The organism is Cohnella sp., from assembly GCF_041641335.1.
Lineage (GTDB): Bacteria > Bacillota > Bacilli > Paenibacillales > Paenibacillaceae > Cohnella.
The window spans coordinates 1-57,671 of sequence record NZ_JBEPYQ010000004.1 but is presented as its reverse complement, the minus strand read 5'-3'; the positions used below and the strand labels follow the sequence as shown (position 1 = coordinate 57,671).

Sequence of the window (57,671 nt, the reverse complement as noted above, 5' to 3'; positions counted from 1 at the left end):
GATGTCGCGGATATTGTCGGCGTTCAGAATCGCGCGGCGGTCTCCGTAAATTTTCTCCCGCTGCAGGTTGATGACGTCATCGTACTGAAGGACGATCCGGCGGGTATCGAAGTTGCTGCCTTCGACTCGCTTCTGGGCCGATTCGATCGCGCGCGTGATCAGCTTGCTCTCGATCGGGGACTCCTCGTCGAAGCCGAGACGTTCCATCATGCCCATAATGTTGTCGGCGCCGAACCTTCTCATCAGCTCGTCCTGCATCGACAGGTAGAACTGCGAGGAGCCCGGGTCGCCTTGACGGCCGGCGCGGCCGCGGAGCTGGTTATCGATCCGACGGGACTCGTGACGCTCCGTACCGATGATGTGAAGGCCGCCCTTCTCGGCTACGCCTTCGCCCAGCAGAATGTCCGTACCGCGTCCGGCCATGTTCGTCGCGATCGTAACCGCGCCGTATTGGCCCGCGTTGGAGATGATTGCCGCTTCCTCGGCGTGATACTTGGCGTTAAGAACTTGGTGCGCGACGCCTTTCTTCTTCAGCAGCTCCGAGATGCGCTCGGAGTTCTCGATCGAGACGGTGCCGACGAGCACCGGCTGCCCCGTCGCGTGCCGATTGACGATCTCTTCGACGACGGACTTATACTTGCCGTTCTCGGACTTGTACACGACGTCAGGAATATCGTTGCGGACCATAGGACGGTTCGTCGGCACCTGAACGACCTCGAGGCCGTAGATGCGCTTGAACTCTTCTTCCTCCGTCTTCGCCGTACCGGTCATGCCGGCGAGCTTGCGATACATCCGGAAGTAGTTCTGGAACGTGATCGTCGCAAGAGTCATGCTCTCGTTCTGAACGGTGAGCTGCTCCTTCGCTTCGATCGCCTGGTGGAGGCCTTCGCTGTAGCGGCGGCCGGCCATCAGACGCCCGGTGAATTCGTCGACGATGACGACTTCGTCCTCCTGAACGACGTAATCGACGTCCCGCTTCATAATATAACGGGCGCGCAGCGCCTGGTTCACATGGTGGTTGAGCGTGACATGCTCGTGCGAGAACAGGTTGTCGATGTTGAAGGCCTTCTCGACCTTCGTCACGCCGGTCTCGGTAAGCGCGATCGTGCGCAGCTTGATGTCTACGGTGTAGTCTTCGGTATCCGTCAGCTTGCTGACCAGCCGGTCGGCCGCGTAGTACAGCTCGGTCGATTTCTGCGCTTGTCCGGAAATAATGAGCGGCGTACGCGCTTCGTCGATAAGAATGGAGTCGACTTCGTCGATGATGGCGTAATGAAGAGGACGCTGAACCATCTGCTCCTTGTACAGGACCATGTTGTCGCGCAAGTAGTCGAAGCCGAATTCGTTGTTTGTTCCATAAGTGATGTCGCACGCGTAAGCCGCCTGTTTCTCCTCATGGGAAAGCCCGTGAAGATTACAGCCGACCGTCATGCCCAAGAACGTATAAATCTGCCCCATCTGCGCGCTATCGCGCTGAGCCAAGTAATCGTTGACCGTAATGACATGGACGCCTTCGCCTTGCAGCGCGTTCAAATAAACCGAGAGCGTTCCGACAAGCGTCTTCCCTTCGCCGGTTCTCATCTCCGCGATCTTGCCGTGGTGGAGCACCATGCCCCCGATGAGCTGTACGTCGAAATGACGCATGTTAAGCACGCGCTTGGACGCTTCCCTCACGACGGCGAACGCTTCGGGCAGAATATCGTCCAAGGACTCGCCTTTGGCGATGCGTCCGCGGAACTCGTCCGTCTTCGCGCGAAGCTGATCGTCGCTTAGCGAGGAAACGGAAGATTCCAGGCCGTTGATTCGCTCGACGGTCTTGAGAAGCCGTTTCACCTCTCGTTCATTGGCATCTCCGAATATTTTTTTGACAAGTCCCATCATAATCGAATGTACCCCTCTCTCTCGCGGGCTAACTATATCTTTACATTTTATCAGTTCGGGGGTATTGGGGCAAGGAAGGGCGACTGGAAATGGAAGTCATTCGGGCATAAAAAATGCTGCCCAGGCAGGCAGCGGAGGGACAGATGAAATTATGGCTGATTCAATTGAAGATCCCGCACGATGTTTTCTTGCTCCAAGGAACGAAGACACAACGTCTCGAGCAAGCGCTCTTGGCGAAGCTGGCCTTTCTTGAGATCAGACACGTCCGATTTGAGTACGGCTACGTCCGATTTAAGTTCGGCTACGTCCGATTTAAGTTCGGCTACGTCCGTTTTAAGTCCGGCTACGTCCGTTTTAAGTCCGGCTACGTCCGATTTAAGTCCGGCTACGTCCGATTTAAGTCCCGTGATGTCGTGCTCGATTCTGGTGATCTTGGCGTCCATCATTTCTACGCTGTGCTTAATCGCTAGCAGGATTTCCTTCGTTTCGTCCATTTGATTCCCTCCCCTAAGGTTATTAATCGTATACTCGCTAGTTGGAAGCCAAAACGCCGCCCAACTCTCCGCGAGGAAGTCGAGCGGCGCGTGCTTCGCGTCCGGTTGTTTGATGCCTTCATCATACCATGGACAGGCTCCGCGATCAAATTAGAAATTTGACAGCGCGAATCGACGAATTTCCTCCACAATAAATCGAATCTCCTCTGCTCCCAAGCCTGGATATACGCCAAGCCAGAAAGAACGGTTCATCACGTCATCCGTATGGAGCAGTTCACCAACAACGCGATACCCTGCGCCGGATGCTCTCATCTCGTCGAACAGCGGTTGTCTCAGCAGATTTCCCGCGAACAACATGCGCGTCTGAATGCCTTTATTTTCAAGATGGCGGACGATCCTCTCTCTCGTGAACGGCGCGTTATCCCGTACGGTCAGGAGAAACCCGAACCAGCTAGGATCGGAGTTGTCGGTCGCTCTAGGCAGTTGAAACAGATTCGCCAAGGGCAGCAAACCTTCGTACAGCATCCTCCAGTTTCTTTTTCTGGCCTCGACGATCCCGGGGAGCTTATCAAGCTGAGCGCAACCTACGGCAGCCTGCATATCGGTAATCTTGAGGTTGTATCCGAAGTGAGTGTATACATACTTGTGATCGTAGCCTTCCGGAAGCTCTCCGAACTTCTGAGAAAAGCGTCTTCCGCACGTATTGTCTTTGCCGGAAGCGCACCAGCAATCCCGTCCCCAATCCCGGAACGACTCGACAGCCCGCTTCAGCCGAGGGTCGTTCGTGTACACGGCGCCGCCTTCCCCCATCGTGATGTGATGCGGAGGATAGAAGCTCGATGTGCCGATATGGCCGATCGTTCCGGTCAAGCGCCACTGTCCGTCGTAAAAATACTTTGAGCCGAGTGCATCGCAGTTATCCTCGATCAACCATAGCCGATGCTTGTCGCAAAACTCTCGAACGCGCTGCAGATCAAACGGGTTGCCCATCGTGTGCGCGATCATGACGGCTTTCGTTCTGTCGCTCAGCGCAGCCTCTAAGTGCGACACGTCGATGTTATACGTATCCGGATCGATGTCGACGAACACGGGCACGGCTCCGAACTGCACGATCGGATTCACCGTCGTCGGAAAAGAAGCCGCCACCGTGATAACCTCGTCGCCTCTGCATATTCTCCTGTCCTTCAGCATCGGAGAAGTCAGCGCCATGAAAGCGAGCAGGTTGGCGGAGGAACCGGAGTTCGTCACTAGCGCATATCGGACTCCGAGAAATGTGGCAAGTTCTCGCTCAAAGCGCTCCACGTACCGGCCGCCTGTCAGCCAGAAGTCCAGCGACGAATCGACCAGGTTAAGCACTTCGCGTTCATCGTAGAAGCGTCCTCCATAGGATATCGGCCGTCCAAGTGAGAAGGGAGGTTTTGCTGCGTGCTTGATCCGGTAATGACGAGTTGCTTCGATAAGTACCCGTTTTCTTAGAAGGGATTCTAGAAATCGGTTGTCGGCCTGGGAGAGGAAGCTTTCGATTTGATCAACGTGAATCGTGTAAGTTTTGTCAGCGGTGATTTGCGACTCGGTTACGTTTGCCAGTGCCTCCGCTTGAGGAGCCAACATCATGAACTGCGCTTCTCCGCTTTCGTCGCTGCCGGTCAACGCAATCGCGGCGCGCCGTTCCCCTCTCCAGTTGACCTGCCATATCGAGCCCGGCTGAATCGTCATTCCGACTGTCCCTCCTCGTATTCGGCGATCTGGCGGAGACACAGGTCGGCCATATTTTCACCCTGCAAATAGGCTTTATGCCATTCCACCGTCTTGAGGAGCGAGGTATGCAAATCCCAGCGTGGATGCCAATCAAGCCGAACTCCTGCCTTGGAGCTGTCGAGCTTTAAGATGCGGGCTTCCGGCCAGCCCGAGGTCGGCTGATCCGGTGCGGAAACGGCTGCGTTCGATCCCCATATTCGCCGAAGCTGGTCCGCGATATAACCAACGCTTTGGACATCGCGGTCCCCCGGACCGAAATTCCACGCACCTCCGTAGGCAGGGCCCTCCTTGTATAGAAATTCCGCCAATCGCATATACCCTTCTACAGGTGCAAGCACATGCTGCCATGGGCGCGTCGCCAGCGGATGCCGAAGGACGATCTCCCGCCCCTCCTGCAACGCTTGCAGGCAATCCGGAACGAGGCGGTCTTCCGACCAATCCCCGCCGCCGATAATGTTACCCGCTCGCGCGGTCGCGATCGCCAATCCGTGAATCGGATAACGGTCCTCCGGAAAATAGGACTCCGCATAAGCACGAACGGCCAGTTCCGCGCACACCTTCGACGCCGAGTAGGGATCTTTGCCGCCGAGACGTTCATTTTCCCGGTATCCCCATATCCACTCTTGATTCTCGTAAACTTTGTCCGTCGTCGCTATGACGACCGCCCGTATCGAAGGACATTGCCGAACGGATTCCAGCAAATTAACGGTTCCCATCAAATTCGTGTCGAATGTAGAGACCGGATCTGCATATGAACGGCGAACGAGAGGCTGGGCGGCAAGATGAAATACGACTTCCGGATCGGATTGAAGGACGGCCTTCTTCAGATTGTCTAAACTCCTCACATCTCCATGTCGATCCGCTACAATATCGCCGATTCTGCATAAATGGTATAGACTCGGGTCTGTTTGCGGTCTTAGAGCGTAACCAGTCAATACCGCTCCTTGTCGCGACAGCGCCAGCGCAAGCCAGCTCCCCTTGAACCCTGTGTGGCCGGTGATCAGCACTTTGCGACCGCTCCAGAAATGGCTCACTTTCATGCCTCCTCTGCTGCCCTAACTACCTTTATGGCCCTCATTCTTCATCATATTGGAGAGAAGTCGGGAAGGTTTGTACTTCGAGAGAAGAGGCAGATGTCTTGGAGGTGAGCCGGCTGCGCAGATGCGCAGACACTAAAAAGCCCCGGCGAGATCGCCGAGGCTGGATTGTCCGTTATGGATTATTGGGCTTCGATCAGCCCGTATCTGCCGTCGTCCCGACGGTAAACGACATTCACTTCCTTCGTGTCGGTATTCGCGAACACGTAGAAGTTGTGTCCGACGAGATTCATCTGCAGGATCGCTTCCTCGACGTCCATCGGCTTCAGGTTGAAGCGCTTGGTCCGTACGAGCTCCAGGTTCTCGTCTTCTTCGCGAGCCAACGTCGACACGCTGCTTCCGTTGCCGAAGTCTTCTTTGAATAACGCTCTGGCAGATCCCGGCTCGCGGAATTTGCGGTTGATCTTCGTCTTGTGCTTGCGAATCTGTCTTTCCAGTTTGTCCACTACGAAATCGATCGAAGCGTACATGTCGTCCCGCTTCTCTTCGGCGCGAAGCATCGCTCCCGGTAGCGGAATCATAACCTCGATGGTTTGGTGGCCCTTCGTAACGCTCAAGGTTACATTAACATCGGATTGCGGAGGCGTTTCAAAATACTTTTCCAGACGACTCAGCTTCTTCTCCACGTACTCTCTTAAAGCATCTGTGACTTCCATGCGCTGACCTCGAATGTTGTATTTCATGGGGCAACTCCTCCTTTGCTTACCTCCATCATATCACATTTGAGAGGGGCTATTCAAAACATTCAGTTAATAATTTTGAATTTTTTGAAAACTTAAATTATTTCTGCGAATCGTCGAATCGGAGAAAAGAAAAACCCTGGATTACTCCAGGGAAGCGGTGCGTTGTTCTTATGTGAGTTAGGCGCGATCGCGCCGGATGATTACAGTTTGGTAACGTTAGCCGCTTGAGGACCTCTTGCGCCTTGTACGATGTCGAATTCCACCGATTGGCCTTCTTCAAGCGCTTTGTAACCGTCCATTTGAATAGCCGAGAAGTGAACGAACACGTCCCCACCTTGCTCGGTTTCAATGAAACCGTAACCCTTTTCTGCATTGAACCATTTTACTTTACCTTGCATGTGTTAAACATTCCCTTCATATTCAAATGACGTTAGACATAGGCATCTATACCCAGCCCACATCCCGAATATAACATCAGGTAAAGATTGGTGTCAATGATTTTTTTGTAAGCGGTGTCATCTTGTATGCATCAATCTTGAAATTCAGCTGATGTTTCACTCTTTACGCAGCTTAGCCGTGACGAATTTAACTCCATCAATGACATCTTGAATGTCAGCATCAGTCATTTTCGGAAAAAGAGGCAGCGTCATGGCTGTCCGATAATAGCGTTCCGCTTCTATGAATCCGTCCGAGCTGTATCCGAGCTTCCGATAGAACGGCTGTCGGTAGATAGGAATGTAATGGACATGAACGCCAATTCTCAAATTGCGAAGCTCTTCGAATGCACGATCTCGTCCTCCGTCAAAGTGCTCCTCATCCCATCTAAGGATGTACAAGTGCCAGCTCGAATCCGTTTGTGGAAGCTGAAAGGGGATCTGCAATCCTGGAACATCGCTGAAGGCTTGATTATAAGCTTGCGCAATCTCCCTTCTGCGTTCGACGAAGCCATCCAGTTTTGCCATCTGAGACGTTCCTAACGACGCTTGTATATCCGTTATACGATAATTGTAGCCTAACTGCTGCATCTCGTAATACCAGGGCCCGTCATTTTGCTCTAGAAGCTGCTGATCTTTTGTCATGCCGTGGCTGCGAAACATCAGAAGTTTCTCGTAATATGCCCGATTGGCCGTAACAATGACCCCGCCTTCCCCCGTCGTAACATGCTTGACAGGATGAAAGCTGAACATCGTCATATCGGCCAGCGAGCCTACACGTCTTCCAGAATAGGTGGCACCCAGGGAATGCGCAGCGTCTTGAATCAATACGAGACCATGATCCCTAGCCAACATGGACAATCGATCGATCTCGACCGGCTGTCCGGTAAAATCGACAGCTATAATCGCTTTCGTTCTGGACGTAAGTTTCTTAGCAACCTCATCTGGATCGAGATTATAGGTATCCGAGCGAATGTCCGCGAAAACTGGTGTTCCTCCGCAGTAGAGAACGCAATTGCTGCTTGCGAGAAACGTGATCGGAGTCGTGATGACCTCGTCTCCTGCACCAATACCGGCCGCATAGCAGGCGCCATGAAGCGCGGCCGTCCCATTGCAGAAAGCAACGGCGAACTTTGCTCCCGAATATTCCGCAACCGCCCGCTCGAATCGTTCAATAGCCGGGCCTTGCGTTATGAAGTCGCTTCTAAGCACATTGACAACGGCTGCGATGTCGTCTTCGTCAATGGCTTGTTGGCCGTAGGGGAGAAAGGTAGTTCGCGTCGGACGGTTAGACTCGGTCATACTATGCTTCTCCTTCCATCCAATTAAATTAAGTTGGTGGATTGAATCCACCACTCAGTACGGCTAATGCCTTCTTCCAACGAAACCTCGGGCTTCCAATCTAGGAGCCTGCTCGCTTTCCTGTAATCGCACAGCAGCTTTTGAATCTCGCTTTGAGGATGAATATGCTCGACGTGCGCGATACGTTCCGCATCCCCAACAACAAGTTCCGCTAACTCGTTGATCGAAATATCCCGTCCCAATCCCGCATTAACGATCTCACCGTTCACAGTGTCCGAGTAACCGGCCTCTACTACGAATCGTGCGCAGTCTTCCACATACAGCAGATCTCTCGTCTGCGTTCCGTCTCCGTAAATATTCAGAGTCTTTCCCGCTAACTTGTTTTTGATGAAAATCGCAACGACTCCGCCTTCTCCCCCTGTCTTCTGGAAGGGACCGTATGTATTGAATGGACGAATGACCACCGTTGGCAGCCCGTAAGCATAATAATAGGACAGCACCATGTTCTCGGCGCCGATCTTTGCCCCGGCATAGGGAGATGCCGGTTTCGTAGGATGCAGTTCAGAGATTCCTGAAGCGTCTGTGCAGCGGTCGTACACCATGCAGGTGCTCATAAATACGACTTTGACCTGATGCTTACGGCATTGCTCCAAGATATAAAAGGTACCGACGGTATCGTTATTGAAGGTAGTGCGCGGGTCATCGATGGAGTCCTGGACGTTAATGGACGCTCCAAGATGGTAGCAAATATCAAGGGCATGCTTATCGAACAATTCAGCAAGCAAAGCTTCGTCCAGAATGGAGCCTCTTACGAAAGCTCTCAATCCGGGGTGACCGCGAAACTCTTCAATATTTTCCTCGCGTCCGTTGGACAAGTCGTCTAGAATCCATACGGCATGTCCGTCGTCCAAAAGCCGCTTAGTCACCCATCTGCCGATAAATCCGGCTCCTCCGGTGAGTAGAATATTCATTTATAGAACCTCCGACTTGGAATTTATTCATCCAAAAACTTCGTAGCAAGAATGGCATGCTCCTCAAGAAGACAAGGGATGCCATCCAATGTCGGGTAAGCAATCAGTGCCTCCCGCGAAAAATAGGCATTGTTTTTATAGATAAGCTCCGTCTTCGTAACTGGGCATTGGAAACCGGCATTTCCGGAAGCCTCGTTCTTCTCGATAATAAGAAGACCTGTCGGATTGAGCGCGTTGGCGCTAAGGCCGAACAAACGATGCTCAATGACTTTGTACCCCAACTCCCGAGCCGTTCCGTGCAAGTCGCGAATGTATCCGTGCTCGACCATTCGGGCGCGGGCTCTGTCATCCGCGAGCTCGTAAGCGGGCTCCAGCAGCACCAGGTATCTATTCGCTACGCGATACAGTTCCTCCAGCGCTTCTCGTTCTCTTCCACCGTTAGGTTCGAGGGAATGAGACGTATATACAATGTCGACTGAACTATCTTTAAGCGGGATATTAAATAAATCACCGACGAATAATTCAGCTCGTTGTCCGATACTTTCAAGAAATTTTCTGCCGTACTTCACGCGAGACCAGGAAATATCGAATCCGAAAGAGGATTTCGGAGGATGATTAAGATGGGACTGCAACGGCCCCAAGGTTGTCGCCTCTCCAACTCCGACCTCCAATATTGTATCAAAGCTCCCCAATTGATCTATTGTCTGTGCCAGTTGGGCCGCATACTTTTGGAGAAAATCAAACCTTCTATGATACCGATCCGTATAAGTTCCCGCTTGAAAGTCATAGCTGATGCGAATATCTTCCACCGTATTGTGCTTTCGCTCATCCATTTCCTTTAGAAAACGGATGATATTTTGCTTCTGTTCGTATATTTCTTTTATTTTGTCTAAAACACGAATCTTCTCCATGTATGGCTGACTCCTGACTAAGCAAATTTGATTTGCAGAGCTATGATTCCTCTAAAGCCAGAATCTCATCAAGCACAATAGGACGGGAGGACCGCTCGAACAGTTCTAATGCCTTGCCGTTCATCATCCTTCGTTCATCAGGTAAACTCATGGCTCGTTCCACGATCTTCCTGTAAGTACCGGGATTCACTTGATCGTGCCACCCTAGGCTCCATACCGCTCCGTACTTTTCGGCCGCGTCCACACTCGCCTTTTGATTATCCGCTACGATCGTTATTGCGGAAGGAAGTCCCAGGAAACAACGCTCCCACATCGCAACACCGCCGGCTCCTAACGCGAAATCGGCTTGCGCGATATGTTCCGCCATATTATCGACTTGAACATATAATCTAACTTTATCCATCTGGCCGCATAGTTCCCGAATATATCCCCTATTAGGATTCGCCGAACCAATAATGACGGTTGTGTGGGATGGCACGACATCCAATTCCGACAACGCCTTCAGCGCTTTGACCGTCTCATTCGTCGGGTCGCTTCCACCGAAAAACACGAGCAAGTTCTCCAGACGCCCTTGTCTCCGGGAAAGTTTTCTTTTCAGCGAATAGAAGCTAGGACTCAGCAGTAAGTAACGCGGGCCGATTAGTCGCTTGCAGTGCAAGGGCACCAGTTCCCGATATCGGGTTTCTTCATCCGCATGCAGATTCTGATCCAGCAACAGGTCGCACAGGTGAGATCGATTAGCCAAATCGTCAATGACCATGATGTATTCAACGTAAGGCTTCAGTATCGCTTCCCAATCGCGGTCAATCTCATAATGGTCGATAATGAGCCAATTTACAGAACGGTTCATTTGCTTTAGGATACGAACCGTTGCCGCTGCATCTTCCTGCGAACGCCCCAACTGCATTGGTGAATACTCATCGATCCAGATTACTCGATACCCACGTTTCTCTATTTCGTCTCCCAGGTTCCCATTAAGCCTTCGGCAGATAAAGAGAGAAGCATAGCCCCTCTCTCTCATTGCATCGGCCAAGGTCAGGCATCTCATGACATGTCCGGTTCCAATGGACACGGAAGCATCTACCCGAAATACGACTAGTCTCATCAGGTCAGATCACCGCTTTTTGTTCGATGTGGGCGTTCAAGGCCGCAACGTCCGGATTGCCCAACAAGTAAGCAATCACCTTCGTAGTAGGAACGGCGATGTCGTCCGGGAAAGCTTCGGAGATCGCTTTGCACAGCGCATAATCCTCTGGTGTGTCCAGGGTGATGCGCAGCTCCGGGTGCCTGAGAGCCGGAGGAACCTCGAATAACGTTCGAGTGAATGCATCCGGAAATTCCTTGGCATAGTAAGTGACGTGTTCCCGGTGCCTGGGCTCACGTCCCAGCTTGTCCATGGAAAGAAGAGCCGATAAGGACATAAGCTCCGCATTGATTCCTCTCGGCAACAGCAAATCGTGATCGGGATAGATTACGAAGTCGGCTGGCTCGTCTCTCATCTTCTTCACCACATCGCTAGCGAATTCATAGTCGATGAAGGGGCAGTCTCCTGTAACCCTCATGACGTAATCCGGAGCATACGGCGCGGAAGCTTCCACGTAGCGGGATAACACGTCTTCCTCCGATCCTCGATAGCAAGATACGCGATGGTGAGCACACCACTGTTCGACGGCATCGTCCTGCTCTGAACGGGATGTCGCGACGACAACATCCATAGCGGAAGTCACTAGTCGGCACCGATCGACGACATACCCCAGAACGGAACTGGCGCCCAGCGGCATTAGAATTTTGCCCGGCAATCGCGAAGACCCCATTCTGGCCTGAATGACGATTAATGTTTTCATACTAAATTCCAGTCCAGCGGCGTCCCTAATGCGATATCTTGGCGAGCTGTCTTTCCGATTAGTGTATCGTAATACTTCGGAGGCAGGCCCGCTCCCGGACGAATAGCTCTAATATTATCCGCAGTGAAGACTTCGCCCGCTTTGATATTTTTTACCACGTACAAGGACCGGCGATGAGTCATGGAATGTTTTTCTGCTTCCGTTGGCCCGTACTGAATATGCCCAAGGCTTTGCCATGCTCGCGTCGCTTCTTCCACGAGCGCTTTCATCTCGTGAGGCTCCATCGAGAAGGCCGAGTCCACGCCCCCATCTGCACGAGCCAGCGTAAAGTGCTTTTCGATAACTGTACCGCCGAGCGCAACGCTCGCTACGCTGACCCCGATTCCGTAAGTATGATCCGATATGCCCACTTCGCAATCGAAAAGCTGCTTTAAGTGCGGCATCGTTAATAGATTGGAATTTTCCGGTGTCGATGGATAGGTGCTTGTGCATTTCAGGAGGACGAGATGCTCGCAGCCCGCTTCACGAGCAGCCCTTACAGTTTCGTCCAACTCGGCCACCGTAGCCATCCCGGTTGAAATAATAAGCGGTTTGCCCGTTCTCGCAGCTTTGCGAATCAAGGGAATGTCCGTGTTCTCGAAAGACGCGATTTTATATGCCGGCACATCCAGACTCTCCAAGAAATCAACAGCCGTCTCATCGAAAGGTGTGCTGAACGGAATAATTCCTCGCTCACGACAACGATCGAAGATCGGCTTGTGCCACTCCCATGGCGTATATGCTTCTTGATAGAGCTTGTATAGGGACGCTCCTTTCCACAGACTGGAATCATCGCTAATAAAAAAATCGCCCTCATCGATGTCGAGCGTCATTGTGTCCGCCGTATACGTCTGCAGCTTCAACGCATCGACTCCTGCATCCGCAGCAGCATCGACAATAGCAAGCGCCCTGTCCAGAGATTGATTATGGTTACCGGACATCTCAGCGATTACGAATGGCTTGTGACCGCTTCCTATGAATCTATTCGCAATTCGAAATTCCTTAGTCATATCTGTGCTCCTTCGAATGATATCCCGAGTCAATTATAATCTCCAATCCATCAAACTCTCTACGGCACTGACTTCAAAGGTGGGAATACCTAGCCGTTCTGACACCTGCTTGCGCTCGGAAAATGCGTCATCTATAAAGATAGCCCTCTCAGATTTCATATGCAGACACTTCTGATCGAAGCTCTTTAACCATATGATAGTATCGAAAAGCGTTGTAATTTTAAACTTTTCAAGAGTCTCTGAAAGTTCATGACGGTGTTTAGTGATGAGGTGAACATTCTTTCCTTTATTACGGCATTGATATATGAAAGCGATTATTAGGGGATTCACCAGATTATTAACGAGAATCGTATCATCTAAATCCACATATACATCGTCGTATTCGTAATGAATATGGTAAAGAGACGTTTGAACCTTTACAGCCTTTATTTGTAACTCTCTTTCCCTTATCTCGATATCATGTCCCAACCGATCGAATAACGATAAGGTAGCCAGATTAACACCTTTGTTCCGATAGAACCCCATCTGCGCTGAAAAGCCTGGAGTAATTCCGATTAAGGCTGTATCCTGACTTTTCATCATCGCGATCTCGAATGACCATGGACCCCTCAACTGAATTTTGTTGTTTATCTTCTTGGCTATTCCGCGAACATGATCCAAGGCCAGAATTGAAATATTGGGTTCACGCAGTACATACTCCGTGTTCTCGAGTATTTTTGTAAACTTAATATCTCCTTGTCTATCTGTGAAGCAAACAACAGAATAGATCTCAAATTGTGATTCTTCTAGCTTTTGAAGACTACTGGAATCCTGTACTAACAGATCCTTATTAAAAAAGTCAGATATATTCTCAGCAGAATCACAAACAAGACACGCTTCATGTGAACATGCTACGACCTCTGCCTGCTGAATCAAACCGTATTTTGATAGTATTAACCTTGCCTCGGAGTTCGCTGGATAAATAAAATCGATTTGCAAACGTTCCACGATTTCAGTTAACTCATCAACAAAGTGTGCTTCATCTAGATTCAGTACACCTTCATGATTGAGATATACATGTTCACCTCGATCTCCATTCGTATCACTCACTCCATATAGGCGATAATGAATCATTTGGCCAAGCGATTTGTTTAATTCCAGCCCCTCATCTGTACCGCAGGGGTATACTAATACATTCTTCACTACTGGTCACCCGACCTTATTCAGAAACATACACCGCTTCATCGTAACGAAGCATCTTTAAGCCCGCTTGATAGGGATGTAGCTGTCCCGGTTGCAGATTATGTTTACCCGCGATAAAATCAGCATAAGGAATCCCAGATTGAATGGTAAGAGGAACTCCGCCGCCAAAGCGGGGATTAACCTCAATGAAGTAGAACTTCCCTGTACTTTTTTCTTTAATGCCTTGAATTGTTACTGGGCCTATTAAGTTAAGGTGTTTAAGTAGTTCTACGCTTTGTAACGTCAACGATTCGTCCTCAACAGTAATCGACTTGCTGACCTCCCCAGATCGAACTTCTAAACGCAGCCTCGGAACAACCGAGAGTATTTGACCATCCTCGGCAACATAAGCATCGATACTGTATTCTTGACCTTCTATAAATCGTTGGATAATTTGATTCGGTTTCTTTGAAAAATAATGTGCAATTTCATTGGATTCCAAGATGTAAACTCCTTGGCTGCCCATTCCTAGTCTGGGCTTAACAACCCACTTATGCTCTAAGTCAAATGATGTCATCTCGCTATAAGTTTCAGGAGTAGAGAATCCATTGCGAATCAAACATCCGTATAATTGAAATTTATCCAAACACATTTCCAATGAATTAGTGTTGGATACAATCACCTTGATTCCCAACTCTAAAAAATCATGTTTTCGTTCAGCTAACTGTATTAGTTCTGGCTCATATAATGGGATTATGAAATTCACACTATGTTCTTTGCATAATTCAAGTAATAGATCTGAATATAAGCGATCATTGTACTTAGGAACCTTATATATTCTATCTACAATCATTTGTGCAGAACAATCTTTCGGATTAATATCCGTCCCTATTACATCCCAACCGTTACTTATAAAGTGTCTGACAAGTTGGATTCTTCTTCCAATCGAAGTAATGAGAATGGTGCTAATTCGATATCACCCCTCAGAAATTTGGTGCATCTTAATCTTATATTACAAAAGCCAATTAATTGTGTGCACTACTTTCTTTACGAGCAATTACAAAAATATTCGTTGGGCTTCTATCGCTCTTATATATTTTATCCATTATGAACGCGATACTGTTAATTAAGCCTATTAATGGAGACAAGAATACCATCCTCGCAATACTTGGTTTGAAGTTAAATGTACTCTCATCATATTTCGAAATTACGATATCCATATTTAATGTCAATGCTAAACTTGCAAATACACCTCCTTGTTGTTTGGACGAGATAATTGAGAACCCATTTCTCTTAAGTAATGTTGACATCCCAATCGGAGTAAATCGGTAATAGTCATGAGGTTCTAAATGTATAGGAGAAATATGAGGTACTGAAATTAATACTAGACCCCCAACTTTCAATATTCTATTTATCTCCGACAATGCAAGATTGGTGTCAGAGACGTGTTCCAGAACCTGCATTGATACTGCACAATCAAAAGTTTCATCACCTAATGGCAGTTTTAAGACATCGCCAGTTACTTGCTGTATCTCTCTTTTTTCTGATTTTGGAAGGGAGTTGGGAAAATCAACGGCAGTATATTCGTCTACATTAAAAAGATCATAATAGGGACTCTTTCCAGCACCGATATCTACTAATTTCCCTTGAAACAATGTTGAGTATTCTTTTATATCTCTAATTATTTTGCTTACATTATGATAGTTAAAGCTAAAAATTGTATTGTAGGGATGAATTCCACAAATTCTGCTATGCAAAAATTTTATTCCCCCCCCATAAACTCTCTTTAGCAATTTAAGTTTTCCATTCCACACCAAAAAGTTATTTGATTTCTTAAATCCCATACCAACCAACTGTTCTGAAATCTCCTTATAGTAAGAACTTGCAATAAATATAAGTACATCGCCTTTATCCTCTGTAAGTAGTTTCTCAGGCCCCTCTATCCGTAACCCTTCGAAAACCATCCCCCTTTTCTCAACATTGTTATCTACCATATATGACAATTTATCCTTGTAGGGAAAGTTTAACAGGAAATCTTTCGCTGCATTCCCACCACCAAATATTACATATTTTTTTCTACTTAAATTTCTCCTGTTTAGTCTCATTAAGCTAGCTCCCTAATAACATTTGGTTAAGCTTTCTGTGCAATACGCCCTGTGTAATCTATTTTATGTAGAAGTAATTTCAAATTATTTTCACTGATATACTTATCAATCGCTTCTTTTGCCCCATTCCAGTGTCCGTAGTCGTCTAGGATAATAATGCCATTGCAACTTAAGATCGGAAAGAGGTACTTCAGTTCATGATAGGTTGATTCATAAAAATCAGTATCTAATCTCAATAAAGCAACTTTACTAGGAATAACATTCGGAATTGTATCTTCAACTAGACCTTCAATGAAGATAATATTATCCGCTGGATACCCCGTTTTTTTCATATTTATCTTAACTTCAGAGATAGGGGACTCACACCAATGTTCACCATTATGTTCCAACCATTTATCGATTGCACTTTCTCCTGCATGATTAATGTCGATTTTATTAGGCATTGGCATTCCGGAGTAAGTGTCATATAGATAAAGCTTCCGATTCACACAATTCAATTGTTTGAGAGTAAGGGCGCACAGCATCATACTCCCACCTCTCCACACGCCACATTCAACAATATCGCCTTCTATATCTATACTTACTATATGTTTAATCGATTGATATAGAGCATACATACGCTCTACGGACGTCCCAGTATAGCTCATGCACTGGATATAAATATCATAAAACTCATCTTCCATATCATCATGTATCCTAAAATATTTTTTTGCAATTTTACGTGGCGCATATAAATATGCATGAAAATAATTGACGTTTTCGATGAGCCCTATACTTGTAAGTTGTGATGAAATACTGCTATAATATGAGCTCGCAATTAATATTTTGAAGTTCTTAAGTTCATCTAGATTACAGTCGTTCAAATTCTTTATTATTTTATTTTTGTGAAGTTCCCCCCACTTCAACGGATCATTATCTAGGTAGTACTTCACTTGTAGATTTGGACAATCTTCAATAAATCTTTTCTGTAAACTGCCGGTTCCAAATATTATGAACTCTTCATTAATAGATTGATCAGGTGTCATAGAATCCCTCCCCATATTATTCGAAATGTACTTAAAGTTAGCTACGCAAGTATAATATTGGATTTAGATACCCCAAGGTTTATTAGTTGACAATAGATTTCATTATAATAACTTGAAGCAATTATCACGTTATGTTTATTAATTAGCTCGATACTCGGCGCAATTATATCGATATCAAAAAACTTAGCACCCCATTTTTGTTTATCGTTATCCAAAAATCCACTTATCTTCAACTCACTTCCATACTTTTCGTTCACCAACTGAATTGACTTAAAAACATTCTCAGCGTGACTTCCCGTTCCAAAGATGAGAGTCGGTTTATGTGGAGCAGTCAGAAATTTAATAAAGTCCATATGAAAAGCTTTTAGCTTTTTATTTTCCATCAAAATACGATTAAGTAAATCGTTCTGATTATTAAATCGCTGAGCAAGAGATTTCGGAGTACCACCTCTCACCACGAAAGGCGCCCCTCTTGGTACTGTAATTTCATCAAAGCCTTGGTAGGCGGCGCGGAATGCTCTGCGGGGTTTATCACTATGAACCTCTTCACTAGAATGAAATAAATGCGAACTAAAAATAACCGCATCTCCTGCATCCATTTCCAGATATATTGCTTTACTCTCATCGACATACTCCTGATTGATCCTACTGTGATGTGCTTCACCTTGAACAGTATGATAAGGATATAAGCCATTTTTATGCGAGCCCGGTATGACCTTTAAACATCCATTTTCGATTTTGGCATCGTCAATAGCGACCCAAACGATATATTTAATTGGTTCGTGGGCTCTGCTTATAAAATCTTGATGCCATGGAACACCATTTTTCTTTCCTTTGGGTTTATATAGCAAGCTATTCTCATATAAAAAAATGTCTGGACCTATCACATTCTCTAGTTGGTCCAGGACGCTCGGGAGTTTCGCCCAATTATGAAACTCCGGATGTCTTTGGAAAACGTCCAAAAAAACACCATTCTCATTGCGATGCGGTAAGTAATACTTATAAAAGGGATCCAGTCCCTGATGATCAACAAAATGAATTAAATCCTCAGTGAACTCTCTCATTGCTGCTAATGTTGCACTATCCACTGCATTACGCACTACACAAAATCCACTTTCCTGCAAATTAGAAGTAGGCATGGTTAGTTGTCCTCCACTCTTTTTTTATATTTTTCAAAAAAAAGACTCGGATCAGTTAATAAGTGACTGCTTTCCGCAATCTCCTCGTCTGTCCAATTCCACCATTTTGTATGGTTTAATATATCGATTTCACTTTCCGAAAAGCGGTACCTCAAAACCTTTGCCGGAACTCCTATCGCTATAGCATAATCGGGTATATCTGTTGTTACAACCGCATTAGCTCCTATGATAGCACCATTGCCAATTTTCACCGAAGGCATTACTACAACCCCGGCTCCGATCCAAACGTCATTTCCGATGATGATTTTATCATTCTTACAATACTTCGAGATCTCTTTCAAATAAGGCCGATTATATTTGTCCAGTATTCCTACGGGAACGTGATCATGCCCGCACAAATGGTTTTTATCCTTGTACAGCATTGGATGTGTAGAAATTAAGCTAATAGGATGATTGCCTGCGCCTAGAACCACATCTTCATGGATTGAACAAAAAGAACCGATGCTTTCAATCTTGCACCCCGAGTAGCAATGCTTCTCCACTCCAAAGCTATATCTACCAACCGAAACTCCATTTATTATTCTAGGTCTAGTTGCGTTATAATTTACTTCCCTTCTGTTCAATAAATAAAAATCTTTATTATTTTGAAAGCCCATTTGTTCTAATTGCATAGCTATTTCTCCACTATATACACTTGCCACAAGCACTACTATATTAGAATGTAATTCTTCCAATATATTAATCGGATTTTTAATCGATAGACCGTTTAGTTGTTGATCCCATTTTGATTGATCATTATCAATAAAATACTTCGGAGAGTATGATAAACTCCTCAGTGCAACAAGGGTTAATTTCCCGTATTCCCCGCAACCAAAAATAACGATTTCTTTATCTAACAGCGATTTTTCAATTTTAATAAGTCGTTGCACTATTTTTCCGAAAATATATTATCCCTCCAATGAAGGTGAAATTCACACCTCTTGTGTATCTTGCTCCTTTTTGTTTCGATTAATTGTTTTTATGCATTCCCATACTCGATACATCCAATCTAAATTTTTGCTCAAAATAATAAAGTAGATTGCATAGGTTAGCCAACCAAAAAACGATGATATTGAAATAACGAAAAATATTGTAAAGATATCAACCCCAGGGATAATTCCCTTGTTCAAAAACCATTGTTTCCATTTTGATCTTACTAGTGTCTGTTTTCTTGCAAAAGGTAGAACAAAACTATGAACAATCCAAACATCTAAAAATATTGTTAGTGGAAGAGCAATTTTAGCCCATAATGGTACTTCAACACTTATAGCTAGACTTAGGAATATCACAAGCCGAACAATTTGATCACTTATCTGATCCAACTTAGCTCCGAAAGGAGTACAACGATTTGTTAATCTGGCTAAATTACCATCTGCCCCATCTAGGAAATGATGTATCTGAAGCAACAGTGCTCCCGCAATCCAAAACTCGAGCAAGAAGAAAACCCCTGCAATAACTCCTATTAGTCCATTAAATATAGTTACCGTATTGGGGGATAATTTAAGATCATAAGCCCACTTTGTGAAAAAGGGATCAATCAAATGCGCATAATATCGATTTACTACATATTCATGCTGCCTACGTTGCTGAACTACATATTTATTTCTGAAGCGAATGTACTTCCCCTTCCAAGTGGAGTTCAGCTCACTCACTCCTTAAGTTGTTCATTCACTCTAATCAAATCTTCTTCGAAATCGATTTCCGTACAAATTAGATCGGAAATATCAACGGGTACTATTTGAAGTCCGTGAGGCAGTGCAAATTCGATTGCTTTCTCAAAATAATCAGTATCCAAACAATCATTTAGCATTTTCAGCAATAAACTAATGTCCGCTGCAATAACCTTATTAATTCCTACAGCCTCACCCTCAGGATTTTCGACCTGTTTAGAAACCTCATTAATAATTCCATTACTATTCAGTGCATACTTTACTTCTTCTTGCCCGACCGCTAAAGTGTTCACAGCCATACATGATCGAGGTTCACGTATAAGCCGATCAATTACGAGATGATCAAAGACGACATCGCCATTAATCCAAATAACATCCTCATTTTGAACTTTCCTTAATCCACGAAGCAAGCTTTTGGAGGTATTTGTTGTATCGAAATAATCATTGTAAACATATGCAACATCCGGGAATGCCTCCATGATCAGTTCCTTCTTGAAACCAACTACGACATAAATATCTTCTATGCTTACATAACGGAGTAACGCTTTGATTTGATTCTGCATGATACTACGACCATTCGATAGGAGGGTTAGTGTTTTGGGATGAGGCTTCCCCAAACGCGATCCTATTCCTGCTGCTAGTATAATTATCTTCACTCCCCTAATCCTCCTATGCCAAAATTATTTAAATGGAACATTATACTGTCCGCTACTTAGAGTCATATTAGGCATTTGTGATAGTAAACTATCAATGTTTTGTATTGGAAAGGAAAAAATCACTTTCTCGTGTTGCATTCTTTCATAACTTTCTGGAGATTTAATGGGTATATTATGCAAAATTTTTCCTATCTTATTAGGGTCTTTATCCAGGATACCTGTAATTGTATAATCATTCTGATGAAGCCATGATACGATTAGTTGGCCAATATCGCCTGCCCCCCAAACAATAAAGGAGCATTCTTTATTAGCATTAATAAAATGTTGGAATGTATTCTTATCAAAAGCGATACTCTCTTCTACGCTCTTCCTTGGTAAGTTGTTTTCCTGACTTTCTAATTTCTTGATGGCGTGATAAGCCCTCAGAGCAGCTAGATCATCCTGATACGAATATAAATCGAGATTGAGATCACTATAATCGACAATATCTTCATCAAGTACTTTCTCTACAATATCAATCAATTCCGAAGGATTACTTGTATTAGCGAACACACTCCTCATTTGAACGTCCAAACTCATTTCTTGATTTGGTTCTTGAACCTGTAAATCTCCGATATTACTCATTTTCCTGATATTGAGAACACCTGTGTCCAAAATAGATTCTGAAATTGAGTTGGCCAATATAATTTTCTTTTTTGCTAGCATTGCATCAAAGATAGCACCGCTGTAATCACTAATCACTAAATCGCTAACGGGAAACAGACTGAATAAATCAACAGTTTCGTCACAAACAAATAAGCCCGGAAATGCAGAATGATCAAAAGAGTATTGTCCACTAAGAGCAATACCATGATGTAGCTTAATGATGACCTTATACTTTGTTAATAATTGATTTATCGCTGCCTTAAACCATTCGAACGAAGATAAATCTCCCCATGTCGGACAAAATAACAAGGTCTCCTTAGGTTCTTTCTCTAACCAATAAGATAGAGAATCACCGTCTATACTCAAAACGTTTTCTTGCAAGCCTTGACTTATGCCGATAAACCTAGGATGTCCTACAGAGATAGTGGGGGCGAACCCCTCTAGTTTTCTCTCAGAATAAGGACCATAGGCCAAAATTAAATCAAAGTTCTTATTCCATTCCGCATAATTCCAAGCATCTTTTGCGTAACCGTAAAGCATTCGAATACGAAGAATATCTTTATCGATAAAATTAAAAACCGGAAGAAAATAGGGTGCTACAACTGCCTTAAGAAGTATACGTCTCGATATTAGATCAGCTGTAGTGCAGTAAGGAATTCCATGATCTTCAAAGTAGCCAACTAATTTCTCATAACGATTATTCGTATAATGCGGTGTTGCTGTTATAAAGATCGCCCGTTCGTCAAAGTGAGAGGAGATTCGTTTGAAGTGCAAGTAGTGAAATATTGTGGTACATGCAAAACCAATATAATTAACCATTTCTTCCTCCCAATTTAGAAGAATCCAATAAAGTCTTCCAAAGGCGCAAAACCTTTCCCCTTTAGCTGCTCTCCAATTGCATAAAGGCCAGGTTGTGATGTTATGATTACTTTATCACCTTCAAGTAGTATATCCGGTGAAAAAACAGGAATTCCGTTCAATCCTTTCGACTGTTTATTCAAATCAGAATCAATAAATCCATGTATTACAAGTTCTCGAGGTAAAATAAAATTAAATACACTCTCTCCTTTAGCTCCCGCTCCCCATAAATATACTTTATTTCCGTTTTCAAATAGGGCTCTGATTTCTTGTTCTTTTATTTTATATACCGTGTTCCAAAAAGAGGAATGTTCTTTTACAGTTAGTGAGTTGGCGGATACTCTTACATGAGTTAGCACCTCATTTACTGTCCCCATCTTATAACCCGATTTGTTCATCAGGTAAAAGAGTTTATAATCCTCGCCCATTCTCAAACTAGTATCATAACCGATTTTTTTGACTACTTGAGCATTCGCCATTATTGTGGCATGAGGGATGCAACAAGTCCAATATAGCTTCTCTGCAATGTCAGATGTGGATACAACAGTATTTTTAAACTGCTCCCTGAATGCTTTGAAATCTTTATATCGATTGGTATGTGATATTGCTTCATCGTGCGGAAAATATTCAATAAGTGTCTTCACAAGCGTAAGATCTTTGTGACTATCCAAATACTCTTTTTGTTTTTGCAGGCGTGCCGGAAGGTAAATATCATCGGCATCTGCTTTGGCTATATATTTACCATTAATTTTAGAAAGCCCATACTGCAATGCAGCGGACACACCTTTATTTTCTTTGAGTTGATAGGCTTTTATTCGCTTATCTGAGTAGGACTCAATTATTTCTATCGTACTATCCGTGGAACCATCATCCACAATAACGAACTCGAAATCCTCATAGGTTTGATTCAATATGCTATCTATCGATTCTTTCAAGAACTCTTCACCATTATATACGGACATTAGAACACTAATAGTAGGCATTAACGTTCTCCTTCCCAAGTTCCTACACTTATATTTTCGACAATTATGACAAAAAAGCTTAGCAATCCTCGACATTTAATTCGGACCGCTAGGCGTTAACTAATCTCAAAAATTTGTACAAGAATAAATTCTAAATCTTGGGTACGTGAATGGAAGTTATACCCTTGATTAGGATGGATATTAATAACTTCGCCTAACCCATACTCATTTAATATTTTCGATTGTGACAATATCCCTACACCACTAACGACTGTTATGATATGGATTTCCTTTTCGCTTGTTTTACCGCACCAAGTCGAATTTGCATAAACTTTCACGCGTTTGGTAATGGTATGTTTCCCATCTTTAAGTAGGTGGTCCAACACACGATAAGTACCCCAGTGTCGCTCTTCGTACATTGTTATTTGCTTGAAATCTTTCATCAGCTCTTTAAGCCGTGGACTTGTCGGTTTATCCGTCACCAATATGCCCTCATGGCTCACAGCTATCACTGCATTCGATATATTTAGAACAAATACAGGGATATTTAACTCATTTACAATATGAGTATTACGACTATCCTCGCTAAGAGTTCCTCTGCCTATTATATTTTCCTGAATCTCCTCCGTAATTGTATTCCAGGTGCCTAGATCCTTCCAATATCCGTTATACGAAATAGCAACTACCTTTTGGGCTTCTTCGACCACTGCAAAGTCGAAGCTGATTTTTTCAAGTTGATCATATGTTTGTTGAAGTTTGGAGAAGCTCAGAGGCTGCTTTTTTTCACGCATAATATCCAGCACATAAGAAAGCTTAAAAGCAAATACGCCACAGTTCCATAGGGCTCGTTCTTCAATAAGTTTTTCAGCCTGTTGCTCAGAAGGTTTCTCAAAAAACGATTGAACGTTAAAATACCTTTTATCCCTATCTGAAACTCCAGGAATAATATAGCCGTATTTACCAGAGGGATACGTAGGTTGAGCCCCCATTAAAACTAATTCCGCTGAAGAAGCCTCCAACACACGTTCCATCTCAAGTATATTTTGAAAATATTCACTTTCAACATATGGATCAACCGGAAGGACGCAAATAATTTCATCTTCTGGTATCTTAAGAACATCTTTAAGATATAAGCAAGAAAGGGAAATCGCAGGAAAGGTGTCCCTTCTTTCCGGCTCTATAATTACCGAGATATCCGAACCAAGTTGTTGCTTGATTATTTCGATATGAGAAGCGCTTGCGACGATATGGACATCAGAAATTATTCCGATATGAGCTAGTTGCCCCCATACTCTTTGTAACATTGATTCGTATGTTCCATTTTCATTTTTTAATATTTTCAGGAATTGCTTGGACCTCGCATCGCTAGATAAAGGCCAAAGACGTTTTCCCGATCCACCTGACAATAATATAAATTTCATATACCATTATCCATTCGTTCTTTGTATTCCGTGCAATACCATTCATAAGTTAACCTTATCCCATCTTTCAAGGATGTTTTAGCTGTCCAGCCTAAAGAGGTTAACTTGGATACATCCAATAGTTTTCTCGGTGTACCGTCTGGTTTTTCCGTATTATACCTAATCGATCCTTGATATTCTACGATTTCTCCAATCATCTCCGCCAGAGCTGATATGCTTATATCCGAGCCTGTCCCGACATTTAACAATCCAATATCATTCGTATTTACTTTATTCATAATAAAAAGGCAAGCATCGGCCAAGTCGTCTGCGAATAGAAACTCCCTGCGCGGTGTTCCAGTCCCCCATAGCTCGACAGCCCGATTTTTCGATTTCTTAGCTTCCGCAAATTTACGTATTAATGCCGGCAATACATGTGAGGATTGCAAGTCGAAATTATCATATAATCCATAGATATTGGTTGGCATGACAGATAGATAGTTTGTACCAAACTGACGATTATAAGATTCACACATTTTCAATCCTGCAATTTTTGCGATTGCATAGGGTTCATTTGTAGGCTCCAAATATCCACTAAGCAAATGCTCCTCTTTCATCGGCTGAGGAGCAAATTTGGGATATATACAGGAACTCCCAAGGAACAAAAGTTTCTTGACCTGGTATAGATATGAGGAATGAATTACATTCATTTGTATCGCCATATTGTCCCGTATAAAATCTGCTGGAAAAGTTGAATTAGCAAGAATACCTCCAACCTTAGCTGCAGCTAGAAATACGTATTCAGGTTTCTCCTCATCGAAAAACGACTCTACCTCGGTAGAGTTTCGCAGATCCAACTCCGCGCTAGTGCGGAATACAATATTGCTATAACCGAATTCTTTAAGTCTTCTAACAATAGCAGAACCGACAAGACCTCTATGTCCAGCTACATAAATCTTAGATTTCTTATTCATTTATAGTCACCTGATTTCGCACCTTCTGTAGCCACAAGCTTCCACCTGAATTTTTCACACTTAAGGGCATCATCGATTCCATTTCGTCCTTAAAAAGCTTATGAGCCATATCGTTCCAAAACACGATTTGATAATTCTGATTGAATTGAAGGAAAGCTCTAAGTAAGTAGGCCTCATTCCAATATCTTCCCTTTGCAATCCAGTTCTCAGGATATTCGAAAGGAAAAAAGATATCATGAAAGTGGATATAAACGCCTTCCTTTAACCGGGGAATAATTTCGAATAAAATGTAATTCACATCACTCCCTACTTTAGATACATGCGAACTGTCAACAAACAAGATATCTCCAGACTGAAGCTTATCAAAACAGCTAAGGTCTACTCCCTGAACCGGTTTTTGAATCAACTCAAAACAATCTTGCGTAGTTCCTCCCAGCAAACTATTCAATCTATCTGGATAGGGTTCAATCGTCTTGAGATCAAATTCAACATTTGTAAAAATATCCCTGACATCCAGCATAAGCGCAGTCGTGTAACCACCACCAACCTCTATGATCCTTTTCGGTTGCAGATGTCTCAATAAAGAAAACAATATCAAACTATCCGTTTCACAAAATAACCGATTGTTAAAAGTAAATCTTAACTGTTTATCCGAATGTCCCCAGGGTAAACTCGAATAATAAACAGACAACGCTCTGAGAAGTTCAACTTGCTTCTTAATATCAATGTTTATACCGGGCAGATCAGTATTTGCTTGTCTGAAAATGTTCTCTCTCTCTTCTATTACTTTTTTTACATCAGGGACAGGGGAATAAAAATGTCCCGGTGCATACGCCCCGCCATAAACTTCAAACAATAAATCCTTTGCCTTATAAAAGTGTACATTTTCTTCAAGTCCCATCCCTAATAACTGATTAGCAATCTCATCATGATATTCACTTGTAATAATAACTTTAGCGCTTATTCCTGATTTTATGATCTCAGAAGGAGGATGGATTGGCCGTTCATTAAAGAATGCCCCCCATTTTTTCTCGTTGTTATCAACAAAAAAAATTATATTCATAATTGGAACGATCTCGAGAAAGCGTGACGCAGCTCTCCCTGTTCCGAATAGAATTACGTCCCCTCTAACCGCTTCATAAATTAACTTCAAAGGGTTCATCCTCTCAGAACTAATTCTCAAGACGAGTAGCTAAGTTCCCTTCGTTTCTAAACCGAACTTCCTTGGAGACCTTATTTACATCTGCTTCTACCATCATTGTAATGAGTTCATGAAAAGCAATCTTAGGCTCCCAACCCAACAACTTTTTAGCCTTTGATGGATTTCCAATTAATAGATCCACTTCTGTTGGGCGGTAATATTTAGGATCAATTCGAACTAAAATCTTGCCTGTAACGGCGTCTAATCCAACTTCATTGACTCCTTCTCCGTGCCACTTAATAGGTATATCTACAATTCTAAAAGCACACTCAATGAATTCTCTAACGCTGTGTGTTTCACCTGTTGCAATAACGAAATCTTCAGGTGATGAATGCTGCAGCATTAGCCACATGGCTTCAACATAATCTCCTGCATAACCCCAATCTCTTTTCGAGTCCAAATTCCCAAGATATAAACTATCTTGAAGTCCATATTTTATCCTTGCAACCGCGCGTGTAATCTTTCGTGTAACAAAAGTTTCTCCTCGTACCGGTGACTCATGATTAAATAGGATACCGTTACAAGCAAACATATTATATGCTTCTCTATAGTTTACCGTAATCCAGTAGGAATATAATTTGGCCGCCGCATAGGGGCTTCTTGGGTAGAATGGTGTTGTTTCGCTCTGAGGTATTTCTTGAACTTTGCCATATAGTTCACTAGTTGATGCCTGATAAAATTTCACTTTCTCACTCAAACCTAGAATACGAATCGCCTCTAGTAATCTTAGTGTCCCTATCCCGTCTGCGTTCGCAGTATATTCAGGAGTATCGAAAGAAACATGTACATGACTTTGAGCCGCCAGGTTATAGATCTCATCCGGTTGAACTTCTTGAACGATACGAATTATATTTGTTGAATCAGTCATATCGCCATAATGGAGAACGAACCTTATATCTTCTTCATGAGGGTCTTGATAAAGATGATCTATTCGATCTGTATTAAATGATGAAGCACGCCTCTTAATGCCGTGCACCTCATAACCCTTTGACAAAAGAAACTCGGCAAGATACGCTCCGTCTTGCCCTGTTATACCGGTTATTAGCGCTCTGCGTCTAGCAATCTGCATATTGTATATCCCTCATTCGGTTATCTTACTTCCTCTATTTATTTATCGGTATCTTGCTCTAAATTCCACACCACCATTTGTTTCCATGAAACAATCTGCAGGTCTGATCTTGTTGAGGTCTGTAATACTTGCTCTTTAATTGCTTCTTCATGGTTACCCTCAAACGCAAAGATAACCGCATCAATACGATGTACATTTTCTCTGATCCATTCAACAGGATAAATCCCCACTTTATTCATTTCCAAGCCTTGACGCATGGGGCTGTTATCCAGAAATGCATGAACCTTGATCCCACTATTCTGTAAATCCTTCAGAACGTATAGCGACATCTCCATACTTCCAAATATAACAACATCTCGAACTCCTCTATCCCAAATAACCGAAGAAATAGGTTGTTTCTTATATAAAAGAATTTCAAGCCATTTTTTATAATAGGTTAAATTTAATTCGTTCGTTTCATGAGCCTTAGCCTTACTATGACCGAAGTGTTTATTTAGTATTTCTATCTTTTGCCTTCTTGTATTAATTCTGTTTGACATATTGCTGGATTCTCCGCCAATACGAAAAACAGATATTACACGATCTAAATAAAAACATTGATCCCCTTTTTCCTTAAATAACTTGATTACAAAATCCAAATCACTTGCAATGGAATATCGAAGATCAAATAATCCATTCTCCTCGAACACTTCCCTTCTTACGAACAACCCCGGGTGAGGAGGCATAAGTCCCGCTTCTAAATCAGCAACAGTCATCCGTTGGCCGACACGATTGCGATATCCATTACTTTCATTAATCTTTAGTATATTTCCGTATATTGCAGTTGTATCCTGGGGAGAACGATAGAATGCTTCGAGTACTTGCTCTAACGTTGTCTCATCATATAGATAATCATCTGAGTTGAGGAAATATATCAAATCACCAGATGATGCCATAATTCCCTTATTAAAAGCATCATATATTCCTTCATCTTTCTCTGAGATGACAATATGAATGGACTCGCTATATCGTCTAACAATCTCCATTGTACGATCAGTTGATGCTCCATCAACAATAATGTATTCTAAACTAGCGTAACAAGTTTGATTTAACACACTTTTTATTGTTTGTTCAATATATCTTTCGCTATTATAAGCAGCTGTAATAATGGATATCTTCGCTCTATTATCCCGATTCATGATCTCCCCCCTCAATATTACCATTCGATTACTTGGCTAAGGTATTCAGTAAATTCAATTTGAGCTTTCATATTGAGATGATCTGCATCCTTATAATCACAATCGTTTATCAATCCAGAATCAAAACAATCAAATAGCTGAAATTCATACTTTGTCTTAAGAGATCGCATTGTCGCACGGAATTGTTCAACCATGTGTGGGGAAAAGTGTTTAATATATTCTGAATGCTGCGGGTGAACAACTATAATTGGTTTGATATTATTATCTATGAGTAAACTCAAATAACTATCAAGCACCCTAACATTAACGGTAATTGAATCCGGATAATATTTTCTTGATACACGTATTGCCGCCTCTACTCTTCGTTCATTTGGGAAAGGCTTCATCTCTGAGTTTATAACTTTAATGCGCTTGGGTAAGGGTACGACATACAATGATTCCAAAGGGGACTTATACAGTTTAGTATGTTCAAGATAGATAGATACATCCGGCGCTTGATGGGAACTCAAATCATGGATAGGGGTTACGTCATTGTACTTCAACAAATATCGATAACGGCAAACTAGGCCCGGCCAAGTAATCCACCTCGTTGAATTAATCTCGTTGTTAGTGGAAGGTTGAGTTTTAATAAACTCATAGTTAAAACTATAGTAGGACAGACCAATTATCGCATATTTGGGCAGATTCGCTTTTCTAGTCTCAATGACGTGGCGAGCAATACAGTAATCAAGCAACAAATCTTGTCCTGCATATGATAGATTGAGAGCCTCTACAGGAAGCAAGTCTTCATGTATTCCTCTTGCATAAGATAGGCCTGTTATGAAAAGTTCAATAGGAGAACTGGACAACAAATAGTTTATCCCATGAATAGCACCATATGTACATACTACATTCACAATTTGCGATTCTTTAAATCCCTGCTCTAACAAATTATTATACAACTGTTTTACAGGGTCCACCAAAATCAGAACATAATCATTTCGATTAAGATCACTCTTATCCACCATTCTATTTTGATCCGTAATCTCTGTTACTTCAAATTCCGGAAAGAGTTCAGAATTAATAAGTTTCTCCCTTATTTCACTCCTACCCAAATAAACTAATTTGGACATCTTAAACCCCTTTCCACACCTATACCCAATTAATATTATTATTTAAGTATTGAGTGAATTTCCTGTTGCCTTCTAGACTTAAGTGATGCAGATCTTTGAAGTCATCATCGCCAACGATATTTGATTCAAAACAATCTATTAATTGAAAATTGTAGCTCTGCCTGAGAGTGTCTAATAAATTAATAAATCGATTCACCATCAAAGGGGAAAAATTCCTCACAAAATCGGGATGTTGCGGATGAATAACGATAATAGGCTTAATATCGTTAATTACTAGAAGTTCTAAATATTGAGCCAGGATATTCTGATTTCTAAGAACCGATTCATGATAATATTTTGATGATAGTTTCTTAGCCAAATCTTTTCTTTGATCTGCATTTACAACCATTTTGGGCTTCTCATTTTTTACTTGTATTGTTGTTTTTGCAGCAGTATATTTATCTTTTATAGATACAAAGATTTCCGAATGATATACGCAAAACCGCGCCTCTTCTGCTTGGTGTTGGTAAAAAGCATTAAAATATTGGGGATCATAATTTGAGGAAAGGTGATAATATCTACTCACTAATCCAGGAAAAGCTTTCAATCTGGTTTCTCTGACATTAGCATCATTTGTCTTTCTGGTCTTAATGAATTCGTAGTTCAATTGATAATATGCTAAGCCTATTATTGAGAATTTGGGAAGTCTATCTATTCTGGAGTGTATTACTTGCTTCGCTAGGCAATAATCCAGTAGAAGATCCTGACCAGCGAAAGCGAGATTAACTGCATTAACCCGTAACAGTTCTTCTTCAATTCCGGCAGCGTAAGACATACCTGTAACGAACAAATCGATTTTTTCCCGACTTAATAGTCTTTGGACCGGAAGATAACTATCATAGATACTAACTCCATTGACGATCTTGTCCGAGCTTATCCCTTCACCCACCAATTTAGTAAAAATTTCAGAAAAAAAGAGACTGGCAACAACTATATAGTCAAAACTGTGTCTACAAATCTCTTCAGGCTTAATAACATTACATAGTTTAGATTCTTCTATTTTCTTCAGATCATTATCTGTGTGTCCAATCACTTCAACCTTGGTATAATCTAATATTTGAATAATTTTATTGTAGCCGCTACCTAATCCAAATATAATAACTTTTTTCATTATACCTCCAGAGCCCCTGACCAAAATTATACGTGTTGACCATAAAATCGAATAATCTGGTCATTAGTCAAATACTCGGACAATTGTTCATATATTTCTTGTTCATACGTTACAGATGAGATCAGAACTTTATTAGCAGGGTTTGAGAACAATTCAGGTATTCTGCTAATATCATCTCTATCGATAATTCCAGCAATGATATCGCCATTTATCTCCCCGCTCGCTATCAAATCCATTGTGTGTCTTCCTGCACCATAAATATAAAGATTCTCAGGTTTCTCTGGCTCTTTGATTTTAATAAAATTACTGACTGTTGTATTTATTAATCCATCATTCATTCCCGAAGCATAATTAACTACAATTTGTTGTCCATTATTAATTTTCCCTAGATTCTTCAAGGCAACGTCTGTTCTAAAAATTAGACAATCACTCAACAAACAATTTACAGTATTTGTAAATTTATTCCGATCAATATATGTAATTGGAGAAGCCCATTTGTAGAACACCGTACCATCTTTTCGAGTGACTTTAATTTTTGAATATACGACTTCCTGATTGTTGTACTGTGACAGTAAACTTTTAAGAAAATATGGATCGATATTCATATTCCCTTTAGGAATATACACGAGCTCCGCCTTACTCTCAATAATCAACTCTTCCGTTAAAAATCCCGGATAATCAATTATTTCCCCCGGGTAAGTAAACGTTGAAATATTCAACTCCTGATGGTTCTGTACAATGACTCGAGGAAACGCCTTCGAAGAAGGCGATGATGAGACACTAACGTCGGTCAAGATTATTGGTCGAAATTTTTTTTCGCTTTTCTCATATAATCTGTCATACTGTTTCATTATTTTGTCGTACGAGTATTTCTCAATTGCTTTCTTAAGAGCCCTCGAAGAGTAAGTATTTCTTATTTCTGAATTCTCAATAACGGCTTCCAAGCCCTTTACTAATGCACTAATATCACCAGTTGGAACCACTATCCCATCTTCACTATGCTGAACTAAATCAGGAATTCCTCCCGTTGCAAAGCTTACAATCGGAACTCCACAAGCTTGAGCTTCAGAAATCACTAGCGGACAATTGTCCGCTACGGAAGGAAATAAAAACACATCCATAGTGGAATATAACTCAGCCAAACGCTCTTCATCTTGAATGTATCCCGAATTCCATACCATATTATCTACATCAGTATTCCTAAAATCTCCGATGTTGAGGAAGAGAACCGAAGCATTCGTTGTCTTCAAACGATTAATTACTTCATTTATGTAATATCCTCCCTTACGCTTATTTTGAATTCCCCCTCCATTAGCAACACTTCCAATAATGATCTTATCCTCTGGCAGTCCATGTTTTTTTCTCATTTCGAACTTATTACGAGGATTGAAAATACGAGTATCGACTCCATTAAATATCAGTTCGACAGGATGCCTATTTAACAAACTGCTTTTTTCAACCAGTTTCTTAAGCCACGATGAAGGCGTTACAATAGTAAGCTGAGATTGTTCATATATCCTATTTTTATCTAGCCACATTACATCCGATTTATCTTTCAGTATAGCAGGGTAAGTTTTAAGGTCGGGGCACTCGCCACATCCGATCATCCATCTCTCGCAGGAATAGGAATAGGCGCAATGGCCAGTAATTGCATGCATATCATGAAGTGTCCATATAGTTGGCTTAGAATTAGTAAGTGCATTCAGGGAATGCGGATTGAAATAATTACCATGCAGATTGTGTAGATGTAAGACGCTGCCTTCCCTAATTAAAAAATGTTCACGCAGTCGATCACTACCTGCAAAATGGTAATCCAAATACCCTTCTTCTACTGCTCTCATTTTGGTGGAAACCGGTTCTGTATAGAACGGGACTACATCTATTGATGTACTCTCTTTATTTCCTACAATCATTTTAGCTCTATTTGCTGTTTCGTTCTGCCAATTCATTAATCGCCAAGCTACTTTCGCAGCTCCACCACGCAGATCGTTGGTATTAATATGCACAATGCGCTGAACATCGTCATACATTAGCAACATCTCCGCTTCATTTCGTAATAACCTGCATATAATCGGACAATTCATTATTTTTGTTACTAATGAACCGGTTTACTTCATCCCATTCAACGTTAGGAGATTCTAAAAGGTTAATAATCGTATCGGATTCGGTTGCAATCAATTGGTCAATATCGTATACCCATGATTGTAATCCGACAGCCTCCATAAACCCACTAACCTTTCCTTTCCCATAATGATAATCAATGGCAAGACATGGCGTATTACATGTAACGGCAAATACAACGGAATGGAACCTTAGACACACCGCAAACTTTGCAAATCTAAAGTAATTTATAGATTCCCTTGGAGTTAAATCATCCGTTATCAACAATACTTTATCCTTGGAGTAAATGTTTTGCATAATATGTGCATAGTACTCTCGATCGTCATCTCCTACGTGATACGTATGCATAGGAAATAAAACTACTTTGTGTCCCTGTGAGATTGTATCGTTTATTAAACGAATCATATGTTCTTCATATAAAGCTTCTTTCTGCTTATACTGCTCAACCTCTAACCCTTCAGCATACATGATAGGCCATTTCCGGAAACTAAATATAACATACTCATCAGCTATTATCGATTCTTCTGGTTCACCAAGAAATTGTTGAATATATCTGGATGCAGGATCAATAAAGTGGTTGATATCCTTGAACCTTCCCATTGCCGGGAGAATATCTCTATACTTTACTAATGATTTCTTATCTCTCAAACTGATCTTATCTGTATAATTCAAGAGAATGTCTAATCCCTCTCTATAACGTTCATTGTTTAACGGTCCAATACCACTTCCATAAATAACAGTCCGCTTCCCTTGTTCTTTAGCTCTAATAAAAATAGTCATCATATCTAACAAAGGTTCAACGTCACACAGTGGCCCGCCACCGAACAAGAAAAGATCCTGAGAAGAGATGAAAGCGATATTTTCTTTAACTTCGTAAGTATCCACCACTTTAACAGTGTCCAACTCCAGCTCCAATAAGGTAAGCTCAGATAGAGTAGGATGCAAAGAGACTAGAGTAATATCCTCCAATGCGATTCCATACTCTTGTAAGTTGATAATAATCCCCGCTAAAATTGCTTTGTCTCCTAAAGTCTCTGTACCATACCAGCCAATTATCGAAACTTTCTTCAATACTGTAGATTTAATGTCAACCTTATCTACAATTATATTGCGATATTGTTCAATAAGCCTGGAATTCACAGCATAGTTCTCACGATTCTTCCTTACTGGACCATAGAGCAGTTGAGCGCCTTCCGTTGTCACTTTCCCCCGATAGTCATGAATACATTTATCGCAATGGCGTAGTGTTTGTTCTAAAAGGTTCTTATTTTCCTGAAGAAGTTCGATGTCATATTCCTTTTCAAGATCCAACTTCGTTATTTTAGGACTTTTAGGAAAACAAAAAAACAAATTTCCATAGGGATCTAAAGAAACTCCTTCCGATGTTTTCCAATAACATCCAGACTTTCTCTTCTCTCCTTGAAGTTGCCCAATTAATGATTTATAGAATATCTTTTTCTCCAGGTTTTTTTCGTGATAGTGAATAATGTTTTCTAAAAACTTGATAATTGTCAGTCGTTCTTTCTTATTAAACGTATAGTTTTCAGAGAGGTCTTGATTATACAGCCTTTCAATTAAACTAGCTAAGCGGAATCGTATGTACACATTGTTATCTTTAGCAAATTTATAAATTCCCCAAAGTTTCGAGTAATTCTTCTTGGTAATTGTAGTACTAATTTCACTTACAAGACCTTCATTATTCAGTTGATAGAAATTTCGAATTGTTCTTTCGAAAGCTCCTTTGACTCCTCTATTTAAATCATGATACTCGTTTAGACCATCAATAGATATCTGAAGAGTAAATGCAATATTCCTACTAGTAAGAACTTCTCTAATTAATTGAATTTTATTCTGCATGCTATCTAAACTAGCATTACTAATTATGGAGAGCCCCCTCAAGTTGGGTAAAGCATCAACCATGTTTTCAACAACCTCAACTATGTCCTTACGAACAAAAGGTTCGCCTCCACTGATCCCTACGAACTCCAACTTCTGAAATAAGGGTTGTTTGAAAACTTTGTATATTTCTTGTGGCGATAAATCTTTGTGAGCAGAATATTCAGGTTTCCATACATTACACATTGCACAACGATAGTTACATTTATTTGTAATGGGGTAATTAATAGTTCTGGGATATTTTATTCGATCATCACCAGATACGTGATCGGTCGAGTGGTAGATCAGAAGAAGTTGACTATCAAAATAATCAACATCTTCTTTTAGCCCATAGTGATTAAGTTGCTCCGCAATTTGCATATAGTACATACTAGCTATTATAACTACGTATTCTCCTTGATGATAGGATAGTATTTTATCCGGATTGCATACTTTGCCTCCAAGAAAAGTATCATCCCATTTCCTTGAGTTGTTATCGAGAAACATTTCTACATGTATTTTTGTTTCATATATGAATTTTTCGGCCGCTTCACCAGTACCGAAGATAATTATCTTTTTAGTGCCAAGAAGTTGATACAATCCATTTGTACTCATGCTTCCCGCCTCCTTAAATCGTGCGAATATACATGTCTACTCAAATTTAACCGGAGATGGAAGTAACTCTTCGCTTTCTAACCATAATTTCAACTTTTCTTTATTTACAAATTCGTTAAAATCATATCCAATATCGTTACTATTCTCTATATACTTTGTTAGTAAATTAACCTTTTTAGGTTGACTAAAGAGAGGCGGAATAATAAACATATAGGGATGTTCTACTATTTTCTGAGATTCATCTAAGGTCATAAGTTCTTCTGCCATTTTTTCACCACGCCGCAAGCCAATTTCCTCTATTTTTATCTCATCCCGGATTTGATACGCTGTAGTTACTCCTTGAATAATAACTTCCGCTAGATCCGAAAGTTTCACTAAGGGCATCTTCAATACAAAAACTTCGCCGCCAGCAGAAATACTATTTGCTTCTAGCATTAGGCTAATAGCTTGGTTTGGAGTCATCATGTACCTGGTCATTTGCAGATCTGTCACGGAAATTTTTCTTTGTTCCAATATCTGTTTAGTAAACAAGGGAATAACCGACCCTCTAGACCCCATTACATTACCAAATCGAACTGATGCAAAAGAAGTGGACTTTGGCCCCTTCTGATAACCCGCTGCTGAAATCAGACGCTCGGCAGTTAATTTCGTAGCACCATAAGTATTAGAGGGGGATACGGCTTTATCCGTACTCGTGAATAACACCTTCTTCACGTTGGCCTGAATTGCCGCTTGAATCACATTCTGTGTTCCTATTACATTTGTTTGAACCGCTTCAAATGGATTGTATTCGCAAAAAGGAACATGCTTCATTGCCGCGAGATGAAATACATAGTCGATGTCTTCCATGGCCCGGTTTAACCTTTGTTGATCTCTTACATCTCCGATTAAGAATCGAAGCTTACTTGAGTGCTCCTGGAATTCAATGCTCATCTCGAATTGTTTATATTCATCTCGGCTGAATATCCGAACAACTTGAGGACTCTCTTGAAGAAGTCGCTTGGTTAGATGGTATCCAATCGTCCCAGTACCACCAACTATCAATATTTTCTTACCCGTATAAAAGCCCATTAGGTTTTTAACCTCTCTCTGTCAGCTTGTTTCGCAATTCGCTTATGAGGATAATTAACTGCGGAGTCAGTTTCTGCATGCCATCAATAAGCGGTCGAGCACAGGCTATCAGCTTTTGACGTTTTAGATTCAAATCCGTTTCCCCGTACATTTCGCTCCAATAACGTTCTGCATAGATTTTCTCGGTTACGAGGAAGAAGCTGAACCACTTTTCGAAAATTTCATGGTTGACGATTAGCGACCACATCTCCTCAAACTGCGAGAACCAACTCTCGTAATCTCTGGAGTTCGAGGAAATGTGTTTCGATAATTGAGCTAACGCATCGTCAGTTCGGCTTAGCTCCTTTAACACTCGAGAAATACGCTGTTGAGTCTCTTTTTGTTTTTCCGGCGAATAGATTTTTAACGACTGTTCCATCTGCTGCTTAAACCAATTTTTATCTATGATCTCTTTTTCACGTTGATTCAGCAGTTGTTGAAGAGTCTTTATTTCGGTATACTCAATGACTGCTCCGACAGGAGAAGCGTTATAGAAGGGAACGTTGGGAACCGATCGAATAACCGCTTCTAGATCCGTCTTCAAGTGAAGCATCGTATGATTGGTAACGTTCTCTCCACCGCTCACATTCTTAACTAGGAGATCGGCAGTTGAAACCTTCTTTTGCGCCCAAGCGCGAGATCCATGGTTGACCCCGGCCGAATACACTTGATTTCCAGGATAAGAGAAGTCTTGACCAATAAAGACAATCTCCGAACAATCGAAATAAGCAGCTATCTGAATTGCTGTTCCCGATACGGTAGAAGAAGAAGACAGAATCGCATCTTCTTCCGTTAAATCCAATAGATATCGAGAAACGACGTCAATATTGAAAAAACCATGCATAAGCATATTAGAGCGATCGTTAGTGATTGATGTATGCTTTATTGTAGATAGAAATAAAAACGGAATATGAGCGATATCCAGTTTGGCAAACGCTCTTGCGTTATTTTCACCTGGGTCCATAGAGATAATCAGGTGTGGTTCGATTCCGTGATGCAACAAGCCCATTATGCTTGTTCCAGCAGCAATAATGAACGCATGATTCCTGAGTTGACGTAGCGTCTCGGCCTCAAGCCCAAGAGAGGGGCCGGAGCCTACAATAACGGCTGGCTTGCCCTGACACACTCCTCTGAGCGCTGTGAATGAAGGGGTCCTCAGAACTCTCTCCATATTCACGATCGAGTTCTCAATCCATTCCCCCTTAAACTTGGCCACCGTGTGAATGTTAGATCTGAAGTTACTAGCCACCAGAATCATCAGCTTGTTCATCCGGTCTTCTAATGTCGGATCAAGCTTGCGATACGGAGGAAGAAGCACATATGAAAATTCGCCCTTCAGCGAATTGTATATGCTTACGAGCATATCCATGATTAATTGGTCTTCTTGTCCTACCGCAAACATCGCCACATTTTGATTACCGAGAACGTTTCGCAGATCATTCGACTCGATCGCCGTCAGGAACAGTTCAACATTCGGTTCGTAGATGTAGACTCGCTTATTCGGATAAGCGTTCATGAAAGCTTCGGCATGATACCCAAGTCCGAAGCCAACCATTAATACATGATCTGCATTCAGAACTCTATCGTCATGCGACTCCGTCCAACGAGCAACCTCTAATTGGGGATCATATTTGCTATAGAGATGCAATAAGATCCCTTGTTCGTTGCGAAGCGCCACGTTGGCAGTTCCGTTCTTGCTCGGCTCACCAGTTATGTACGCCTTATTCGGCGTTTTATTTCTAACCAGATTGTAAATCTCCGGGTAATGTTCTCTAAGAAACATCAAGTTGTCTGCCGCATATTTCTTCATGAGGTGGTTTCGGCCTCCAATTGTGCAAGCAGATGCTTGAAGGATTCGGACATTTCATATTTGATAAGGTCAGCCGCCGATGTGTAATCCTGCTGCTCCATAGCCGCTCCCAGTTCCTCAACATGCTTCTCCAGTCCATCTACGAACTGAACTACTGAAGCATGAATAGGCTCAGCCCCGAGCCGCTTGTCGCCATAGGTCCGCAAGGCAAGCGCAGATTGCCCAACCCAATTGGTTCCTTCCATAAGCTGACCGAAATATCCCCAATCTTCTTCCTTCATCTCTCCATAGAGCAGTTCGGGAATGGAGTCGCATCCGCGAATCAGCTTGGGAAGATATTCTTTCAGATCCTCTGCAATGCTTTGCATCAACACCGCTTCTTGTACGCTTTTTATTTCAACGGATTGAATATCCATTAAATTCTCTAACAAATAATTATTGTATTGGTCTCTATAATTTACGCCATCAATAATAACTTCCTGTACGATCTCTTGCTGGTCATATAACGATTTGAGCAAGCCATTCAATGATTCGAGTCTGGCATTCCGATCTTGCTCGGCAAGCACCATCGTTCCTTGCGCGGATATTACGTTCATTTGCTTCAGCACCTTATCATATCAGCTTAGTTACCCTATATATCGGCATTATCGCTAAAAATCTAAATAGAAAAGCCTTCCGATCGATTGATCGGAAGGCTTCCACTTTGCACCATATTAGCCAAGCAAACGAAGTACGTTTTGCGGTACGGAGTTTGCTTGAGCCAGCATTGCCGTTCCAGCTTGGACAAGAATTTGTCTGCGCGTGAACTCCGTCATTTCCTTAGCCATATCAGCGTTGCGGATACGGGACTCGGAAGCGGACAGGTTTTCCGCATTTACGCCAACGTTGTTGATCGTGTGCTCCAGACGATTTTGAACGGCACCGAATTCGGCGCGACGTTGCGATACGGAGCTGATAGCCGTTTGGATTGCGGAAATAGCGGATTGAGCTGCACCAGCGCTAGCTACGCTAAGACCCGTAAGTCCGAGTGCTGCAATCGTAGTACCGCTGCCCAGCGATACAGAGATCGTCGTATTCGCTTCGAAACCAACTTGGAACGTGATGCTGCTTCCCGTTCCGTTCAACAGGTTGATGCCATTGAACTTCAGAGTTGAAGCGATGTTGTCGATTTCGGAAGTCAATGCAGTAACTTCCAATTGAATTTTGTTGCGGTCAGTGTCGTCCAACGTTCCGTTAGAAGCTTGGTTAGCCAGAACGTTCAAACGCTGCAGCATGGAATGAACTTCCGTCAGCGCACCCTCAGCCGTTTGGATCAGGGAGATGCCGTCTTGAGCATTGGAAATCGCTTGGTTGTAACCGCCGACTTGATAACGCATTTTCTCGGAGATTGCCAGGCCAGCAGCGTCGTCGGCAGCGCGGTTGATGCGGTAGCCGGAAGACAGTTTTTCCATCGTTTTGCTCATCGTCGTGTTGTTGACTCCCAAGTTACGGTGAGCGTTGATTGCACTTACGTTCGTGTTAATGTACATTAAAATCATCCTCCATGATTATAAAGATTAGCCGCGTCCTTGCGACATATTATTAATATCGGATTGCAATCTGTATATTTTTATAGAGATAAATAAAAATACTAGAAATTATTTCTTCTCATCAAAATAATGAGACATGTGGTCTTCGGCGCTAACGCCCTGATAGGCCTGAAGAACCGTACGCTGAGTCCTCGTCGAACCGAGATCCTTGCCGACGCTCAGCATTTTCATCTCGATTTTACGTGTTGTTTCCGCTGTGAGGAGTCTGGCGGACTCAGCCGGAGTATGGATTCGCTCTTCGAAGATTCGTTGTACTCGCTCCAAGCCGAGCTCCTGAATGAGACGCTTCTGAATCTGCTCCATTTCATCCTGCAATCGGTCCTTCTCTCCTGCAAGTTGAGCAATCCGTTCCCACATTGTCTCTTCGTCGGCCCCGTCTTTTACCAGAACGTATTGCTCCATGCTCAACTCTGCTAATCGATCGTACCCCAATTGCCAGGAATCCACCAACTCCTGAAGCTCATCCTCCATTCCCAACCTCTTTTCCGATCTGCTCCCAGGTATCGCGAAACTGTTTAAGAATTCCTTCCGGCTCGTTCAACAACTCTGCATTTTTGCGAACGTTGGCCTCCGTCAATAACCTGATCAGATAGAGATAGATTTCTTTCATATTTTTCGCGATACTCTCGCCCTGTTCCTCGTTAAGGCAAGAAAGCAGCTCGAACACGATCTCCTGCGTCTTTTTCATGAATCGATTGGCTTCCGCCATATTCTTCGCAGCAAGAGCTTGTCGCGCCCGGCCAATATTCGTCAGGCCTGCGTCGTAGAGCATTAAGATCAGTTTATGAGGCGATGCCGTCTCGTATTTATTCTTCTGGTAAGCCTGGTAACCCATTCGGGATTGCGCGTTCACGTAGTCCATCTCCTCGTCACTTCACGCTAATCTTCCGACATTAATTGTTATAGCTCAAAGAAGCGATCTGACTATTTAACCAAGATTGCTGGTTATTCAGCGAAGAGAGAGCGGACTCCATCGCAGCAAATTGAGCTTGCAGCTTGGCTTCTTTGGATTTCAAGCGTAAGTTCATAGAGTCCATCTGTTCGGTAATCATCTTAATATCCGAATCGTATCCGGATAGCTTGTACGCAAGAAAACCCGTATTGGTCTTCGTCCATGTTCCCAAGCTCTCGAACATTCGGACGGCAATCCCGGCATCCTTTTTCCCTTCGGTTCCATCGTAAGCAAACAACTGATAGACCGAATCCGAGTCATTCTTGAACGCTTCTATAAACTTATCTTTATCGAAAGAGATTTTACCGGTCATTTGACTTCCGGATGTAATCCCTTTATCGATCTCCAGACCAATCTCGCTCAGCATACTGAATGCGCCAGCATAATCGGCATTCTTATCGCCGTATTTCCCGCCTATGGTGCCATTGACGAGATCGCTTAACTCTTGCTGCAGCATCCGCAGTGTCGAGTCCCCTTGCATAACTGCGCCTTTTGCGCTGCTCTCGCGAATCATCGTTACGGCATCGTTATAGGCGTCGACGAATGCTTGTACTTTGCTGGCCACTTTAGTCGCGTCTTTATCCACAGTAATGGTGCTGGACGATTCCGCTTTAAGCAGGTCAATAGTTAGTCCCGGAACAACATTCTTTAGTGTATTGCTCCCGGATGTAATTGCGATGCCGTTCACGGTAGCTTCTGCATTCTGGGCCGCTTGTTTCGTGTTGGTTGCATTGGTTCCAACCTGTTTAACCCCCAGATTTTCCAACAACGTCAGCGCGGATGAGTCTCCGCCTAAATAGACATGACTGTCCGAAGCTCCGGCGCCTATTCGGATGTCGGAATTCTCTCCCAAATTGTCGGCCGTCAACACGAGAGTCAGATTGCCGGGAGAGGTTTCGATAATGCTTGCGGTGGTTCCCGCCTTGGCGGAATTAATATCATCACGCAATTTCTCCAGCATCTTTTGATTGGTTACGCCTGCGCCCGTCAAGATATTGATATCTTTGGATACTGTGCCGTCCTTCCCTTTCAAGGTGAATGTTCCCGACAGCGTCGACGAGTCGCCCGCGGCGAACTCGGCTGATGCAACGACGTGTTTCTGTGCAAGCTTGCTAACTTGTACGCTATAGCTGCCGGGGGCAGCCGTTTCCGAGGCGGTAACGTTAACGGTGGACGTATCGCTCGATACGGCGGACGCTTGCTTAAACGCCGTCGAATACATCAGTTCCGTAGCTGTTGTGCGAAGCGCCAAGATCTTTGTATTTAGGCTTCGAATCAACGTCTGATTGCTCGCAATCGTATTCTTCTTCTTTTCCAGGCTCGTATACGGAATCTTTTCAATCTTCATAAGCGCTTCAATCATTTCACTGGTATTCAAGCCGGAAGCTAATCCAGTTAAGCTAATCCCACTCATTGCAAAATCTCCCTTCTGCCTTTTCTCAAACTACCGTCGCTCATCAAAGAACATCCCGATCAACTCTTTCATTTTCAATGAAAGGTCGATCAGAAATTCCGGAGGCAAGCTTGCAATTACTTCCTGGGATTCGGAATCGATCACTTCGACATACATCGTCTTCGCTTCCTCATTGAACTTGAACTTCAGCATTTTACCAGATGAAGACAGTGAGTCGTTCGTCTTTTTCAGCTCTTCTTCCAGCTTCTTCTTGTCTTTATCGCTTAGCAAGTCCAGATCATACTTTGCCTTGCCTTCCTTCTGTGAAGCTGCTACTAGTGCCGTGGTTTCTTCTTTCGTAACCTTTTCTTTCGCATAGGCAGCATTACGTTCAGGCTTATTTTCTATGCTCGGCATTTCCACGCGCTGAATTCCGTTGATTCCCGACATGTTCATCACTCCGCATCCGATTTTAATCCCAACTTATTGAAGCTCTTAAGCAGTCCTATTGCCTGAGCGTCAGGTAATGAATTCCGTTGCCCCGCTTGAAGGTTCTCCTGCATCAAACCTTCATAAAGCTCCTTGCGCAAAATCTGGATGTGACGTGGAGCGACGAAACCCAACTTAACATTGTCGCCTTCGACGGCGAGCACCTGAAGCTCTATCGAATCCCCCACCATGACCTTTTCTCCGACTTTCCTCTTCAGAACAAGCATCAATTCTCCTCCTTGCCAGTCAAAGGGTGCCGGATCGGATAGTCGTTCTGGTGGATGATGAACTGACAGCCAGTACGTTGATTCGGAGCAATGAGAACAGGAGCTTTGAGATTTACATAGAAGACGTCATCAATGATATTAACGATAAGGAAAGTGACGACATCATCTCGCTTCTGGATGGCCAATAATTCAACGGTTTCACTATCGATTTCAAAGCCGTAATCCTGAACAGCTTTTTCCGCAGGAATTAAGATGAAACTCAATTGATCATTAAGCGCATGAAGAATATAGAACGGCGTATCCTCTAAAGCAACCAACCCGTAAGTATCGATGTTCTGTAGCCCGACGATCCCTTTGCCGAAACGTATGATTTGATTCTCGGACAATACGAGTTCGCCGTATCGTTCGCTCAGTATGATGGTGTCTTGCTGATTCACGACGTCAACTCCATTCCGTTATCCTCATCATGTTTTGGCTTTTCCGATTGGACGAGTCTGAATATCGATCTCTGGCGGATGGACTCTTATGTCGAATTTCACTCTGGATTTCGGAGCGACGTCGATTGCGACTTCGACCTTGCTTCTTCTCATGTAGTCTTCATACGCCTGTCTTCCAAAAATGTTAGGCTTTGACGGGTTTCTTAAATCTCCCGCCTCGTCCCCTTGCCGTACATTGACAATCAACTCCTGTGCGAATTCGGCCTCCATTTTCTTATCCATCTCTCGTTGATAAGTAGAAGGCCTCAACAATCCCAATTCGTCCCACACTTGCCTCCAATCCGTCCGCATCTCTGCCGAACGATTCCGAATTTCAAGTTTCGCGGGGACATGCGACGCATCGACCTCTGCTTTTGGAATAATCGTGCGAACAGGATTGGGCTTAGGAATTCCGAGAGGAGGCCCGGAAGTGATTCCCTGTATGATCAACACCTCCTAAATGCTGAGAAGAGGTTTTATGCCGATACTAACTGCTACCGAATAAAATCAATTAATGAAAGCTGACTTATCCTCGCTCCCGTTGACAATGCAGCCTGGAGCACGTTTTCCTGAATTTTCAGCTGCATAATCGCTTCGGGCATGTCCACATCGGCGACCTTGCCTCTAAGCTCCTTCAGAGAAACTTGTTCATCTAGAATCCGATTTTCGACAAGATCGAATCGGTTGGCACGTGCCCCGATCTCGGCCCATGTCTTTGCTATTTTATCCGCTGCAATATCAAACCTATCCATATCGGCCAGAATTGAATCCTGATCGTTGGCTTCCAGATGCGCGATGGTATCGTCCAGTATTTTGAAGGTGTTCTCCGCATCGCCTGCAGCTCCGAATATCTCCTCTCCAGTCAAACTGACCGGAACGGTAACAGAGGGACTTACGTTCAGGAAATACACTCCTGAATCGGTCGCGTCGTTAGCCGCAGTGGCTGAATTATAAGGAGCTTGGTCAGTCTTCTGTCCATTAAACAGATAACGACCGTTATATGTGCTGTTCCCGATCAGGACCAACTGCTCACGCAACTGCTTCATCTCCGCCGCAATCGTAGCGCGAGCATCTTCAGGAATCGTGCCGGTCGAAGCTTGCTGAGTAATCAACTTGGCTCTTTTCAGAACATCGTTCGCCTGCTGCATTAACGAATCCATCGTTTTCAGAATTCCGCTGCCGGTTCTCGTATTCTCCAAGTACTCTTCGCTTCGGCTCAGTTCCGTATCGTACCTCATCTGATAGCTGATTCCGACCGGGTCGTCTCCCGGACGATGAATTCTCTGTCCAGTCGCCAATTTATTCTGCCAATCCTGGATACCTGAATTCATGTTTCGCAGATTGCCGAGCAGTTGTGTCGTTTTCATCATACTAGTTACGCGCATCGCTGTTTATTCCTCCTTATCTGCCCACTAATCCCATTTGGTTAATAACCCGATCAAGCATCTCGTCCACCATAGTCATGTTGCGAGCAGCCGCATTATAAGCGTGCTGAAATTTGATCATGTCCGCCATTTCCTCATCCAGAGAAACTCCGCTGACGGATTGACGTCTGATATTTACGGAATCCACCAGTTGTTGCTGATTTTGCATCGAACGCTCTGCATTGGCCGCTCTGGTCCCAAGATCGCTTGTTACCGCCCGGAAATAATCATCCGTTGTGCCCGACGAAAGATTAGTCAAGTTGGACGGATAGTTAAATACGTTATCCCTCAACTTGGCAAGAGCATGCGCGACATCGCTGTTGCCCTTAATCGTAGAATTTACGCCACCATTTATATCGTATTTAGCCGAAGCCGCAATTAGATTAGTATTATTTTGGATTGCAGGATTAACTCGGATATTCAAAATATTGAAGGTGTTGGAACCGTCTGAAGTGACAAAAAACGGAATTCCCGAGGTAGCGGGGTCAGAATAGCTGTAACCTAATTGGTGCACTCCGTTAAATCCGTTAACGACGAACTGTGCCGAAGAAGCAATGCGGGAACCTGTGGGAATCAATGTTCCGGCCGTAATTACAGTGCCGTTTTCAAGCGTAACATCGTTAACGGCCGTCATATCCGAATTGGTTACATATCCATTCGGGAGCGTAACCGTCAACTCGCCTTGAACAAGGGTGTTGATCATCGCATTCAGTTGGTTGGTAATGATTTCGACCTCACTGCGAGACTGGACATAGCCGTGCAGTTGGCCCCCGGTTGCGGCTTCTGCATCCGCATTAGTCAGAAGAGTAAATTCGTCTCCATTTACGACTTCAATGCCGGCAGCCAGAATCGTTACATTGCCATCGGGAGATTCAGCCGCTTGAACGTCAACAAGCTTCGAGAGCTTATCGATCAGAAGATCTCTTTGATCGCGGTAGTCGTTGGCATTATCGCCGAATGCTTCCGTTCGCCTAATGAAGGCGTTCAGTTGCGATATCCCTTCCGTAATAACATTGATTTCATTAACCTTCGCCGCAATGTTGCTGTCTAAATCCGCGCTCACATTAGCCAAAGATTGTCCCATGTGCTGCAAAGTATCGGCAAAATTGACCGCGGAACCGACGACGTCAATTCTCGCGCTAAGAAGCGTCGGATCGCGATTCAGAACTTCCCACGAATTCCAAAACTTATTCATAACCGCACTCAAGCCTGTGGTTGAGGGCTCATTAACAATCCCTTCGATCATGCCGATCGTACTGCTTCTGATCTCCCAGGAAGCCAGCATCTGGTTCTCTCTTCTGTACTGCTGGTCCAGGAAACTTTCTCTGACTCGAGTAATCGAATCATACTGAACGCCGGTTCCGATCTGTCCGGGATTGACGCTGCGCGTCATGCTCATCGTTTCGAGAGGACGGGTTGCGGACATGTTTACCCGTTGACGGGAGTACCCTTCCGTAGATGCGTTCGCGATATTGTGTCCAAGCGTAGTCAGTGCCGTGGTCTGGGTCAGTACCGCCCTCTTGCTCGTCTCCAAACCATGAAAAGTAGATCTCATATGCTATATCCCTCCGTTGATCTCCCAAGAGAACATAACTTTCCTCTCGGCTAAGCTCGGGTATCGAAATAGGAATTGCGTTTGGCGTGCGATGCGCTGAGTCCCGGATTCTGATAAACCATTTCGTCCTCGGGGCTCCCCACTAACAAATCAAGGGAATGATTCACGATATCCAATGCCTGACGCACGAGCTGCTGGTTCGTTTCGTTCAACTGCCGTAAAATTCGAACCCGCCCGGAGAGTTCCGTCGAGACGGATTGCAAAGCTTGTTTTTGCGCCAGCGACGTACAATGCTTAACGACATCCTCAAGCCGCATATTGGGGTCAGCCTTAACGCCTGCTTCCTGCTGAAATGCGATCAACGCTTGCTTTCTCGCTTGATCGGCGGACGTCAATGACTTAATGACCTTGGACTCTTGCGATAGCGTCTGGGTAAGGTCGTTCAATTGATTGCCGATGACTTGCTCCTTCTTCCTTTCGCCAAGCTCAATGAGATTGGCGTACAGAGCATTCATCTGCTGCAACGAATCCATAAGAGGTTGAAAAGTCACCCGTCATCCTCCGATCGTTAGGATTTAAAAAAGGGAAGAAGCTTCTCGATGATGAGCTTATCTTCCACGTAGTAGTTGCCGGTTGCCACTTCGTTCTTCAGCTGTTCTATGCGTTTCGCCCTGTCCGGGTCGGAAACAGGCTGTCTCGAATTAAGAAGCTCCATAGCCTCCGCCGAAAATTGCACCTCGTCCTTCCGACGCTTGCCGGAAACTTGGTTGGCGCGAATATCCGATTGCTGTTGATAAGTGCGATAAGCGCCAATGCGCTGGGTATCATTTATTTTCACGACGATCACCTCAATAAATAAAAAGACCGATAATATCTATCCCTATTATCGGTCAGCTCATATGAAATGTTTAGTCGTTGCGGTTAATTATCGCGATCGCGAAGACGGTCGCCGATCTGGTAGGCGCCCCTCTGCCGCTCTTCGTCGGAATTGTACCTCGCACCGGGCGGCGAAGTGGCGTTTCTCACGTCGCGCGTAAGCCGCTTCTTACAGGTCTCGCACAGATGTCCTTCGCGAATAAGCGTACCGCACGACTCGCACGGGTAGGACAGGTTAGGAGCATCCATCAGCGAAATCCGGCCCTCGCGAACCCATCTCGTAATCTGCTTGATGCTAATCTCCGTCTCCTCGGACAGCTGCTGGATATCCATGCCTCTATTCTTACGCAGATGCTCCGCGCATCGCTCGTAATCTTTCTCCAACTCTTGGTGACAATTGTTGCATACCTCGCGGAAGCTTTTGGAAAACAGCTTGCCGCATTTCGGACAGTAGGTTAAATTCACGTAATCATCCCCCCATCTCCGACATCAATCGACTCTAATTGCCTAAATTATACTAGAAAAGACAAGCATCCGCCAGTTACTTCGTTCGTCATGCGGAAGCCGTCGGTTTGACCGCCGGCGTATCGGTGCGTTTGGGCTCCGAATAAGCCGCTTTAAGCTGGTTCGGCACACTGCCGAACAGCAGCCAGGACCACCCGGTCAGCCGGCTCAGCGCAGTAACGGCAACCCAGGAAATCGACAGAGCGAGCAGGAAGCCGCCGGCATACCAGGCATGATGGACGAGCGTACTGCCGCCGGAGAGCGGAAATTGCCGATAGACGAGCAAGATCAGCGGATGCACCAGGTACACCCCGAACGAGACGATCCCCAGATGACGCAGCCGTCCGACCCAGAACGAAGTGTTCATTTTCCCGCCGATCAGGAAAGCGATCTGCATCAATACCAGCGGGGTGATCATCGTATAGAGGTCCCAAATTCCATCGTATAGCGCATTGTGATACCTTGTCTGGTACATTCGCGCATTGTAGAACATCGTGACGTAGGTGATGCCCGAACCGAGCCAGACCGCCCATAGAACGATCCACGCGGCCACTTTCGTTTTCGTTATATTTTCCTTGGCGATGATCAGCCAGCCCTTGATCCGATCGAAGTAGATGCCCAGCCATGCCCCGAGAAAATAATGCCCGAAGTAAGACAAGGACCAGCTGCCCCGGTTCGTCACTTGCCAGTATTCGCGATTAAGCAGGAAGAACGCCCATTGCAGTCCGACTCCGATTAAGATCGCAGACGCCGCCAGCCATTTGTACTTTTTCATCAACAGCAACAACACCGGGAACAACACGTATAACTGGATGCTGATAAACACAAAATACAAATGCGTATAGGCCTGCCCCTGCGCTACTTTGCTCCAGAAGCTCGGCCACATCTGCGACAGATCCCAGGCGAATCCGTTCTGATACCATCTCAACACGAAGTACAACAGCGAGAACAACAAATAAGGAACCACAATATACATCAGCCGATTGCGATAAAACTTCTTGAACCGCTGAACCGTGAGCGGCTGAGGGTAATAGTTGTAGAACAGCACGAAGCTGCTGAGCAGAATAAACGAAGTCGTGCCGATTTTAGAAAAAATGTTCAAGAAATTATAAAGCCCATAAAGGGAGGTATGCTTCATATCTACCGTCGCGAACGAGGTGGAGTGCACCATGAGCACGCCTAGAATCGCAATGCCGCGTACGATATCGATTTCGTTTAATTTAGCTCGACGTTCCATGTCTCCTCCTTTGGGACAGGCATTATTTGGATTGATTTTAACCGAAGTCATCCTATCATAGCATAAGGCGAACGTTGTCGAAAAGCGAGTTTCGATGGAATCTCTCGCGTTTTCTGCTAGGAACGCGCCCAGAGCAGACCGTAGATCCGGCTGTCCCCTTGCGGTTCGGAGGCCTGTCTCAGGACGCGAGCGCACTCGTCGAGCGTGCTTCCGGTCGTGTACACATCGTCCAACAAGACGATATTCCCGGAAAATGAAGCTGTTGAGACGGCTGTGAAATTGCCTCTCATGTCGACGACGCGGCTGCGACGGGTTTTGAGACTTTGTTTCTCGGTGTGACGAAGACGATGCAGAAGAGGCCGATACGACATTCCATACCATTCGGCCAATCGGCAGGCCAAACGCTCCGCTTGATTAAAGCCTCGCTCTCTTAACCTCTCGGGGGCCAGCGGAACGGCGGTAATGATAGGGAACGAAGCTTGGGATGTCGCGGCCAGCAGACGCTCCAATGCGAATGCCAGCATGGCGGCCAAAATCGTCTCGACACCTTCGTTGCCCCGGTATTTGTAGAGGGCAAGCCAGTCCTTCATCGCATCGGTATAGCGAACCGCGCAACGACTGATTTCGTAGAAGCGTTCCGCCCTGCGGATGCAATCCTCGCACGATTCCGCCCGTCCGCAGACAGGGCAGACGGGATGCGCGATCCAAGGAATCGCTTTCCGGCATAGACCGCATAGAGAGGCCAGCGCCTGTTTCGGCGCCGGGTGCCTGATCGGAATCGGCACTGCAGCAGCTGCACTCGCGCCCTGGCTCGCATCCCGGCCGCAGATTGGACATTCGCGCTTTGTCGAGGCAAACCAGGAGCCAACATTTAATCGCATTCGTTAATCACTCCTATTTGGACGAGGTATGGGCTGGAAAAGTTACGCTTTTCGACTTAGTGAGGGCGGGTCGGCTTTCAGCATGCTTCTCTCTGGGCAATAGTATGGCGGGCTAGTCGGCTTTCAAATAACCCTTTCGTCTTGCGGCAGCATTCATCGTCCGGATTTGTCGGATCGAGTTCCGTTGTGACCGTGTCCATTCCGGAGCGCCGTAATAGACGAATCCGAACGGGTCGTCTCCCGAACGTCCCGCCCTTCCCGCCATCTGTACGAGCGAAGCCGCGTCGAACAACGAATTATGGGCGTCGAGAATGAATACGTCGCTGCGAGGAATCGTGACGCCCCGTTCCAGAATCGTCGTTGTGACAAGGAGCTGGACGGTCTTATCGCGGAAAGCAACGACCTTTTCTCCTCGTTCTTCGTCCGGGGACGAGGTTCCGGCGATAGCGCTGCCGGGTAGACCAAGGCTCTTCGCCTGATTGCGAATCAGTCGAACCATCGGCTCAACTTGCTTAACATAAGGCACGAACAGGAACACTTGAGCGCCGCGACCAACGGATCGGCGAATCGGTTGCAGCAGTCTTTGCGGGATTGTCTGTTTGGCGAGTATTTGATACACGGACGGCAGCTTCAGTCTGGCGGGAACCGGCAACGGATGGCGATGGTAGCGAACCGGAACCCTTGCATACGCCAGCCTCCCGCGTGATGCCTCACGCTGCAAGGCTGCCGGAGGCGTAGCGCTGAGGTAGACGGTTCGGCCATCGGGCTTTCCGCATTTGGCGGCGGCATAATGAAGCATCGGGTCGTTATGATAAGGGAAAGCATCCAACTCGTCGATAAGCACGAGGTCGAAAGCCCCTTGAAAACGGAGAAGCTGATGGGTAGTCGCCAGCGTAAGCTCCCCTTCCCGCCAGCGATCCGGGCTCCCTCCGTACAGGACGGCAATATTTCGGTCCGGGAACGCCTTGGCCAATCTTGGCGCCAGCTCCAGCACAACGTCCCGTCTCGGCGTCGCCACCAGCGCTCGGCCCCCTTTTGAGAGCACCGAATCGAGCAGCGGAAAAATCATCTCCGTCTTGCCCGCTCCCGTAACGGCCCAGAGCAGAAACGACCGGCCCCTGGAAGCCGGTGGAGCTTCCAGGAAGGCGAGGGCTTGAGCGGCAGCGTCACTCTGTGCGGGACTGAGTCCCCAGCGCCCGATGAGACGCTGCTGGACGGTCTCAGAATGGGAGGACTGGGAAGTGAAACGTTCAGAGATGATGGGCATGTCTAAGTGATGCGCAAAGCCTGCAGTAGAACCTCGTGCTGAGTGCGTAGGGTTGACGGCGGATTCATAGGTCGAACTCGCAGGGTTGGTGGCGGTTAGAAATACTGAGCTAGAAAAGCCGGCGGTCGGCACGCCGATGACGAGCAGCTCGCATTCGCGGCTGCGCCCCATCGTCAAGCAAGCCTCGCAATACGCGCAGGCTTGCCTCCCGCACGCGGCGCAAGCCGTGCGCCGCAGCTTATCCGCGCTGCCGCAGCGCCGGCAGCGCAACATCTGGGCGCGGCCGCCCGCCCCGCCGCGCCCCCACAACAGCCGAGCGCGCCGCAGCGCCCGCTCGGCCCAACCCGGCAGCCCCGCCGACGCGGGGGCTGCCACTGCATCGGGGGCCACGGCAGCCGTCAGCTGCACGGCCCCCAAGAGCGCCGCGAGCTGCAGCGCAGCAAACGCGGAGACGCCCAAGCTGCCCGGCAGCTCGGCGTCCAACAGCTGCTGCGCTTCCTCGCGGAGCAGCGAACGGCCGGCCAAAAGCGCGGCCGCCTTTCCTGCCGCTTCGAGCAGGCGCGGCTCCGCTCCCGCCCCCTCTCTCAGCTTAATTCTCTCCATCTCACCCGCATACTCGGGAGATTCCGTTCCACTCGCCCATTCCTCCTCGAACATTTGACACAGCCGTTCCGCCTCACCCAATGGAATCTCCTCGCGTAGACGAACAATCTCACTTACTCTGTCATTCCAATATTTCCGATCCGTCTCCCAGTCGATCGAGATCAGCGCCTTCTGCCCGCTCTCAGTCCGAACGGCATATAAAACAACCTTCATCTATCTCCCCTCCTCCAGTTCGAATACTTACCCTTCCATCGTTCCCCACGTTAGCGTCGTCTCTCCCCACTCCAACAACACAAAAAAACACACCCCAGCCTATACGGCGATTCGAGGTGTGCTTCACCTTGATTTATCTTGCTAGAACCGACTAATGAACCGATTCCTTGAGCTTACTGATCTGATCGGCAGACAATCCGGTCACTTCTCCCACCATGGCCGGATCAAGTCCCTTGGCCAGCATTTTTGCAGCAATTTCCTCTTTGCTTTTCAACACGCCTTCTTCTCTACCTTGTTCCAATCCTTGTTTCAGACCCTTCTCCAGCCCGATCTTCTCCCAGGACGTCATCCATTCCATCATCGCAACCTCCTCATTCAGGTTAGTTCGATCTATTTTCTTGAGCAGTTGCTCGTTCTCGGAAGTCGTTAATTGTAAATAAGTTTCGAAAAATACGGTCAGCAGCTTCATCCGGGCAGGATCCAACCGCAGACGAGTCACCATGCGAAGAAATTCAAACTTTACCGTAACGCGTTCCTTTTTATTATATCCCATACTGCTCAAAAGCGCAGCAGCCACCGGATTGTCGGTCCGAACGAATCGGCGCCAGCTTTTCTTACGCAACTGAATCGCATAATATCGGAAGGTCATCACCTTCAGAAACGGAAACGACCAACCGAACCGACTTGGTTCCTTCTCCTGCCTCGTGTGGCTGAAAACCGCTATTGGAAGAATACGTCTGCGATACTTCTCGTACAGCTTGCTGGAATAGAGGAACATCCTCTCAGGGAAATCCTCTTGATAGTAAGACTGCGGCTCCAGATGGATAATAATCAGCGTTTCAGCCTCCCGTCCAGCCTCCATCTCCCCTCCCTCCAGCAACATCGTTTCCACAGCCAGATCGACCCGTTCAGTCGTTCCCCCGACCAGATCGGAGAATACTTCCTCGGACAGAAACTTTACATGCCCATAATTGATAACCGCCGACACCTTGGGATAAAACAACTCCATAAACTCTTTGAAAAAAGTCTGCAAAAGCTCCTTGTACAACCGATCGTGATCTACATTCATCCCCTCGCCCCTCCCCCCGCCGCCGGAACGCCAAAAAACAGAAAAGCCGCCCATTCCCCATCCGGAGAAAGAGCGGCGTGTGCTTCACGGCCGAGCTTGCTTTTTTTACATCGTAACACGTTGAGGGCAGCGAATCAATCCGTTGTTCCCATCCAGCTATCTTCCCTCTTACAAAGGCAACCGCCGCACATCCTCCTGACGATCCAACTCCACCCACACCACGCGCGAATCGGCCGCGAGCGATCCGACCGGTTCAACTCCCCGATCGCGAGCCCTTTCATCTATCCGTCTACCGCTTTCCGAACGATCCCGCCTCACCCAGTCGATGCCCGAATCCTTACGGGCCATACGCTCCAAAATCGGCCCCGTCTCATCCGTAGACCGATCAAGCACGACCGTTATTCCGATCTCCGTTCCCGTCCTTCTCGAAAAAAGCTGAATCGCCCGGATATACCCTTCAATCTGCATTTGATGATTTCCCGCGACCAGCACATAATGGCGATGTCCGTCTCCGGAGCTTCGACGAATGATACAGTGCGCGAATGCCGCGGCCGCAACGTACAAACCGACGATCCATAACAGCTCGGGAAGCATGGCGGCTCCTCCTTTGCCATGAAGGTAAGCGACGGCTGACCCCGCGCCGGACCATCCGCTCCAGCCCATTTGCCGTCTACTCGTTCCACAATATATGCCGCCCGGCAGGAGAGGGTTCCGATGCCCCAAATCTGTGCAGACGGGAACCAGTACCTTTCTTGAATGCCGGCGTTATGCCTAAGGCAGAAAATTGCTTCGCAACGATTTGTGCCCAAAGAAGTTGCTTCGACCCGTTCGTCAGTACCACACGAACGATTGATTACGCAATTGTCACCTCAGCAAGAACACTTGATCGCATGCCCCATAAACGTTAATATAGAGTTATACAATTGAACCTTGGGTGGGCATAGTTTCCCTTCGAAAGGAGGTGAAACTATGGAAGTTAAAGACGCAATCCTCATAGATGATCGCTTTTTCAACCTTTGTCATTGCTCTTTTAACATACATCGGGAATAACTACAAGAGAAAGTAAAAACCCACCCCAAGGTTCGCGCCGAAGGTGGGTTTTTTGATCCTTTTCAACTCAGAAGGGACATCCCGTCCAAGCCAATTGTATAGGCCGAGTGTTACCAGCACTCGGTCTTTCTATTGCGATTTTACCATATGCCATACAGATTCAACAAGTGGGGTACTGCTGCTCCGTCAAGATGATCATCCGAAATAGCGAGCCCCCCCTTTCTCCTGTTCTTGTTTGCAAGCGGTTGAACGAAAAGCCCAAAGAGGGCTACAACAGCCCGCCATCGGCAACCTGCCACAGCCCCCAAACCCGCGTCCGACGCGGCCTTACGCCTTGCCCTCTTCCCCCGTCGCCACTGGATTCCCCTCATACGTAATCCAATCGCTCCAACTCCCCCTTATGTCCTATGTCGCGGCGTTTGTCCCCGCGCCAAATCAGGGGCTCGCCCACTATTTCTTCCACTTTCTTTCCCGGAACTGGCCGGGCGTAACGCCTTCCTCCTTGCGGAACGAACGAATGAAATTTTGCGGATTGTTGTAACGCAGCCGGGCCGCAATATCCTTGATGGTCACGTCGGTCTCGGTCAGCCACTTCTTCGCCATGTTGAAACGGTACGCCGTCAAATATTCGCTGAACGAGCTATTCGTCTCCTTGCGGAAAACGCTGCTTAAGTAGTTCGCGTTATAGTTAAGCCTCGAAGCGCAATCCTCCAAGGTGAGGTCGGTATCGTAAAAACGATGCACCAAATCGATGATTTTCTCCGAGATGTTATGATACTGCGCTTCTTGGCGATCCCGGAAAATCCGAATCATCGGATAGACGATGCTCGTCCAGAACCAATCCTCGATTTCCGGCACTGTGCTCAACCGCGGCGTAGCCGAAATCATCGATACGTACGTCTATTCCGTCGGCTTGCAGCAAGGCAAATTCAGCTATAGCGCCGCGATCGGCTTATTCAAGTCCCTGATCGGGCTCATCTTGGTCATGCTCGCGAATAGGCTGGCGAAAAAATTCGGCGAAGAAGGCGTCTATTAAGAGGAGGTTGCCGTATGGTACAAGATCGAACGCTCGGCAGCCGACTGTTCGGCGTCGTTAACTTCACGCTTCTGGCGATTGTCGCCCTGGCCACGGTGCTGCCTTTCCTTCACGTCGTCGCGGGTTCGTTCACGACTAGCGCGGAGATCGCTGCCCATAAATTCGTTCTGATCCCTAAGGTTTGGAGCATCGAGGCTTATCGCTTCATCTTCTCGACGAATACGATCTTCCGGGCGATTGCCGTATCCATCGGCGTCACGGCGATCGGCACGCTGTTCAGCATGCTGATCTCGTCCATGATGGCCTACGGGCTGGCGCGCAAAGATCTTGACGGACGCAGAGTCATCATGTTCCTGGTCGTCTTCACGATGCTGTTCCAAGGCGGGCTTATTCCGACGTTCCTCGTCGTGAAGGAAATCGGCTTGGTGGATAAATACGCAGCGCTCGTGCTGCCGCTGGCGATCAGCGCGTTCAATATGATCATCCTGCGCAACTTTTTCCAGAACATCCCTGAAGGACTTGAGGAGTCGGCCAAGATCGACGGCTGCAACGACATCGGCATCTTCTTCCGGATCGTGCTGCCGCTCTCGATGCCCGTCATCGCGACCGTCTCGCTCTTCTACGCCGTCACTTACTGGAATACGTATTTAAGCGCGATTTTGTACTTGAACGATAGCAAGATGTGGCCGATCCAAGTCCTGCTGCGGCAGATCGTCGTACTCGCGAGCGGCTTCGACGCCGGGGCGAGCCTCGACGGGGAAGTGCCGCCGCCGGACCAAGCGGTGAAGATGGCGGTCATCGTCGTATCGACATTACCGATTCTGATCGTGTATCCGTTCCTGCAGAAGCATTTTGCCAAAGGCGCGCTGGTCGGTTCGATCAAAGGATAGTTTGACTAAAGAGATTGGGATGGATGGTGGAGCCTGCATGAGCAAAAAAGCGATACAACACCCGAGAACGCCTTTGGAATGGGCGCAAGCCATCTGCAAGTCCGTGATGGATACGCACGCGCCGGGGGAGCTTCCGCCCGCGCATCGTTGGCACTATCATCAAGGCGTGTTTCTGTGCGGGATGGAGATGCTCGCGGAGAGATCCGGCGACGAGCGGTATGACGAGTATTTTCGCGGCTACGTCGACGATCTGGTAGACGAGTACGGCAACTTCTATTTCGCGAGAGACGAATTGGACGCGATCCAAGCCGGGTTGCTGCTGTTTCGGCTGCATGAACGGACGGGCTTGCCGAAATATCGCATCGCTGCGGATAAGCTGCGGGATCTGTTCCGCACGTTCAATCGCACGTCGGAGGGCGGTTACTGGCACAAGGACAAATATCCGTATCAAATGTGGCTGGACGGCTTGTATATGGGAGGCGTCTTCGCGCTGAAATACGCGAACGCCTTCGGCGAGCCTTCGCTCCACGAAATGGTGCTGCACCAAGAGAGCCTGATGCGCAAGCATATGAAGGACAATCGTACCGGGCTGCTCTACCACGCCTGGGATGAAAGCCGCCAGATTCCTTGGGCGAACCCTGACACCGGCTGCTCGCCGGAATTTTGGGGCCGATCGCTCGGCTGGTACGGACTTGCGTTAGCCGAATTCCTAGAGCTGCTGCCTGCGGATTCCGAAGGTTATCGGGCGCTGGCTGCCGCGCAGCAACAATTCATTCATGCGCTGATCCGCTATCAGGATCCGGCCAGCGGCTTGTGGTACCAGGTCGTGGATAAAGGCCATCAACTCGACAACTGGCTGGAAACCTCGTGTACCTGCCTGTTCGTATACGCGATTGCCAAGTCGATCCGGCAAGGCATCGTCGGAACCGAATGCCTGGATGCCGTCCAACGCGGATACGCTGGACTAATCGAGCGATTGAAGCAGGACGAGCATGGCAGACTGGCACTGCCCGATATTTGCATCGGCACGTCCGCGGGCGACTATGAAAATTACGTCAGCCGTCCGACCAGCTCCAACGACTTGCATGGCGTAGGCGCATTCGTCATGGCTTGCGTGGAAGCCGATCGATTGCTGGCAATCGGCAGTTAAAGCGGGCGATCTGGCCCGCGCCGGGCGAATAGCGGTCTGCCAGACCGTTAAAGCGGGTGATCTGGCCCGTGCCGGGCAGATAACGGTCTGCCAGACCGTTAAAGCGGGCGATCTGGCCCGCGCCGGGCAGCTAACGGTCTGCCAGACCGTTAAAGCGGGCGAGCTGGCCCCAAGCGGGCAGATAGCGGTCTGCCAGACCGTTAAAGCGGGCGATCTGGTCCGAGCCGGGCAGATAACGGCCTGCCAGACCGTTAAAGCGGGCGATCTGGCTCGAGCCGGGCGAATAACGGTCTGCCAGACCGTTAATGCGGGCGATCTGGCCCGAGCCGGGCAGCTAACGGTCTGCCAGACCGTTAATGCGGGCGATCTGGCCCGAGCCCGGCAGCTAACGGTCTGCGTGGAGCTAGAATAAAAAGTGGACACCTCATAAGAGCAGACAGATAATGAATACAACAAGAAAATGAGGTGTCCGGTATGGGGGAGCAAAGACA

Annotated in this window: 55 protein-coding genes and 2 pseudogenes (1 of these 57 running past the window's edge); 4 read left to right on the top strand and 53 right to left on the bottom strand. The window is 45.6% G+C overall.

Features of this window, described 5'->3' with window-relative positions; genetic code table 11:
• The 52 genes from secA to ACESLM_RS01950 all read right to left on the bottom strand — a co-directional run.
• Positions 1-1,881: the 5' portion of a preprotein translocase subunit SecA gene (gene secA, locus ACESLM_RS02205; RefSeq protein ID WP_372629586.1), read on the bottom strand. It extends 633 nt beyond the left edge of the window; the window shows 1,881 of its 2,514 coding nt (coding positions 1-1,881); it begins with the start codon at positions 1,879-1,881; its stop codon lies beyond the left edge, outside the window.
• A gap of 149 nt (positions 1,882-2,030) precedes the next feature.
• Positions 2,031-2,375, bottom strand: a complete 345-nt coding sequence (locus tag ACESLM_RS02200) for a hypothetical protein (protein ID WP_372629585.1) — start codon at positions 2,373-2,375, stop codon at positions 2,031-2,033.
• 150 nt (positions 2,376-2,525) lie between these two features.
• Positions 2,526-4,091 (bottom strand): lipopolysaccharide biosynthesis protein RfbH, encoded by a 1,566-nt coding sequence (gene rfbH, locus ACESLM_RS02195; RefSeq protein ID WP_372629583.1) that lies wholly within the window; start codon positions 4,089-4,091, stop codon positions 2,526-2,528.
• Positions 4,088-5,173, bottom strand: coding sequence for a CDP-glucose 4,6-dehydratase (gene rfbG / locus ACESLM_RS02190; protein WP_372629581.1), 1,086 nt, complete (start codon positions 5,171-5,173; stop codon positions 4,088-4,090). The genes rfbH and rfbG overlap by 4 nt, the downstream gene beginning before the upstream one ends.
• A gap of 179 nt (positions 5,174-5,352) precedes the next feature.
• Positions 5,353-5,913, bottom strand: a complete 561-nt coding sequence (gene hpf / locus ACESLM_RS02185) for a ribosome hibernation-promoting factor, HPF/YfiA family (RefSeq protein WP_372629579.1) — start codon at positions 5,911-5,913, stop codon at positions 5,353-5,355.
• Positions 5,914-6,113: 200 nt separating this feature from the next.
• Positions 6,114-6,311: a cold shock domain-containing protein gene (locus tag ACESLM_RS02180; RefSeq protein ID WP_094047522.1), complete on the bottom strand. Its 198-nt coding sequence runs from the start codon at positions 6,309-6,311 to the stop codon at positions 6,114-6,116.
• 156 nt (positions 6,312-6,467) lie between these two features.
• Positions 6,468-7,649: a UDP-4-amino-4,6-dideoxy-N-acetyl-beta-L-altrosamine transaminase gene (pseC, locus tag ACESLM_RS02175; RefSeq protein WP_372629577.1), complete on the bottom strand. Its 1,182-nt coding sequence runs from the start codon at positions 7,647-7,649 to the stop codon at positions 6,468-6,470.
• A 23-nt stretch (positions 7,650-7,672) separates the two neighbouring features.
• Positions 7,673-8,620 (bottom strand): dTDP-glucose 4,6-dehydratase, encoded by a 948-nt coding sequence (locus tag ACESLM_RS02170; RefSeq protein WP_372629575.1) that lies wholly within the window; start codon positions 8,618-8,620, stop codon positions 7,673-7,675.
• A gap of 23 nt (positions 8,621-8,643) precedes the next feature.
• Positions 8,644-9,531: a methyltransferase domain-containing protein gene (locus ACESLM_RS02165; RefSeq protein ID WP_372629573.1), complete on the bottom strand. Its 888-nt coding sequence runs from the start codon at positions 9,529-9,531 to the stop codon at positions 8,644-8,646.
• Between the two features lie 40 nt (positions 9,532-9,571).
• Positions 9,572-10,636, bottom strand: a complete 1,065-nt coding sequence (gene pseG, locus ACESLM_RS02160) for a UDP-2,4-diacetamido-2,4,6-trideoxy-beta-L-altropyranose hydrolase (protein ID WP_372629571.1) — start codon at positions 10,634-10,636, stop codon at positions 9,572-9,574.
• Positions 10,637-10,640: 4 nt separating this feature from the next.
• The gene (locus tag ACESLM_RS02155) at positions 10,641-11,375 is read right to left on the bottom strand and encodes a cytidylyltransferase domain-containing protein (RefSeq protein ID WP_372629569.1); all 735 of its coding nucleotides are present in this window, start codon (positions 11,373-11,375) and stop codon (positions 10,641-10,643) included.
• A complete protein-coding gene (pseI, locus tag ACESLM_RS02150; RefSeq protein ID WP_372629567.1) occupies positions 11,372-12,424 on the bottom strand; it encodes a pseudaminic acid synthase in 1,053 nt (350 codons plus the stop codon). Before pseI ends, ACESLM_RS02155 begins: the two co-directional genes overlap by 4 nt.
• A gap of 33 nt (positions 12,425-12,457) precedes the next feature.
• Positions 12,458-13,606: a hypothetical protein gene (locus ACESLM_RS02145; protein ID WP_372629565.1), complete on the bottom strand. Its 1,149-nt coding sequence runs from the start codon at positions 13,604-13,606 to the stop codon at positions 12,458-12,460.
• 16 nt (positions 13,607-13,622) lie between these two features.
• Entirely contained in the window at positions 13,623-14,540 is a 918-nt protein-coding gene (locus tag ACESLM_RS02140) for an ATP-grasp domain-containing protein (protein WP_372629673.1), read from the bottom strand.
• Between the two features lie 70 nt (positions 14,541-14,610).
• A complete protein-coding gene (locus ACESLM_RS02135; RefSeq protein ID WP_372629562.1) occupies positions 14,611-15,690 on the bottom strand; it encodes a class I SAM-dependent methyltransferase in 1,080 nt (359 codons plus the stop codon).
• 26 nt (positions 15,691-15,716) lie between these two features.
• Complete coding sequence (locus ACESLM_RS02130) at positions 15,717-16,715, bottom strand: TylF/MycF/NovP-related O-methyltransferase (RefSeq protein WP_372629559.1); 999 nt, start codon at positions 16,713-16,715, stop codon at positions 15,717-15,719.
• A 41-nt stretch (positions 16,716-16,756) separates the two neighbouring features.
• A complete protein-coding gene (locus ACESLM_RS02125; RefSeq protein ID WP_372629557.1) occupies positions 16,757-17,854 on the bottom strand; it encodes a phytanoyl-CoA dioxygenase family protein in 1,098 nt (365 codons plus the stop codon).
• A gap of 2 nt (positions 17,855-17,856) precedes the next feature.
• A complete protein-coding gene (locus ACESLM_RS02120; protein ID WP_372629555.1) occupies positions 17,857-18,783 on the bottom strand; it encodes a CatB-related O-acetyltransferase in 927 nt (308 codons plus the stop codon).
• Between the two features lie 42 nt (positions 18,784-18,825).
• Positions 18,826-19,545: a CDP-alcohol phosphatidyltransferase family protein gene (locus ACESLM_RS02115; RefSeq protein ID WP_372629553.1), complete on the bottom strand. Its 720-nt coding sequence runs from the start codon at positions 19,543-19,545 to the stop codon at positions 18,826-18,828.
• The gene (locus tag ACESLM_RS02110; RefSeq protein WP_372629551.1) at positions 19,542-20,219 is read right to left on the bottom strand and encodes a phosphocholine cytidylyltransferase family protein; all 678 of its coding nucleotides are present in this window, start codon (positions 20,217-20,219) and stop codon (positions 19,542-19,544) included. Before ACESLM_RS02110 ends, ACESLM_RS02115 begins: the two co-directional genes overlap by 4 nt.
• 24 nt (positions 20,220-20,243) lie before the next feature.
• Positions 20,244-21,683: a CDP-glycerol glycerophosphotransferase family protein gene (locus tag ACESLM_RS02105; RefSeq protein ID WP_372629549.1), complete on the bottom strand. Its 1,440-nt coding sequence runs from the start codon at positions 21,681-21,683 to the stop codon at positions 20,244-20,246.
• 14 nt (positions 21,684-21,697) lie between these two features.
• The gene (locus tag ACESLM_RS02100; protein ID WP_372629547.1) at positions 21,698-22,705 is read right to left on the bottom strand and encodes a glycosyltransferase; all 1,008 of its coding nucleotides are present in this window, start codon (positions 22,703-22,705) and stop codon (positions 21,698-21,700) included.
• Between the two features lie 95 nt (positions 22,706-22,800).
• Complete coding sequence (locus tag ACESLM_RS02095; RefSeq protein ID WP_372629545.1) at positions 22,801-24,105, bottom strand: sugar phosphate nucleotidyltransferase; 1,305 nt, start codon at positions 24,103-24,105, stop codon at positions 22,801-22,803.
• On the bottom strand, positions 24,102-25,058 hold the full coding sequence (locus ACESLM_RS02090) for a GDP-L-fucose synthase family protein (protein ID WP_372629543.1): 957 nt from the start codon (positions 25,056-25,058) through the stop codon (positions 24,102-24,104). Before ACESLM_RS02090 ends, ACESLM_RS02095 begins: the two co-directional genes overlap by 4 nt.
• Positions 25,051-26,211, bottom strand: a complete 1,161-nt coding sequence (locus tag ACESLM_RS02085; RefSeq protein ID WP_372629541.1) for a class I SAM-dependent methyltransferase — start codon at positions 26,209-26,211, stop codon at positions 25,051-25,053. The genes ACESLM_RS02090 and ACESLM_RS02085 overlap by 8 nt, the downstream gene beginning before the upstream one ends.
• A 19-nt stretch (positions 26,212-26,230) precedes the next feature.
• Entirely contained in the window at positions 26,231-27,328 is a 1,098-nt protein-coding gene (gene gmd / locus ACESLM_RS02080) for a GDP-mannose 4,6-dehydratase (RefSeq protein WP_372629539.1), read from the bottom strand.
• Positions 27,329-27,366: 38 nt separating this feature from the next.
• Complete coding sequence (locus tag ACESLM_RS02075) at positions 27,367-28,506, bottom strand: glycosyltransferase (RefSeq protein WP_372629537.1); 1,140 nt, start codon at positions 28,504-28,506, stop codon at positions 27,367-27,369.
• A gap of 17 nt (positions 28,507-28,523) precedes the next feature.
• Positions 28,524-29,618: a hypothetical protein gene (locus ACESLM_RS02070; protein ID WP_372629535.1), complete on the bottom strand. Its 1,095-nt coding sequence runs from the start codon at positions 29,616-29,618 to the stop codon at positions 28,524-28,526.
• A 19-nt stretch (positions 29,619-29,637) separates the two neighbouring features.
• The gene (locus ACESLM_RS02065) at positions 29,638-30,768 is read right to left on the bottom strand and encodes a hypothetical protein (protein ID WP_372629533.1); all 1,131 of its coding nucleotides are present in this window, start codon (positions 30,766-30,768) and stop codon (positions 29,638-29,640) included.
• 26 nt (positions 30,769-30,794) lie between these two features.
• A complete protein-coding gene (locus ACESLM_RS02060; protein ID WP_372629531.1) occupies positions 30,795-32,798 on the bottom strand; it encodes a glycosyltransferase in 2,004 nt (667 codons plus the stop codon).
• A gap of 16 nt (positions 32,799-32,814) precedes the next feature.
• Positions 32,815-35,379, bottom strand: a complete 2,565-nt coding sequence (locus ACESLM_RS02055; RefSeq protein ID WP_372629529.1) for a polysaccharide pyruvyl transferase family protein — start codon at positions 35,377-35,379, stop codon at positions 32,815-32,817.
• Between the two features lie 36 nt (positions 35,380-35,415).
• On the bottom strand, positions 35,416-36,450 hold the full coding sequence (locus tag ACESLM_RS02050; protein ID WP_372629527.1) for an SDR family NAD(P)-dependent oxidoreductase: 1,035 nt from the start codon (positions 36,448-36,450) through the stop codon (positions 35,416-35,418).
• Positions 36,451-36,457: 7 nt separating this feature from the next.
• Positions 36,458-38,299: a motility associated factor glycosyltransferase family protein gene (locus ACESLM_RS02045; protein WP_372629525.1), complete on the bottom strand. Its 1,842-nt coding sequence runs from the start codon at positions 38,297-38,299 to the stop codon at positions 36,458-36,460.
• Entirely contained in the window at positions 38,296-38,895 is a 600-nt protein-coding gene (locus ACESLM_RS02040) for a hypothetical protein (protein ID WP_372629523.1), read from the bottom strand. Before ACESLM_RS02040 ends, ACESLM_RS02045 begins: the two co-directional genes overlap by 4 nt.
• 117 nt (positions 38,896-39,012) lie before the next feature.
• Entirely contained in the window at positions 39,013-39,828 is an 816-nt protein-coding gene (locus ACESLM_RS02035) for a flagellin N-terminal helical domain-containing protein (RefSeq protein ID WP_372629521.1), read from the bottom strand.
• A 108-nt stretch (positions 39,829-39,936) separates the two neighbouring features.
• Positions 39,937-40,359, bottom strand: a complete 423-nt coding sequence (locus tag ACESLM_RS02030; RefSeq protein ID WP_372629519.1) for a hypothetical protein — start codon at positions 40,357-40,359, stop codon at positions 39,937-39,939.
• Entirely contained in the window at positions 40,349-40,741 is a 393-nt protein-coding gene (fliS, locus tag ACESLM_RS02025; RefSeq protein ID WP_372629518.1) for a flagellar export chaperone FliS, read from the bottom strand. Before fliS ends, ACESLM_RS02030 begins: the two co-directional genes overlap by 11 nt.
• A gap of 40 nt (positions 40,742-40,781) precedes the next feature.
• Positions 40,782-42,254 (bottom strand): flagellar filament capping protein FliD, encoded by a 1,473-nt coding sequence (gene fliD / locus ACESLM_RS02020; RefSeq protein ID WP_372629516.1) that lies wholly within the window; start codon positions 42,252-42,254, stop codon positions 40,782-40,784.
• 30 nt (positions 42,255-42,284) lie between these two features.
• Positions 42,285-42,683, bottom strand: coding sequence for a flagellar protein FlaG (locus tag ACESLM_RS02015; protein ID WP_372629514.1), 399 nt, complete (start codon positions 42,681-42,683; stop codon positions 42,285-42,287).
• 5 nt (positions 42,684-42,688) lie between these two features.
• A complete protein-coding gene (gene csrA, locus ACESLM_RS02010; RefSeq protein WP_372629512.1) occupies positions 42,689-42,949 on the bottom strand; it encodes a carbon storage regulator CsrA in 261 nt (86 codons plus the stop codon).
• Positions 42,949-43,386: a flagellar assembly protein FliW gene (gene fliW / locus ACESLM_RS02005; protein WP_372629510.1), complete on the bottom strand. Its 438-nt coding sequence runs from the start codon at positions 43,384-43,386 to the stop codon at positions 42,949-42,951. Before fliW ends, csrA begins: the two co-directional genes overlap by 1 nt.
• Positions 43,387-43,413: 27 nt before the next feature.
• Positions 43,414-43,875, bottom strand: coding sequence for a DUF6470 family protein (locus ACESLM_RS02000; protein ID WP_372629508.1), 462 nt, complete (start codon positions 43,873-43,875; stop codon positions 43,414-43,416).
• 44 nt (positions 43,876-43,919) lie between these two features.
• Entirely contained in the window at positions 43,920-44,810 is an 891-nt protein-coding gene (gene flgL / locus ACESLM_RS01995; protein ID WP_372629506.1) for a flagellar hook-associated protein FlgL, read from the bottom strand.
• Positions 44,811-44,826: 16 nt separating this feature from the next.
• Positions 44,827-46,404, bottom strand: coding sequence for a flagellar hook-associated protein FlgK (gene flgK / locus ACESLM_RS01990; RefSeq protein ID WP_372629504.1), 1,578 nt, complete (start codon positions 46,402-46,404; stop codon positions 44,827-44,829).
• Positions 46,405-46,454: 50 nt separating this feature from the next.
• The gene (locus ACESLM_RS01985; RefSeq protein ID WP_372629503.1) at positions 46,455-46,955 is read right to left on the bottom strand and encodes a flagellar protein FlgN; all 501 of its coding nucleotides are present in this window, start codon (positions 46,953-46,955) and stop codon (positions 46,455-46,457) included.
• A gap of 17 nt (positions 46,956-46,972) precedes the next feature.
• Positions 46,973-47,242: a flagellar biosynthesis anti-sigma factor FlgM gene (locus ACESLM_RS01980; RefSeq protein ID WP_372629501.1), complete on the bottom strand. Its 270-nt coding sequence runs from the start codon at positions 47,240-47,242 to the stop codon at positions 46,973-46,975.
• An 83-nt stretch (positions 47,243-47,325) separates the two neighbouring features.
• Positions 47,326-47,745, bottom strand: a complete 420-nt coding sequence (locus ACESLM_RS01975) for a flagellar protein (protein ID WP_372629499.1) — start codon at positions 47,743-47,745, stop codon at positions 47,326-47,328.
• A gap of 88 nt (positions 47,746-47,833) precedes the next feature.
• On the bottom strand, positions 47,834-49,021 hold the full coding sequence (locus tag ACESLM_RS01970) for an acyltransferase (RefSeq protein ID WP_372629497.1): 1,188 nt from the start codon (positions 49,019-49,021) through the stop codon (positions 47,834-47,836).
• Between the two features lie 116 nt (positions 49,022-49,137).
• Positions 49,138-49,902: a ComF family protein gene (locus tag ACESLM_RS01965; RefSeq protein ID WP_372629495.1), complete on the bottom strand. Its 765-nt coding sequence runs from the start codon at positions 49,900-49,902 to the stop codon at positions 49,138-49,140.
• A 112-nt stretch (positions 49,903-50,014) separates the two neighbouring features.
• Entirely contained in the window at positions 50,015-51,985 is a 1,971-nt protein-coding gene (locus ACESLM_RS01960; RefSeq protein WP_372629493.1) for an ATP-dependent helicase ComFA, read from the bottom strand.
• 151 nt (positions 51,986-52,136) lie between these two features.
• Positions 52,137-53,108 carry an RpnC/YadD family protein gene (locus tag ACESLM_RS01955; protein WP_372629491.1) on the bottom strand — a complete coding sequence of 324 codons (972 nt, stop codon included), beginning with the start codon at positions 53,106-53,108 and terminating at the stop codon, positions 52,137-52,139.
• A gap of 114 nt (positions 53,109-53,222) precedes the next feature.
• Positions 53,223-53,648 carry a hypothetical protein gene (locus ACESLM_RS01950; protein WP_372629489.1) on the bottom strand — a complete coding sequence of 142 codons (426 nt, stop codon included), beginning with the start codon at positions 53,646-53,648 and terminating at the stop codon, positions 53,223-53,225.
• 403 nt (positions 53,649-54,051) lie between these two features.
• Between ACESLM_RS01950 and ACESLM_RS01945 the strand changes: the two genes are divergently transcribed.
• The gene (locus ACESLM_RS01945; RefSeq protein WP_372629671.1) at positions 54,052-54,120 is read left to right on the top strand and encodes a putative holin-like toxin; all 69 of its coding nucleotides are present in this window, start codon (positions 54,052-54,054) and stop codon (positions 54,118-54,120) included.
• A gap of 434 nt (positions 54,121-54,554) precedes the next feature.
• On the opposite strand, the pseudogene ACESLM_RS01940 reads toward ACESLM_RS01945, so the two are convergent.
• Positions 54,555-54,971: pseudogene (locus ACESLM_RS01940) on the bottom strand (helix-turn-helix domain-containing protein); the annotation flags it as partial.
• Between ACESLM_RS01940 and ACESLM_RS01935 the strand changes: the two are divergent.
• The 3 genes and pseudogenes from ACESLM_RS01935 to ACESLM_RS01925 form a co-directional block, all read left to right on the top strand.
• A pseudogene (locus ACESLM_RS01935) lies at positions 54,970-55,140 on the top strand (sugar ABC transporter permease); the annotation flags it as partial. The pseudogenes ACESLM_RS01940 and ACESLM_RS01935 sit on opposite strands and share 2 nt — an antisense overlap.
• A 14-nt stretch (positions 55,141-55,154) precedes the next feature.
• Positions 55,155-56,030, top strand: coding sequence for a carbohydrate ABC transporter permease (locus ACESLM_RS01930; protein WP_372629487.1), 876 nt, complete (start codon positions 55,155-55,157; stop codon positions 56,028-56,030).
• Positions 56,031-56,067: 37 nt separating this feature from the next.
• Positions 56,068-57,180 carry a glycoside hydrolase family 88/105 protein gene (locus ACESLM_RS01925; RefSeq protein WP_372629484.1) on the top strand — a complete coding sequence of 371 codons (1,113 nt, stop codon included), beginning with the start codon at positions 56,068-56,070 and terminating at the stop codon, positions 57,178-57,180.
• The last annotated feature ends 491 nt before the right edge of the window (positions 57,181-57,671 follow it).

What these genes read in the sequence shown, in the direction of transcription:
- ACESLM_RS02170 (WP_372629575.1), bottom strand. Translation starts at nt 8,620, where the DNA reads ATGAATATTCTACTCACCGGAGGAGCCGGATTTATCGGCAGATGGGTG.
- ACESLM_RS01960 (WP_372629493.1), bottom strand. Translation starts at nt 51,985, where the DNA reads ATGAAGGTTGTTTTATATGCCGTTCGGACTGAGAGCGGGCAGAAGGCG.
- flgK (WP_372629504.1), bottom strand. Translation starts at nt 46,404, where the DNA reads ATGAGATCTACTTTTCATGGTTTGGAGACGAGCAAGAGGGCGGTACTG.
- ACESLM_RS01930 (WP_372629487.1), top strand. Translation starts at nt 55,155, where the DNA reads ATGGTACAAGATCGAACGCTCGGCAGCCGACTGTTCGGCGTCGTTAAC.
- fliD (WP_372629516.1), bottom strand. Translation starts at nt 42,254, where the DNA reads ATGAGTGGGATTAGCTTAACTGGATTAGCTTCCGGCTTGAATACCAGT.
- ACESLM_RS01925 (WP_372629484.1), top strand. Translation starts at nt 56,068, where the DNA reads ATGAGCAAAAAAGCGATACAACACCCGAGAACGCCTTTGGAATGGGCG.
- ACESLM_RS02200 (WP_372629585.1), bottom strand. Translation starts at nt 2,375, where the DNA reads ATGGACGAAACGAAGGAAATCCTGCTAGCGATTAAGCACAGCGTAGAA.
- ACESLM_RS02035 (WP_372629521.1), bottom strand. Translation starts at nt 39,828, where the DNA reads ATGTACATTAACACGAACGTAAGTGCAATCAACGCTCACCGTAACTTG.
- ACESLM_RS02095 (WP_372629545.1), bottom strand. Translation starts at nt 24,105, where the DNA reads ATGAAATTTATATTATTGTCAGGTGGATCGGGAAAACGTCTTTGGCCT.
- ACESLM_RS02055 (WP_372629529.1), bottom strand. Translation starts at nt 35,379, where the DNA reads ATGAGTACAAATGGATTGTATCAACTTCTTGGCACTAAAAAGATAATT.
- gmd (WP_372629539.1), bottom strand. Translation starts at nt 27,328, where the DNA reads ATGCAGATTGCTAGACGCAGAGCGCTAATAACCGGTATAACAGGGCAA.
- rfbH (WP_372629583.1), bottom strand. Translation starts at nt 4,091, where the DNA reads ATGACGATTCAGCCGGGCTCGATATGGCAGGTCAACTGGAGAGGGGAA.
- hpf (WP_372629579.1), bottom strand. Translation starts at nt 5,913, where the DNA reads ATGAAATACAACATTCGAGGTCAGCGCATGGAAGTCACAGATGCTTTA.
- pseI (WP_372629567.1), bottom strand. Translation starts at nt 12,424, where the DNA reads ATGACTAAGGAATTTCGAATTGCGAATAGATTCATAGGAAGCGGTCAC.
- ACESLM_RS02135 (WP_372629562.1), bottom strand. Translation starts at nt 15,690, where the DNA reads ATGAGACTAAACAGGAGAAATTTAAGTAGAAAAAAATATGTAATATTT.
- pseC (WP_372629577.1), bottom strand. Translation starts at nt 7,649, where the DNA reads ATGACCGAGTCTAACCGTCCGACGCGAACTACCTTTCTCCCCTACGGC.
- ACESLM_RS02040 (WP_372629523.1), bottom strand. Translation starts at nt 38,895, where the DNA reads ATGAACGTAATATCCGCGCAAGGAACGATGGTGCTTGCCGAGCAAGAT.
- ACESLM_RS02180 (WP_094047522.1), bottom strand. Translation starts at nt 6,311, where the DNA reads ATGCAAGGTAAAGTAAAATGGTTCAATGCAGAAAAGGGTTACGGTTTC.
- ACESLM_RS01965 (WP_372629495.1), bottom strand. Translation starts at nt 49,902, where the DNA reads ATGCGATTAAATGTTGGCTCCTGGTTTGCCTCGACAAAGCGCGAATGT.
- csrA (WP_372629512.1), bottom strand. Translation starts at nt 42,949, where the DNA reads ATGCTTGTTCTGAAGAGGAAAGTCGGAGAAAAGGTCATGGTGGGGGAT.
- ACESLM_RS02090 (WP_372629543.1), bottom strand. Translation starts at nt 25,058, where the DNA reads ATGAATAAGAAATCTAAGATTTATGTAGCTGGACATAGAGGTCTTGTC.
- ACESLM_RS02130 (WP_372629559.1), bottom strand. Translation starts at nt 16,715, where the DNA reads ATGACACCTGATCAATCTATTAATGAAGAGTTCATAATATTTGGAACC.
- ACESLM_RS01955 (WP_372629491.1), bottom strand. Translation starts at nt 53,108, where the DNA reads ATGGGCGGCTTTTCTGTTTTTTGGCGTTCCGGCGGCGGGGGGAGGGGC.
- ACESLM_RS01970 (WP_372629497.1), bottom strand. Translation starts at nt 49,021, where the DNA reads ATGGAACGTCGAGCTAAATTAAACGAAATCGATATCGTACGCGGCATT.
- ACESLM_RS02045 (WP_372629525.1), bottom strand. Translation starts at nt 38,299, where the DNA reads ATGAAGAAATATGCGGCAGACAACTTGATGTTTCTTAGAGAACATTAC.
- pseG (WP_372629571.1), bottom strand. Translation starts at nt 10,636, where the DNA reads ATGAGACTAGTCGTATTTCGGGTAGATGCTTCCGTGTCCATTGGAACC.
- ACESLM_RS02065 (WP_372629533.1), bottom strand. Translation starts at nt 30,768, where the DNA reads ATGAAAAAAGTTATTATATTTGGATTAGGTAGCGGCTACAATAAAATT.
- ACESLM_RS02060 (WP_372629531.1), bottom strand. Translation starts at nt 32,798, where the DNA reads ATGTATGACGATGTTCAGCGCATTGTGCATATTAATACCAACGATCTG.
- ACESLM_RS01950 (WP_372629489.1), bottom strand. Translation starts at nt 53,648, where the DNA reads ATGCTTCCCGAGCTGTTATGGATCGTCGGTTTGTACGTTGCGGCCGCG.
- ACESLM_RS02075 (WP_372629537.1), bottom strand. Translation starts at nt 28,506, where the DNA reads ATGAATCGGGATAATAGAGCGAAGATATCCATTATTACAGCTGCTTAT.
- rfbG (WP_372629581.1), bottom strand. Translation starts at nt 5,173, where the DNA reads ATGAAAGTGAGCCATTTCTGGAGCGGTCGCAAAGTGCTGATCACCGGC.
- ACESLM_RS02100 (WP_372629547.1), bottom strand. Translation starts at nt 22,705, where the DNA reads ATGCCTACTATTAGTGTTCTAATGTCCGTATATAATGGTGAAGAGTTC.
- ACESLM_RS02030 (WP_372629519.1), bottom strand. Translation starts at nt 40,359, where the DNA reads ATGGAGGATGAGCTTCAGGAGTTGGTGGATTCCTGGCAATTGGGGTAC.
- ACESLM_RS02125 (WP_372629557.1), bottom strand. Translation starts at nt 17,854, where the DNA reads ATGCCTACTTCTAATTTGCAGGAAAGTGGATTTTGTGTAGTGCGTAAT.
- flgL (WP_372629506.1), bottom strand. Translation starts at nt 44,810, where the DNA reads ATGCGCGTAACTAGTATGATGAAAACGACACAACTGCTCGGCAATCTG.
- ACESLM_RS02070 (WP_372629535.1), bottom strand. Translation starts at nt 29,618, where the DNA reads ATGTCCAAATTAGTTTATTTGGGTAGGAGTGAAATAAGGGAGAAACTT.
- ACESLM_RS02165 (WP_372629573.1), bottom strand. Translation starts at nt 9,531, where the DNA reads ATGGAGAAGATTCGTGTTTTAGACAAAATAAAAGAAATATACGAACAG.
- ACESLM_RS02015 (WP_372629514.1), bottom strand. Translation starts at nt 42,683, where the DNA reads ATGTCGGGAATCAACGGAATTCAGCGCGTGGAAATGCCGAGCATAGAA.
- ACESLM_RS02050 (WP_372629527.1), bottom strand. Translation starts at nt 36,450, where the DNA reads ATGGGCTTTTATACGGGTAAGAAAATATTGATAGTTGGTGGTACTGGG.
- ACESLM_RS02105 (WP_372629549.1), bottom strand. Translation starts at nt 21,683, where the DNA reads ATGGTTAATTATATTGGTTTTGCATGTACCACAATATTTCACTACTTG.
- ACESLM_RS02155 (WP_372629569.1), bottom strand. Translation starts at nt 11,375, where the DNA reads ATGAAAACATTAATCGTCATTCAGGCCAGAATGGGGTCTTCGCGATTG.